52 protein-coding genes and 1 pseudogene (1 of these 53 cut by a window edge) are annotated in these 57,671 nt (G+C 35.8%); 31 read left to right on the top strand and 22 right to left on the bottom strand.

Going from position 1 to position 57,671, the window contains the following annotated elements; genetic code table 11:
* The 3 genes from ACFQ13_RS02635 to ACFQ13_RS02625 form a co-directional block, all read left to right on the top strand.
* Positions 1 to 373, top strand: the end of a protein-coding gene (locus ACFQ13_RS02635; RefSeq protein ID WP_386113712.1) for a mechanosensitive ion channel family protein. It extends 530 nt beyond the left edge of the window; only the last 373 of its 903 coding nucleotides appear in the window; its start codon lies off the left edge, out of view; it ends in the stop codon at positions 371 to 373.
* 107 nt (positions 374 to 480) lie between these two features.
* Entirely contained in the window at positions 481 to 678 is a 198-nt protein-coding gene (locus ACFQ13_RS02630; RefSeq protein ID WP_114310307.1) for a hypothetical protein, read from the top strand.
* A gap of 86 nt (positions 679 to 764) precedes the next feature.
* Positions 765 to 1,442: a DUF2461 domain-containing protein gene (locus ACFQ13_RS02625; protein ID WP_386113709.1), complete on the top strand. Its 678-nt coding sequence runs from the start codon at positions 765 to 767 to the stop codon at positions 1,440 to 1,442.
* 102 nt (positions 1,443 to 1,544) lie between these two features.
* Here ACFQ13_RS02625 and ACFQ13_RS02620 read toward each other — a convergent pair whose 3' ends face one another.
* Positions 1,545 to 1,961: a glyoxalase gene (locus tag ACFQ13_RS02620; protein ID WP_386113707.1), complete on the bottom strand. Its 417-nt coding sequence runs from the start codon at positions 1,959 to 1,961 to the stop codon at positions 1,545 to 1,547.
* A gap of 203 nt (positions 1,962 to 2,164) precedes the next feature.
* Between ACFQ13_RS02620 and ACFQ13_RS02615 the strand changes: the two genes are divergently transcribed.
* Positions 2,165 to 2,557: an acyl-CoA thioesterase gene (locus ACFQ13_RS02615; protein WP_114310508.1), complete on the top strand. Its 393-nt coding sequence runs from the start codon at positions 2,165 to 2,167 to the stop codon at positions 2,555 to 2,557.
* Here ACFQ13_RS02615 and ACFQ13_RS02610 read toward each other — a convergent pair.
* Positions 2,554 to 3,792, bottom strand: a complete 1,239-nt coding sequence (locus ACFQ13_RS02610) for a mechanosensitive ion channel family protein (RefSeq protein WP_386113705.1) — start codon at positions 3,790 to 3,792, stop codon at positions 2,554 to 2,556. The genes ACFQ13_RS02615 and ACFQ13_RS02610 overlap by 4 nt on opposite strands.
* On the bottom strand, positions 3,785 to 4,081 hold the full coding sequence (locus ACFQ13_RS02605) for a DUF3817 domain-containing protein (protein ID WP_386113703.1): 297 nt from the start codon (positions 4,079 to 4,081) through the stop codon (positions 3,785 to 3,787). The genes ACFQ13_RS02610 and ACFQ13_RS02605 overlap by 8 nt, the downstream gene beginning before the upstream one ends.
* Before the next feature lie 134 nt (positions 4,082 to 4,215).
* Here ACFQ13_RS02605 and ACFQ13_RS02600 point away from each other — a divergent pair, with 134 nt between their 5' ends.
* The 5 genes from ACFQ13_RS02600 to ACFQ13_RS02580 all read left to right on the top strand — a co-directional run bounded on the left by ACFQ13_RS02600 (position 4,216) and on the right by ACFQ13_RS02580 (position 9,098).
* On the top strand, positions 4,216 to 6,687 hold the full coding sequence (locus ACFQ13_RS02600; protein WP_386113701.1) for a zinc-dependent metalloprotease: 2,472 nt from the start codon (positions 4,216 to 4,218) through the stop codon (positions 6,685 to 6,687).
* Position 6,688: 1 nt separating this feature from the next.
* Positions 6,689 to 7,144: a hypothetical protein gene (locus ACFQ13_RS02595; RefSeq protein ID WP_386113699.1), complete on the top strand. Its 456-nt coding sequence runs from the start codon at positions 6,689 to 6,691 to the stop codon at positions 7,142 to 7,144.
* Positions 7,145 to 7,306: 162 nt separating this feature from the next.
* The gene (locus tag ACFQ13_RS02590; RefSeq protein WP_114310300.1) at positions 7,307 to 7,765 is read left to right on the top strand and encodes a cold-shock protein; all 459 of its coding nucleotides are present in this window, start codon (positions 7,307 to 7,309) and stop codon (positions 7,763 to 7,765) included.
* 166 nt (positions 7,766 to 7,931) lie between these two features.
* The gene (locus ACFQ13_RS02585) at positions 7,932 to 8,507 is read left to right on the top strand and encodes a fasciclin domain-containing protein (RefSeq protein ID WP_386113697.1); all 576 of its coding nucleotides are present in this window, start codon (positions 7,932 to 7,934) and stop codon (positions 8,505 to 8,507) included.
* A gap of 108 nt (positions 8,508 to 8,615) precedes the next feature.
* On the top strand, positions 8,616 to 9,098 hold the full coding sequence (locus ACFQ13_RS02580) for a GyrI-like domain-containing protein (protein WP_386113695.1): 483 nt from the start codon (positions 8,616 to 8,618) through the stop codon (positions 9,096 to 9,098).
* Positions 9,099 to 9,113: 15 nt separating this feature from the next.
* Here ACFQ13_RS02580 and ACFQ13_RS02575 read toward each other — a convergent pair whose 3' ends face one another.
* Both ACFQ13_RS02575 and ACFQ13_RS02570 read right to left on the bottom strand, forming a co-directional pair.
* Positions 9,114 to 11,351 carry a type IA DNA topoisomerase gene (locus tag ACFQ13_RS02575; RefSeq protein ID WP_386113692.1) on the bottom strand — a complete coding sequence of 746 codons (2,238 nt, stop codon included), beginning with the start codon at positions 11,349 to 11,351 and terminating at the stop codon, positions 9,114 to 9,116.
* Positions 11,352 to 11,415: 64 nt separating this feature from the next.
* Positions 11,416 to 12,339, bottom strand: a complete 924-nt coding sequence (locus tag ACFQ13_RS02570; RefSeq protein ID WP_386113689.1) for a peptidoglycan DD-metalloendopeptidase family protein — start codon at positions 12,337 to 12,339, stop codon at positions 11,416 to 11,418.
* Positions 12,340 to 12,681: 342 nt separating this feature from the next.
* Between ACFQ13_RS02570 and ACFQ13_RS02565 the strand changes: the two genes are divergently transcribed.
* The 6 genes from ACFQ13_RS02565 to lpxD all read left to right on the top strand — a co-directional run bounded on the left by ACFQ13_RS02565 (position 12,682) and on the right by lpxD (position 19,333).
* Positions 12,682 to 14,235, top strand: a complete 1,554-nt coding sequence (locus tag ACFQ13_RS02565) for a DEAD/DEAH box helicase (protein WP_386113686.1) — start codon at positions 12,682 to 12,684, stop codon at positions 14,233 to 14,235.
* Between the two features lie 93 nt (positions 14,236 to 14,328).
* Positions 14,329 to 14,778, top strand: coding sequence for a KTSC domain-containing protein (locus ACFQ13_RS02560; RefSeq protein ID WP_386113683.1), 450 nt, complete (start codon positions 14,329 to 14,331; stop codon positions 14,776 to 14,778).
* A gap of 31 nt (positions 14,779 to 14,809) precedes the next feature.
* A complete protein-coding gene (locus ACFQ13_RS02555) occupies positions 14,810 to 16,360 on the top strand; it encodes an SDR family NAD(P)-dependent oxidoreductase (RefSeq protein ID WP_386113680.1) in 1,551 nt (516 codons plus the stop codon).
* Positions 16,361 to 16,529: 169 nt separating this feature from the next.
* Entirely contained in the window at positions 16,530 to 16,913 is a 384-nt protein-coding gene (locus ACFQ13_RS02550; protein ID WP_386113677.1) for a hypothetical protein, read from the top strand.
* A gap of 129 nt (positions 16,914 to 17,042) precedes the next feature.
* Positions 17,043 to 18,161: a DEAD/DEAH box helicase gene (locus tag ACFQ13_RS02545; protein ID WP_386113674.1), complete on the top strand. Its 1,119-nt coding sequence runs from the start codon at positions 17,043 to 17,045 to the stop codon at positions 18,159 to 18,161.
* A gap of 182 nt (positions 18,162 to 18,343) precedes the next feature.
* Positions 18,344 to 19,333 carry a UDP-3-O-(3-hydroxymyristoyl)glucosamine N-acyltransferase gene (gene lpxD, locus ACFQ13_RS02540; RefSeq protein WP_386113671.1) on the top strand — a complete coding sequence of 330 codons (990 nt, stop codon included), beginning with the start codon at positions 18,344 to 18,346 and terminating at the stop codon, positions 19,331 to 19,333.
* A 140-nt stretch (positions 19,334 to 19,473) separates the two neighbouring features.
* On the opposite strand, the gene ACFQ13_RS02535 is transcribed toward lpxD, so the two are convergent.
* Complete coding sequence (locus ACFQ13_RS02535) at positions 19,474 to 20,865, bottom strand: NAD-dependent succinate-semialdehyde dehydrogenase (RefSeq protein WP_386113668.1); 1,392 nt, start codon at positions 20,863 to 20,865, stop codon at positions 19,474 to 19,476.
* Positions 20,866 to 21,064: 199 nt separating this feature from the next.
* Here ACFQ13_RS02535 and ACFQ13_RS02530 point away from each other — a divergent pair, with 199 nt between their 5' ends.
* From ACFQ13_RS02530 to ACFQ13_RS02520, 3 genes are all read left to right on the top strand, one after another.
* Entirely contained in the window at positions 21,065 to 21,595 is a 531-nt protein-coding gene (locus tag ACFQ13_RS02530) for a redoxin domain-containing protein (protein WP_386113665.1), read from the top strand.
* 69 nt (positions 21,596 to 21,664) lie between these two features.
* Entirely contained in the window at positions 21,665 to 22,546 is an 882-nt protein-coding gene (locus ACFQ13_RS02525) for a YihY/virulence factor BrkB family protein (RefSeq protein ID WP_386113662.1), read from the top strand.
* A 169-nt stretch (positions 22,547 to 22,715) separates the two neighbouring features.
* Entirely contained in the window at positions 22,716 to 23,906 is a 1,191-nt protein-coding gene (locus ACFQ13_RS02520; protein ID WP_386113660.1) for a CynX/NimT family MFS transporter, read from the top strand.
* 323 nt (positions 23,907 to 24,229) lie between these two features.
* On the opposite strand, the gene ACFQ13_RS02515 is transcribed toward ACFQ13_RS02520, so the two are convergent.
* The 3 genes from ACFQ13_RS02515 to ACFQ13_RS02505 all read right to left on the bottom strand — a co-directional run bounded on the left by ACFQ13_RS02515 (position 24,230) and on the right by ACFQ13_RS02505 (position 25,104).
* The gene (locus tag ACFQ13_RS02515) at positions 24,230 to 24,571 is read right to left on the bottom strand and encodes a hypothetical protein (protein ID WP_386113657.1); all 342 of its coding nucleotides are present in this window, start codon (positions 24,569 to 24,571) and stop codon (positions 24,230 to 24,232) included.
* Positions 24,572 to 24,712: 141 nt separating this feature from the next.
* Positions 24,713 to 24,889, bottom strand: coding sequence for a hypothetical protein (locus tag ACFQ13_RS02510; protein WP_386113656.1), 177 nt, complete (start codon positions 24,887 to 24,889; stop codon positions 24,713 to 24,715).
* Positions 24,890 to 24,909: 20 nt separating this feature from the next.
* A complete protein-coding gene (locus ACFQ13_RS02505; protein ID WP_386113654.1) occupies positions 24,910 to 25,104 on the bottom strand; it encodes a hypothetical protein in 195 nt (64 codons plus the stop codon).
* Between the two features lie 80 nt (positions 25,105 to 25,184).
* On the opposite strand from ACFQ13_RS02505, the gene ACFQ13_RS02500 reads away from it, so the two are divergent.
* Positions 25,185 to 26,066 (top strand): helix-turn-helix transcriptional regulator, encoded by an 882-nt coding sequence (locus ACFQ13_RS02500; RefSeq protein WP_386113652.1) that lies wholly within the window; start codon positions 25,185 to 25,187, stop codon positions 26,064 to 26,066.
* Positions 26,067 to 26,306: 240 nt separating this feature from the next.
* Here the strand turns inward: ACFQ13_RS02500 and ACFQ13_RS02495 are convergent, their stop codons facing one another.
* Entirely contained in the window at positions 26,307 to 27,551 is a 1,245-nt protein-coding gene (locus ACFQ13_RS02495; RefSeq protein ID WP_386113650.1) for a S8 family serine peptidase, read from the bottom strand.
* A gap of 332 nt (positions 27,552 to 27,883) precedes the next feature.
* Between ACFQ13_RS02495 and ACFQ13_RS02490 the strand changes: the two genes are divergently transcribed.
* The 3 genes from ACFQ13_RS02490 to ACFQ13_RS02480 all read left to right on the top strand — a co-directional run bounded on the left by ACFQ13_RS02490 (position 27,884) and on the right by ACFQ13_RS02480 (position 30,894).
* Entirely contained in the window at positions 27,884 to 28,270 is a 387-nt protein-coding gene (locus tag ACFQ13_RS02490; protein WP_386113647.1) for a DUF302 domain-containing protein, read from the top strand.
* Between the two features lie 201 nt (positions 28,271 to 28,471).
* The gene (locus tag ACFQ13_RS02485) at positions 28,472 to 30,301 is read left to right on the top strand and encodes a collagen-binding domain-containing protein (RefSeq protein ID WP_386113646.1); all 1,830 of its coding nucleotides are present in this window, start codon (positions 28,472 to 28,474) and stop codon (positions 30,299 to 30,301) included.
* Between the two features lie 155 nt (positions 30,302 to 30,456).
* Positions 30,457 to 30,894, top strand: a complete 438-nt coding sequence (locus ACFQ13_RS02480) for a TlpA family protein disulfide reductase (protein ID WP_386113644.1) — start codon at positions 30,457 to 30,459, stop codon at positions 30,892 to 30,894.
* Positions 30,895 to 31,163: 269 nt separating this feature from the next.
* Here ACFQ13_RS02480 and ACFQ13_RS02475 read toward each other — a convergent pair whose 3' ends face one another.
* Both ACFQ13_RS02475 and ACFQ13_RS02470 read right to left on the bottom strand, forming a co-directional pair.
* Complete coding sequence (locus tag ACFQ13_RS02475; RefSeq protein WP_386113642.1) at positions 31,164 to 33,677, bottom strand: T9SS type A sorting domain-containing protein; 2,514 nt, start codon at positions 33,675 to 33,677, stop codon at positions 31,164 to 31,166.
* Positions 33,678 to 33,913: 236 nt separating this feature from the next.
* Positions 33,914 to 34,052 (bottom strand): annotated as a pseudogene (locus ACFQ13_RS02470) (IS3-like element ISPto4 family transposase); the annotation flags it as partial.
* Between the two features lie 449 nt (positions 34,053 to 34,501).
* Here ACFQ13_RS02470 and ACFQ13_RS02465 point away from each other — a divergent pair.
* On the top strand, positions 34,502 to 34,915 hold the full coding sequence (locus ACFQ13_RS02465; protein WP_386113639.1) for a hypothetical protein: 414 nt from the start codon (positions 34,502 to 34,504) through the stop codon (positions 34,913 to 34,915).
* A 113-nt stretch (positions 34,916 to 35,028) separates the two neighbouring features.
* Here ACFQ13_RS02465 and ACFQ13_RS02460 read toward each other — a convergent pair whose 3' ends face one another.
* Positions 35,029 to 35,625 carry a DUF6642 family protein gene (locus ACFQ13_RS02460; protein WP_386113638.1) on the bottom strand — a complete coding sequence of 199 codons (597 nt, stop codon included), beginning with the start codon at positions 35,623 to 35,625 and terminating at the stop codon, positions 35,029 to 35,031.
* Between the two features lie 279 nt (positions 35,626 to 35,904).
* On the opposite strand from ACFQ13_RS02460, the gene ACFQ13_RS02455 reads away from it, so the two are divergent.
* The 6 genes from ACFQ13_RS02455 (at position 35,905) to ACFQ13_RS02430 (ending at position 43,789) form a co-directional block, all read left to right on the top strand.
* On the top strand, positions 35,905 to 36,564 hold the full coding sequence (locus ACFQ13_RS02455; RefSeq protein ID WP_386113636.1) for a DUF6796 family protein: 660 nt from the start codon (positions 35,905 to 35,907) through the stop codon (positions 36,562 to 36,564).
* Entirely contained in the window at positions 36,551 to 38,254 is a 1,704-nt protein-coding gene (locus tag ACFQ13_RS02450) for a CRTAC1 family protein (protein WP_386113633.1), read from the top strand. The genes ACFQ13_RS02455 and ACFQ13_RS02450 overlap by 14 nt, the downstream gene beginning before the upstream one ends.
* 196 nt (positions 38,255 to 38,450) lie before the next feature.
* Positions 38,451 to 38,831: a hypothetical protein gene (locus ACFQ13_RS02445; RefSeq protein ID WP_386113630.1), complete on the top strand. Its 381-nt coding sequence runs from the start codon at positions 38,451 to 38,453 to the stop codon at positions 38,829 to 38,831.
* 1 nt (position 38,832) lies between these two features.
* The gene (locus ACFQ13_RS02440; protein WP_386113627.1) at positions 38,833 to 42,351 is read left to right on the top strand and encodes a metallophosphatase; all 3,519 of its coding nucleotides are present in this window, start codon (positions 38,833 to 38,835) and stop codon (positions 42,349 to 42,351) included.
* A 23-nt stretch (positions 42,352 to 42,374) separates the two neighbouring features.
* Positions 42,375 to 43,121, top strand: coding sequence for a hypothetical protein (locus ACFQ13_RS02435; RefSeq protein WP_386113624.1), 747 nt, complete (start codon positions 42,375 to 42,377; stop codon positions 43,119 to 43,121).
* A 29-nt stretch (positions 43,122 to 43,150) separates the two neighbouring features.
* Positions 43,151 to 43,789 carry a Pycsar system effector family protein gene (locus ACFQ13_RS02430; protein WP_386113622.1) on the top strand — a complete coding sequence of 213 codons (639 nt, stop codon included), beginning with the start codon at positions 43,151 to 43,153 and terminating at the stop codon, positions 43,787 to 43,789.
* Positions 43,790 to 43,880: 91 nt separating this feature from the next.
* Here ACFQ13_RS02430 and ACFQ13_RS02425 read toward each other — a convergent pair whose 3' ends face one another.
* From ACFQ13_RS02425 to ACFQ13_RS02410, 4 genes are all read right to left on the bottom strand, one after another.
* Positions 43,881 to 44,765, bottom strand: a complete 885-nt coding sequence (locus ACFQ13_RS02425; RefSeq protein WP_386113619.1) for a carbohydrate kinase family protein — start codon at positions 44,763 to 44,765, stop codon at positions 43,881 to 43,883.
* On the bottom strand, positions 44,766 to 46,265 hold the full coding sequence (locus ACFQ13_RS02420) for a mannitol dehydrogenase family protein (RefSeq protein WP_386113616.1): 1,500 nt from the start codon (positions 46,263 to 46,265) through the stop codon (positions 44,766 to 44,768). It lies immediately after the preceding gene.
* A 2-nt stretch (positions 46,266 to 46,267) separates the two neighbouring features.
* Complete coding sequence (locus ACFQ13_RS02415; protein ID WP_386113614.1) at positions 46,268 to 47,986, bottom strand: purine-cytosine permease family protein; 1,719 nt, start codon at positions 47,984 to 47,986, stop codon at positions 46,268 to 46,270.
* An 875-nt stretch (positions 47,987 to 48,861) separates the two neighbouring features.
* Entirely contained in the window at positions 48,862 to 50,658 is a 1,797-nt protein-coding gene (locus ACFQ13_RS02410) for an AMP-dependent synthetase/ligase (protein WP_386113612.1), read from the bottom strand.
* Positions 50,659 to 51,193: 535 nt separating this feature from the next.
* On the opposite strand from ACFQ13_RS02410, the gene ACFQ13_RS02405 reads away from it, so the two are divergent.
* Complete coding sequence (locus ACFQ13_RS02405) at positions 51,194 to 52,063, top strand: outer membrane beta-barrel protein (RefSeq protein ID WP_386113609.1); 870 nt, start codon at positions 51,194 to 51,196, stop codon at positions 52,061 to 52,063.
* Between the two features lie 75 nt (positions 52,064 to 52,138).
* On the opposite strand, the gene ACFQ13_RS02400 is transcribed toward ACFQ13_RS02405, so the two are convergent.
* The 4 genes from ACFQ13_RS02400 to ACFQ13_RS02385 all read right to left on the bottom strand — a co-directional run bounded on the left by ACFQ13_RS02400 (position 52,139) and on the right by ACFQ13_RS02385 (position 56,009).
* Positions 52,139 to 53,143, bottom strand: coding sequence for an LLM class flavin-dependent oxidoreductase (locus tag ACFQ13_RS02400; RefSeq protein ID WP_386113606.1), 1,005 nt, complete (start codon positions 53,141 to 53,143; stop codon positions 52,139 to 52,141).
* A 293-nt stretch (positions 53,144 to 53,436) separates the two neighbouring features.
* Positions 53,437 to 54,933, bottom strand: coding sequence for a mannitol dehydrogenase family protein (locus ACFQ13_RS02395; RefSeq protein ID WP_386113604.1), 1,497 nt, complete (start codon positions 54,931 to 54,933; stop codon positions 53,437 to 53,439).
* A 46-nt stretch (positions 54,934 to 54,979) separates the two neighbouring features.
* Entirely contained in the window at positions 54,980 to 55,105 is a 126-nt protein-coding gene (locus ACFQ13_RS02390; RefSeq protein WP_386113603.1) for a hypothetical protein, read from the bottom strand.
* A gap of 28 nt (positions 55,106 to 55,133) precedes the next feature.
* Positions 55,134 to 56,009 carry a hypothetical protein gene (locus ACFQ13_RS02385; protein ID WP_386113600.1) on the bottom strand — a complete coding sequence of 292 codons (876 nt, stop codon included), beginning with the start codon at positions 56,007 to 56,009 and terminating at the stop codon, positions 55,134 to 55,136.
* A 242-nt stretch (positions 56,010 to 56,251) separates the two neighbouring features.
* Here ACFQ13_RS02385 and ACFQ13_RS02380 point away from each other — a divergent pair, with 242 nt between their 5' ends.
* Positions 56,252 to 56,983, top strand: coding sequence for an NUDIX hydrolase (locus ACFQ13_RS02380; protein WP_386113597.1), 732 nt, complete (start codon positions 56,252 to 56,254; stop codon positions 56,981 to 56,983).
* A gap of 90 nt (positions 56,984 to 57,073) precedes the next feature.
* Here the strand turns inward: ACFQ13_RS02380 and ACFQ13_RS02375 are convergent, their stop codons facing one another.
* Complete coding sequence (locus tag ACFQ13_RS02375) at positions 57,074 to 57,658, bottom strand: DUF6515 family protein (RefSeq protein ID WP_386113595.1); 585 nt, start codon at positions 57,656 to 57,658, stop codon at positions 57,074 to 57,076.
* Positions 57,659 to 57,671: the final 13 nt, after the last annotated feature.

The raw sequence follows: 57,671 nt of genomic DNA, 5'->3' as shown, positions 1-57,671 counted from the left end.
GAATTACTCTTTAACCACAAAAATGCGGATATTCTTAGAATGTGGGGTGGGCTATGAGTCCGATTTAGAGGAAGTGCAACGGATTACTCAAGAGACAATTGCAAAAACTTTTGATCAGGTTAAATCGCCTGAAGATGTCGAGTTCTACTATACTGAATTTGGCGATAGCTCTATTAATTACCTCTGTCGTTTCTGGATTGACGCCGAAAGTATGTTAGAAAAGCTAAGAGCTAAAACAAAAGCGATTATTGAAATTAAAAAGGCTTATGATGCGGCTGGTATTAATATTCCATTCCCAATCCGAACCTTAGAATTCAACAATAAATTAGATATTAAAGATTCAAAATCTGTAGATTCAGGTGATAATCAATAAACGATTATGGTTTATTGAATAGAGTTAAAACTCTTGTTATAAGAGCAAATTCTATCGCACTGTCTTAACGATATTTGTATTAACATTAACCAATAAAAACAATCAAGATGAAAAAATTTAGTTATTTATTTATAGCCCTTTTTAGTTTAAGTCTTTTAACCACTAGTTGTAGAGAAGAAAAATCTACTGGAGATCAAATAGAAGAAGCTGTTGATGATACAGGAGATGCTATTGAAGATGCTGCAGAGGATACTGGAGAAGCTATGGAGGATGCAGCTGATGACGCTGAAGACGCTGTAGAGTAATATTTATAGGTCTTAATATAAAACATAGTAAAGATAAAAGCCATCGTTAAGATGGCTTTTTATATTTTTATCAAAATTTAGAATTTATGAGCCTTAGCATACCCCAAGAGGTCTTTTCGTTTTTAGAAAAGCTTGAAAAAAATAACAATCGCGATTGGTTTAATGAGCATAAGCCAGAATTTAAAGCCATTGAGACACAAATGAAAGCGGTGTTTCAGCATTTGGGTGAATTAATGAGTACCCATGATCTGATTGAAAAAATTAAAGTCTTCCGGATTTATAGAGATGTTCGTTTTTCAAAAAATAAATTGCCTTATAAAACACATTTTGGAGGCTCTTTTGCACGTCATAAACCCGAATTACGCGGTGGGTATTATGTCCAGATTCAACCAGGAAATCAATCGTTTATTGCGGTAGGCTTTTGGGATCCTAATAAAGAGGACTTACTGCGTATCCGTAAGGAGTTTGAAATGGATGATAGTGAGATTAGAGCCCTTATAGAAGCAAAACCATTTAAAGAAATTTGGGGTGATTTAACGGGAGATAGCTTAAAAACAGCTCCTAAAGGTTTTGATAAAACCCATCCGGCTATTGATCTCATTAGACGTAAGCAATTTGTCTTCGTTAAACCTTTTACCGATAGAGAAGTCTTGTCAGATCAATTTATTAATGAAGTCAATGAGGCTTTTATAGCTGTACGTCCGTTTTTTGATTTTATGAGTAATGTGTTAACGACCAATTTAAATGGAGAATCGCTATTATAATCTATAGGAAATAGATAATGTAAAGAGCTCGACCTGAATTATAAAAATTAAAAAAACCTTACAGTACCAATTGGTGTTGTAAGGTTTTTTGCGTTTATAAGCTTATACGGCTTTTAGAATATCCGGTTCTGCTAAAACCTGAACGCTATTGATAAGGCGTTCTTTAACAATGGTCATCATGCGTTTGTTTAAGGCTGAAGAATTCTGAATGTAAATCTCATATTCTTCTACCGTAAATTGACCTATAAGCATTCCTTTTACCGAATTTCTGAATTTGGTGTCTTTATGAATCGCATTATCAATATAGCCTAATTGCTTTTCTAAGCTTAGATCGTAAAAGACATTTTTATGTTTGCGGATGTAGTTTTTAAACACGGCGATTAAAAGGGGGTGTTGTAATTTAATGACGGGTCGCATGGTGGTATTCTGAAAGCGCTCATCCGAACCCATATTGTCATAGATTTTAGCGGAACGAATCTGAGGTCTTAAAGCAAGCAAGTGGTCTGTTCTAGAAATCATAATTAAGAGTTTATGGGTTAATTCGAATTAAAATTAAGGATTAAGCTATCGTAATGAAGCGCTTTAACATTATCTTGTTAACGTGGTTATTAACAAAGGCAATTCTAGTATTTAATAATCAAATCCAATTCTAGTGGGCTAAACCTCCATTAAGTTTTATCTTTGAATTGAAAATAATAATAGTAATGACAAACAATAGACATATGAGATTTCATACAAGAAAATGGGTAAAACCAGAAGATTTAAATCCAAATGGAAGTTTATTTGGAGGGCAACTTTTAGCTTGGATAGATGAAGAAGTTGCACTTTATACCGTTATTCAATTAGAGAATTCTAAAGTAGTAACAAAATACATGTCCGAAATCAATTTTATGGCCTCTGCCCGTCAGGGAGATATCGTAGAAATTGGGATTTTAGTAACCAAGTTTGGTAAATCGTCATTAACCTTAAAATGTGAAGCGAGAAATAAAATGACACGCGAAACAATTTTAACGATTGACAATATTGTCATGGTAAATTTAGGACCAGACGGAAAACCGACCCCACATGGTAAAACGGAGGTGGAGTTTGTAAAGGACCGTTTAAAAGAGGATTAAGCCTTTTGATTTAAAGACAATTCATAGATCTCTAAATCAAAATAAGTTACGGAAGCCAAAACGTGATCAAAAATATCACCTATAATGTATTCGTAATTTACCCAACGCTGATCTTTACTAAAGGCATAAATTTCCATAGGAATCCCTTGTGCCGTTGGTTCTAATTGACGCACCATTAAAGTCATATCTTTATTAATGGCAGAATGATTATCAATATAAGTTTGAAGATATTTTCTGAACAACCCAAAATTAGTAAGATTTCTGCCGTTAATTAAGACGGACTTATCAATCTGATGATTTTCATTAAAAGATGAAATTTCATGAGATCTGTTGTCTAAATAATCAGACACCAATTGTATTTTCTTTAAACGCTGTATATCTTCATCCGTTAAAAATTTAATGGTTGAAGTTTTAATAATCACCGAGCGTTTAATACGTCTACCACCAGAAGATAACATACCTCGCCAGTTTTTAAAGGAATCCGATATTAGCGCATAGGTAGGAATGGTGGTAATTGTTTTATCCCAATTCTGGACTTTTACCGTAGCTAAGTTAATTTCGGTAACTTCACCATCAGCGCCATACTTTTCAAACGTTATCCAATCTCCAATACGTACCATGTCATTAATAGAAACCTGAATACTAGCCACAAAGCCTAGAATGGTGTCTTTAAAAATTAAAATGATCACGGCAGATGCGGCTCCTAAAGTGGTAGCAAACTCTATAAAGGAAACCCCAGTAATAATCGCTATAATAGAAAAGAAACCGAGTAACCATGCAAAAATCATAAAGACTTGCACGTAGCTATCAATCGGTTTGTCTTTAAATCGCGGTAAGGTTTTAAGGTAATCTTTAATAGAGCTTAAAAGACTTCTTATAATTTGAAGGGTTAAAACAATAGTAATCACCTTTAGGGTAATTTCTATGATATTCTGTGTAATTTCAAAATCCGTAAAAACCTGAGGTACAAACTCTATTAATATCAGTAAAGGAATAATATGGGCAACATTTCTAGGGAGTTTGTTGGCTACTAAAATATTATCAAAATCCGTCTTTGTACGTTTTGCAATTCCAGCTGAGAACCGCCATAAAAAACGTTTCGTAATATAATCGACGATAAAGGCAATAAGGAGCAATGCCAAGAGTAATCCTAGCATGTTTAAGTATATAGCAACATTTTCAGGTAATCCTTCTGCTACTAAAAAATCGTATAAAAAGTGTTTGATATTAAGCACGGCTCGCCTTGGTTAAGTATTTCTTATCAATATAAAAAGTTCCAAAAGGGATGACCGAAGCTATTATTACAATCCATAGGGTGCGGGTAGGCCATTTCATGTCGTTACTTATTAAAACAGCAAAAACAACATAAGCCATAAATAAAATACCATGAGGCATACCTAATAATTTTACGTATTGCGGATCTTCGTAAAAGTATTTTATAGGTGTGGCAATAAATAAAAGTAATAGATACGACACCCCTTCTAATAAGGCCACAAGTCTAAAAACAGGTAATAATTTTAACATGCTACTAAATTTTTAGCAAAAATACTCTAGAATTAAAGAAATAAAGAAGATTTTAACAGGTTTTAAGAAATTATGATCTAGGTCATTTCTATTATTTATATTTAGGCCAATTATCATTTTTACCCAGATATTTTATGAGAAAAATTTACACCCTAGCTTTAGCATCATCCGTGCTGTTGTCTTGTGCTACTGTAGCGTCTTCGAGCTCCAAAAACACGACTTCTAAATCCACACAAGTTTCCACGAAGAGTCCCCGGAAAAGTTCTAGTAAAATTAAGCCTTACGATCAGGTGATTACTAATGAGGCTATTACAGATGAGGGTTTATTTACAGTGCATTTAGTTGGGGAGAAGTATTATTTTGAAATTCCCTTAACGCACTTAAATACCGATATGTTATTGGTAAGTCGTTTTTCTAAACTGCCCGCTAATCTTGGAGGTGGGTATGTCAATGCGGGTACAAAAACCAATACCCGAATGATTAACTGGGAGCGTTTTAAAAATAAAATCCTCATTAAAGAAAAGTCATCAAGTGCTGTGGCTTCAGACAGTCTTCCTATTCATATTTCTGTTAAATCTAATAATTACGAGCCTACCTTGTATGCTTTTGATATTGCTGCGTTTTCAAAAGACTCATCTGCTGTAGTGGTAGATGTGACTAATTTTTATGGCAGCGATGTGAAGGCCATTAGCGGATTAGGATCGCGATTACGTTCCTCTTATAAGGTAAAGAATTTAGACAAGTCTAGGAGCTTTATAAATGCAATAAAGAGTTTCCCTGAAAATATAGAGGTAATCCAAGATTTTACCTATAACGCGGGTAAACCTCCAGTAAACACTGGCGATGAAACCATAAGTGTACAAATGAATCAGTCGATGATTCTTCTGCCTAAAACGCCTATGCAACCTCGTCTTTTTGATGAGCGTGTGGGTTGGTTTACCTTAAGTCAATACGATTATAATAGCGAAGCTTTAAAGTCGGACAAGAAAACCTATTTAAGACGATGGAAATTAGTGCCTAAAGATATTGAAGCCTATAAAAGAGGGGAGTTAGTCGAGCCTGTAAAACCTATTGTATATTATTTAGATCCGGCTACACCGATGAAATTCCGATCGTATATGAAGGAAGGCATTGAATTATGGCAAAAAGCATTTGAAGCTGCAGGATTTAAAAATGCAATTATCGCTAAAGACCCACCATCTAAAGCTGAAGATCCTGATTTTAGTCCGGAAGATGTCCGTTATTCTGTGGTGAGATATGTGGCGAGCACCACGAGAAATGCTACAGGGCCAAGTGTTTCAGATCCACGAAGTGGGGAGATTATTGAGAGTGATATTATATGGTATCATAACCATTTGCGTTCCTATAGAAATCGCTATTTGTTAGAAACGGGTGCTGCAAATCCTTCGGCACGAACCTTAGAGACTTCAGACGAAGAAATAGGGGAGATGATGAAAATGGTGATTGCACATGAAGTTGGGCACACCTTAGGGTTACCTCATAATATGAGTGCGAGTTATGCCTATGATGTAGAAAGTTATAGAGATGGCGATTTTACACAGAAAAATGGTATTGCCGCGACAATTATGGATTATGCGCGTTACAATTATATTGCACAGCCTGGTGACGAAAACATTCGTTTTATTAGACAATTAGGGCCTTATGATAACTATGCGATTAATTATGGTTACCGTTATATTCCTGAAGCGAATTCTGCTGAAGCTGAAAAAGAAACCTTATCACAGTGGGTTGAAGCAAAGGCTGGAGATCCTGTTTATAAATTCGGAAAACAAAGCAGCCGTTTTGATCCTACAGCGCAAACTGAAGATATTGGTAACAATAGCATGAAAGCGAGTACTTACGGGCTGAAGAATCTAAAAATAGTAGCTAAAAATCTTCCAAGTTGGACGAGCGATCAAACGGATAATTATGAAGATTTAGAAGAACTTTATGGCGAATTGCTGAGTGTTTGGGGACGTTACGTAGGTCACGTCGTTACTCATATTGGAGGTGTAGTTGAAACTACCAAAAATCCATCGCAAGAAGGTGTTATTTATAGTCCGGTGCCTAAACCGGAACAGAAAGCAGCAGTAGCTTGGTTACATAAAAATGCTTTTGAAACACCAGCTTGGTTAGTAGACGAATCTATTTTACAGAATATTAATTATGCTGGTTATACCGATCGAATGCGAAGTCTACAAGGGCGTCATTTAAATACTATTTTAAGTTTTGAGCGTTTAGGGCGCTTAATAGACCACCAAGCTTTAGATGCCAAAAACTATTCGGCCTTAGAACTTTTAACGGATGTAAGAACCGGAATTTGGTCGGAAACAAAATTAGGTTTAAATGTTTCAGTTTTTAGACGTAATTTGCAGCGTGTTTATTTAGACGCGATGTTTAAGTTAATGACGGAAGACCTTGATCCTAATAGAACACGACAGTACTTTAATGTGAGTCAATCCGATATTAGAGCTTTAGTAAGAGGAGAGCTTAAGGTTTTAAAACGTCTTTTACAAAACGGCTTAAAGCAAGGTTTAAACACCGAAACAAAGTATCACTACCAAGATGGTATAGAACGAATTAATAATATTTTAGACCCAAAATAACATGAAGAAATTAGTTTTATTAGTTGCAATTTTTAGTCTTTCAGCATCCTTTTATGGCCATGCACAGTCTCAAACCACACACCAAGAGGCTTTTGAAGCTACTTATCAAAATATGAAATCGATAGTAGATTCAGGACATTTCCGCTACCTTGGACATACAGTTTTTGAAAGTCGAAAGCGTAAATTGATTGAGGCATCGGAAAATCAACTTGATATTACACCTTCAAATGTTACGGCCCACCTTGAGGCGTTAGACATGAAGGTTTATGAGGTTAAGTCGGGTGAAACTTCAAACTATAAAGTGAATCATGATGACGCCACACAAACGGTTGAAATTAACTTTAATATAGGAGCGGATGAATTTCAAATTGAAGTGAAAAAAAATGGTAAAGCATTCCTTACTTTAAGGTCTTCTGATAATAATATTCAGCAATCAGGTGTGATTGAAAGGATTTAAGTTGTATATTTGTAATCAGTTTATTGAAGATATACTACACAAATAGCTTTATTCTGAGTTATTTTTCTAGATTTTAATACGATTCAGTGTTAAGTTAATTAACTTGTCTGCATTATACATATTTTCAAAAGCACACACACATATTAATTTTTAAAACTACGAATGGCTAAATCACAACAGACTTTTAGTAAAAGTGAAAAAGAAAAAAAACGATTAAAGAAGAGAGAAGATAAGCGCAAGAAAATGGAAGCGCGTAAACTCAATAAAGATGAAAATGGTTCAGGAGGTATTCCTATCGCTTATGTAGATCATAACGGTAACCTAACAGATACACCACCAGATCCAACAATGAAGGTGAAAGTAAAAGCGGAGAACATTGTTCTTGGTGTTCCACAGAAAGAAGATTCAGACGAAGATCCTTTCGACCCTATTAGAACAGGAAAAGTATCGTTCTACGATAGCTCTAAAGGTTTTGGTTTTATTATAGATACTGAAACAAACGAAAAACATTTTACTCACGTAAGTGGTATTATAGACGATATAGCAGAAAACGATAAAGTTACTTTTGAATTAGAAAAAGGACAACGTGGTATGAACGCCGTAAGAGTCAAACAAGCTTAACATTCTTAATTTTAAAAAAAGAAAGCCATTATAGTTATTACTATAGTGGCTTTCTTTTTATATTTAAGTCTGGCTTTCTAAGCATAAATCATAAAAAAAGGCCTTTATTAAAACCGTGGCTTTTGTTTCTTCGTAAATAGAGAAACAAAACCTTAAAATTTTATTTATGAAAACGAAATCAATTATTACAACCGCAGTCTTAGCCTTAAGTTTAATTTTTGGATCTACCGTAATGGCACAGTCCAAGATGGAAAAGGATAGTAAAATGGTGGGTGGTGCCGCGATGTATCCATCAAAAGATATTATTTCTAATGCTGTGAATTCTAAAGATCATACCACACTAGTAGCGGCGGTAAAAGCAGCCGAGCTTGTAGCCACCTTACAAGGAGAAGGACCATTTACGGTTTTTGCACCGACTAATGCGGCTTTCGATAAATTATCTGAAGGAACTGTGGACATGTTATTAAAGCCAGAAAATAAAGCAAAACTTCAAGCGGTGTTAACTTACCATGTTCTTGCGGGGAATTATAGCGGAAGAGCGATAATGAAAGCGATTAAAAAAGGAAATGGAAAAGCCAGTTTTACTACCGTAAATGGTCAGCAATTAACGGCGATGATGGATGGAGATGCTATTGTGCTTTCAGATACGGCGGGGACCATCTCTAAAATTACCATTAGTGATGTTAAACAATCTAACGGTGTAATCCACGTTATTGATGCCGTGGTTTTACCAGGGATGTAATTTAGATAACAAAGCAATTTGCAGTTGTAAATTGTTTAAGATAAAAAAAAGCACAAGGAATTCACTTGTGCTTTTTTTTATACCTTTCCCTGAAATAAACAAAAGTGTATGCATCCAGAAATAATTGAAACGTCAGAGCGAAAGGTGATAGGGATTTCAACAACAATGCGGCATGGGGAATATCATAAGATTCAACAATTATGGCAGCAGTTTATGCCAAGACTTAAAGCCGTTAAAGCGAGAAGTTCTGCGGAGTTGATAGCGCTTCAAGAATTTCCTGAAGATACAAATGCAGCCACACTTTCAGACTATACCATTTGGGCTTGTGCAGAAGTTTTAAATTTCAACGAAATTCCTGAAGGGATGATGTCCTTAGTTATTCCTGCTGGTACTTACGCCATCGTTCCACATAAAGGAATGGATGCGTCTAAAACCTACAGCCAGTTTATGAGCAAATGGTTAACAAATTCTGGCTACGGTATAGATGCGCGACCACATTTTCAAGTGATGGGCGCCAAGTATAAAAATGGGAGCCCAGACTCTGAAGAAGAGTTTTACATTCCTATAAAATGGATAACGGAAGCAAATTAAAATTTAGCTGCGGTATTAAAACGCGATTCTATAATCGCAACCCGATTTATATTGGCTACAGCCAAAAGCAGTTTTACCTTTTAAAAGTGTTCCTTTTTTACACTTCGGACAAGGGTCTCCCGCTTTAGGAGCTATAGGTTTTGCAGCTGTTTTTTTAGGTTCAAACTTCAATTTAAAAGCTTCGTCAAAACGAAGTAAACCTTCTTGAGTTTGGCCTTCAATTTTAAAGCCTTTTAAATTCACCGTAGAGCCTTTAGTAATCAAGCGAATAAATTGTTTTTCAGAAATCTTCTTATTGCTAAAACTGAAGGGTAAGGTAAAATCACACGTTTTTCCATAATGACTACAGCCATAAGCCGATTTCCCTTTAATAAGTTGTCCTGCGTTACATTTTGGGCATGCGCTTCCTACTAAAGTTGCCGTTTTCGATTTAGCTTTCGATTTCGACTTTGTTTTTGAAGCGCCTGAAGGTTTATTATTAACGGCCGATATTCGGGTTTGCACTTGTTCAGATCGCACTTCGTAAACCAAAGCGTCAACCATGCGCTTCATGCCTTTAATAAAAGCACTTGCACTAATCTCACCTTTTTCAATATCTTTTAATTGCTTTTCCCAGGTTCCGGTTAACTCGGCCGATTTTAAAAGTTCATTTTTAATCGTATCAATAAGTTGAATACCTGTTACCGTTGGTAGAATTTGCTTTTTGTTTCGCTTAATGTATTTACGTCTAAATAAAGTTTCAATAATATTGGCTCGTGTAGATGGACGGCCAATTCCGTTTTCTTTCATTAAATCGCGCAACTCATCGTCATCCACTTGTTTTCCGGCGGTTTCCATAGCACGTAATAAGGAAGCTTCCGTAAACTGGTTTGGCGGTTTGGTTTGCTTCTCTAAAAATGAAGGTTCATGCGGCCCTTTTTCACCTTGGGTAAAGGTAGGGAGTAAAGCATCTTCTTTTTTATTAGATTTTTCAGATTCAAAAATAACACGCCATCCTTTAGATAAAATTTCCTTTCCGGTCGTTTTAAAATTTACTTCGGCGGCCTTACCAATTACGGTGGTGTTAGATACTTTACAATCGTCATAAAAAACGGCAATAAAGCGTTTTACAATAATATCATAAACTTGTTGCTCATTATATTGCAAGTGCGTTTGCATTCCCGTTGGAATAATAGCGTGGTGATCCGTTACCTTTTTGTCATTAAAGACTTTAGACGATTTTTTAATCTTCTTATCTAAAAGTGGTGCTGTAAGTTTGGCGTAATCCGTAAGCTTAGATAAAATACCATGAACTTTAGGGTAAACATCATTCGGTAAAAAGGTGGTATCTACTCTAGGGTAGGTCACGACCTTTTTTTCGTATAATTTTTGTGCAATTTTCAAGGTGTCATCAGCAGAGAATCCAAATTTGGTATTACAATAAACTTGAAGTCCTGTGAGGTCAAATAATTTAGGGGCGTACTCCGTCCCTTTCTTTTTTGTGATGGATACAATTTCAAACTCATCTTCCTTTACTTTATTTGCAAGAATTTCTCCGTCTTCCATCTTAAGAAAACGTCCTTCTTCATAACTAAAAAGTGTCTCTCTATATAAGGTTTGTAGCTCCCAATAAGGCTGTGGCTTAAAATTTTCTATTTCCTTAAAGCGATTCACCAGCATGGCAAGGGTAGGAGTTTGTACACGTCCTACGGACAAAACCTGTTTGTAACCTCCATGTTTTACGGTATATAAACGGGTGGCATTAATTCCTAGGAGCCAATCGCCAATGGAACGCGAAAATCCGGCGTAATACAAATTATCGTAATTTTCAGCAGGTTTTAGATTTTTAAACCCTTCTTTTATGGCTTCCGTAGTAAGCGATGAAATCCATAAACGTTCTACTTTACCCTTGTATTTTGCTTCGTTGATAACCCAACGCTGAATCAGTTCTCCTTCTTGCCCGGCATCCCCACAGTTTATCACCACATCAGCCTTATCAAACAGACTTTTTACGATTTTAAATTGCTTCTTTATACCGTCATTGTTCGCCACTTTAACTTTAAACTTTTCGGGCAACATAGGAAGGTTATTAAGATCCCAGCTTTTCCAATAGGGTTTATAGTCTACAGGCTCGTAAAGGGTACAGAGGTGACCAAAAGTATAGGTCACGGCATAACCATTGCCTTCAAAGTAGCCATCGCGCTTGGTGGTGGCTCCTAATACTGAGGCAATTTCTCTTGCTACACTTGGTTTTTCGGCAATACAGACTTTCAAATTGGCTTGGTTTTATGCAAACGCAAAAGTACAGAATTTTATAAATTATAAATTGGTTTTAAGATTATAAAAGCAAGCGCTGCCCAATTTTTAAAGTAGAATTTTTTTTAATGGCATTACTGCGGCATAAGGCAGCAATAGAGAGGTTGTTTTTTCTAGAAATATCATACAGTGTATCGCCCTTTTTGACTACGTAGTATTTTGGAATTTTAGCGAGACGCATTAATTCCTTAGCTTCCTCTGCAGATTCTATAACCTTCACTTCAGTAACGCGTCTAGGATTGTGAAATCTGGCATGGGTCCATTTTTGAGTAACCCAAACATGCTGAGAACGTATGGCATTTTTAGAAGAGAAATCGAATAAGTATTCCGGATAAATTGAGGCACCGTTATAACTCAATTCTAAGTGTAAATGACTTCCTCTAGAATTTCCTGTATTACCGCCTTTACCTAAATACTGACCTTTTTGTAAGGTGTCGTTTGGTTGCACAGCTATACGAGACAAGTGGGCATAAGTAGATTCTAATCCGTTATAATGGCGCACCACTACGGTATTACCATAACCATTAACGTATTTGGCTAATCGCACAATGCCATCAAGGACAGCAACAACAGTATCTCCAGTGACTAAATCGATGTCAATCCCATTGTGGGCACGACCGCGACGCCAACCATAACGCGAGGTTACGACTTTTTTATGTTTAACAGGAGATTCGTAAACTGTATCGTTAAACTTTATTTCTAATGGAAATTGTTGTAATGTGTTTCGGTAAGGATTGTAAACGTTGTGATCCCAGTAGGCATCCGTAATGGATGGCGATTTAGGGGTTAGGCTTACTAAGGGAATTTCTACAGTTTCAGGAATGTTACTTTTGGTGAAATTTACCGTTGGCAATTCAATAATTAAAGAATTAGCAATAGAATCTTGTTGAGCGTAGTTAAATGAAGTGATGCAAACTAAAGCAAAACAGAACAAAAAGTGTTTCATAAAAAATAGTAATAATCTTCTAGCGTTTGAAACGTAAATATAAAATAAATATTATCTCTCTTTTTATGAGGTATGCCGTGGTCTAAAACAATCTTTTTTAAGCGATGCAAGACGCCTAATGTTGTTTAAAATTCTAAACGCTTGTAATAGAGTTGATTTCTCTATTTAGTACTAAGTTCGAGGTCCGATTTTTCTGAATTTATAGGTCAGAATCCCTAAAAATAAGCCTTAAATTTTAACAAATAAATAGCATTTTATCGAGTATCTATTGGGCTGAAGCTTTTTTAGTGCGTCAAAGTGTTGTAAATTTGCACCTTCATTTAAAACCTCGAAACTAAATTTATGTCTGAAGCAAGAGAAGCTGTTAAAGAAAAGAAAACTGATAAGGAATTATATGACTATCAACAAGGGGCGATAAGTCAGATTTTTGAAAAGTTTGATACCGAACGTGAGGATTATCACCTGCTTTACCAACTTCCAACAGGGGGTGGTAAAACCGTTATCTTTTCTGAAATGGTACGTCAGTATTTAAAACACCATAATAAAAAGGTGTTAATTATGACGCACAGGGTGGAACTTTGTAATCAAACATCAAAAATGTTGAATGGCTTTGGTGTAACCAACAAAGTTGTGAATAGTAAGGCCAATTTAGATGATCAAGCAGAGTATTCTTGTTTTGTGGCTATGGTAGAGACGCTAAACAACCGTCTAAATGATGGGATTTTAGATATCTCAGGTGTTGGTTTGGTGATTATTGATGAAGCGCACTACAACTCTTTTACAAAACTATTTAAGTTTTTTGAAAAGTCGTTTATCCTTGGGGTAACGGCAACGCCTTTAAGTTCCAATAAGGAGTTACCAATGAAGGATAATTATGATGAATTAATTACTGGGGAAACGATTGAAAACCTTATTGAAAATGAGTTTTTAGCACGTGCAGAAACTTATGCTTATGATATGGGGTTGACCTCTTTAGAAGTAGGGTCTAATGGAGATTATACGGTAAAATCTTCTGAAGATCTGTACTCTAGTCCTTCTATGTTGCAGAAATTAATTGATGCCTATAAAAAACACTCTTTAGGGAAAAAGACGCTGATTTTTAATAACGGTATTAATACATCTATTAATGTTTATTACGCTTTTAAGGATGCAGGTTATCCGGTAATGCACTTAGATAATACGGCAACCAAAAAACAACGAAAGCAAATTTTACAATGGTTTCATGAGACTCCTGATGCTATTTTAACGTCAGTAAGTATCTTAACAACAGGTTTTGATGAGCCTACTATTGATACTATTATTTTAAATAGAGCCACCAAATCATTGACCTTGTATTACCAAATGATTGGTCGTGGATCGCGTATTTTAAATAATAAATCGAAGTTTACAACTATTGATTTAGGGAATAACTTATACCGCTTTGGACCTTGGGGTGCGGATTTAGATTGGCAGACCATCTTTAAGTCGCCTAATTTTTACGCAGACCGTATTAAAGATGATGAAGCTATTGAATCTAACTTTAAGCACGACTTATCGGATGAAGTAAAAGAAGAGTTTTCTAAATCTGAAGAAACGTACTTTGATATTAAGCAGACTTATAAAGATGCAGTAGATGCAGGAGAGTCTTCAAAAGTGGTTTTAGAACGTTCTATAGAACAGCATGCTAAGATCTGTATTGAAAACAGTGAAGATGTTTATGATGCCTTGGCCTTAGCAAAATTATTGAAAGACGATATTAACCAACGTATTGAAACGTACGCGAAATGTATCAGTAGAAGTACTTATAATTTCCTAAAATGGTTAAAAGATGATTATCAGAAGAAATTAAGTTCTTACTTAAGAAGTAATTTTGATGAGAAATTTGAAGAAATACATGGTTATCCGCCAGAGGATTAAGGTTTTTCTGTGCTCTTAAAATTTAAAAAATAATAAAGTAGTTCTTGTCTAAGAAAATAGCGTAATTTCGCGCCTCAAATTAAAGCACGAAACATGAAACGCATTTCCCAGTACAAAAAACTCTTTGCTATAGAAGATTCTCTAGATTTAAAGACTTTAAAGAAAACCTATAGAAACCTTGTAAAAGAGTGGCACCCAGATAAATTTCAAGATGGTGATGCAGGACAGGCAGAGGCAGAATTGAAGAGTGTTGAGATTATTGATGCCTACCACTTTTTAGTGAGTATAGCACCAGAAACTAAGGCAGCGAACTTAGACGCTTATAATAAAACCATTATGGAATCTAGTATTTTAGATTTTCAGCATAAAGGTTTGGTTTTAGAAATTACCTTTTTAGATGGGACCACCTATGAATATTTTGGAGTTCCTAAAAATGTATTTATCAAGTTTTTAAATTCTGATAAACAAATGCGATTCGCAAGGCGTAGTATCTTCAATTCGTATACCTACAGAAAATCTAAAAAAGAAACCCAAGCGGCCTAAATATATAAGTATAACGCGTTTTTTTAAAGTTATGAGCGAGGAAACCTCCAATCCATCAGAAGAAATTTCAGTAAAAGAAATTGAAACTTGTATTTCTATTTTAGAACGATTGGTTGCGGACACCGATCAGATTTTCGAAATTCCAAAAGCACAGCGTACCGCTTTAATAAAAGCCTCAGGACAATTATCGCGTCCGAGTAGGGAAGAATTTTCGCGTCGTAAAAAAGATGCTAAAAAAGCGGCTAAAAGAAAACAGGCTGCTCGTGATAAAAATGCTCGTAAAGAAACGGGAATTAGAAGTGCGAGAGAAGCTCATGTTTTTGTAGCCCCAAAATTACTGGCGGAAGCCGATTTAAAAGCTAAAGAGCAGCAAGAATTAGAATCGCCTAGAAATTGCTACGTCTGTAAAACGCTCTATACTAAACTACACCATTTTTACGACACCATGTGTGAAGAATGTGGTGATTTTAATTATGCAAAGCGTTTTCAGACCGCAGATGTTAAAGGGCAAGTGGCAGTAATTACGGGATCCCGACTAAAAATCGGTTACCATATCACATTAATGTTACTTCGTGGTGGGGCTACAGTAATTGCAACCACGCGTTTTCCAGTAGATTCAGCCTTGCGTTTTTCTCAAGAAGAGGATTTTACAGAATGGGGACATCGCCTTAAAATACACGGTTTAGACCTAAGACATATTCCTAGTGTTGAGATCTTCTGTAACTTTATAGAGCAACGTTATGAAAGACTTGATATTTTAATAAATAATGCGGCACAAACAGTAAGACGTCCGGCAGGTTTTTACAGCCATTTAATGCCTAATGAAGAACGTCCTATTGAAGAATTGCCGAAATATGCTCGCGATTTACTTAACGATCATACCGAGTGTTTGCAAGAACTTCAGCAATTAACCTCTACGGCTTCTCCTAATAAAAATATGCCAGTGACTTGGCACGGACCAGAACCGGGAATTGGTTTAAGAGCTTCTGCTAAACTTTCACAAATTCCTTATAGTTTTGATAATACTTTAGTGGCGCAAGAGGTCTTTCCTGAAGGGCAGCTTGATGCCGATTTACAGCAGGTCGATCTAAGAAAAACCAATAGCTGGCGCCTAAAATTAGGGGAAATTGAAACTACAGAGATGATTGAAGTGCAATTGGTGAATTCAGTAGCGCCGTTTGTATTGTGTAACCGTCTTTCTGAGGTGATGAAGAAAGAAAAAACAGGTCAGAAACACATTATCAATGTGTCTGCAATGGAAGGGAAGTTTCACACCTTCTTTAAAGAAGATCGTCATCCGCACACTAATATGGCCAAAGCAGCCTTAAATATGTTAACACATACGGCAGCGGGTAGTTTAGCGAAGGAAGGGATTTATATGAATGCGGTAGATACCGGATGGGTTACGGATGAAGATCCAGCGGAATTAGCAAAACGCAAACAAGAGCTTCATGATTTCCAGCCGCCTTTAGATATTGTAGATGGTGCTGCTCGTGTAATGGACCCACTTTTTGATGGAATCAATACCGGAAAACATTGGTCTGGGAAATTCTTAAAAGATTACCGACCTATTAGCTGGTAGGTTTATTGTGTTGTTGTTTTTAAGTATTTGGTTTTTAGTATTTAATAGGGTGTTTTTTAAACTATTAATTCAATGTTAAATCGTTGTTTTAAAGGTTAAGAATTCTTAATTTTTTTGACTTAAAGTGGTTAAAATGGTATTTTAAAGAAAACCAAAAAACAACTTTAAAATGAAAACTATTCTATTTATCATAAGCTTACTATTCACAATTAACCTTTCTGCACAAGATCCAATTTTACAGAAGGACAATGAAGCTTTAGAGGCTGTGGCTACTAAATTAACTAAGACTTACGATGAGCACTTAGCTTTAGATGGAAAGCAATTTATTTTGTTCGAGAAAAAAATTGAAGAGTATTTAATTAAAGAAGAAAATATTCATAAGAAGTTCAGCGGGGAAGAAAAGCTTAACCTGTTATATAAATTAAGGAAAGCGGAAACGATGGAGATGCGTAATGTGTTAAGGCAACCACAGTTTGATTTGTATAAGCGTATAAAGTCGCAAATTCAACCGCTTGCCGTTATTACAACTTCAGATAAAACCGATAATAAATAACAATTCAACTTAAAAGTATAATACAAACATTCTAAATGACGTTTAGGATGTTTTTTTATTTTAGAAATACACTTTTTTAGTCTTAAAAATTGAGACGTTCAAGTTACCTTTGCACTTTAATTATTTTGTATGAAAACATTTTCAGAATTAGGGATTAGTAAATCCTATATCAAAGCTTTAAAAGAGCTTAACATTGTAAATCCAACCGAAATTCAAGAAGCGGTTATTCCTACTTTACTTAAATCTAAAACCGATTTAATAGGTTTAGCACAAACGGGTACGGGTAAAACAGCGGCCTTTGGTTTACCGGTCTTACACGCTATTAACCCTAATAATACAGATGTTCAAGCTTTAATTATTGCGCCAACGCGCGAATTAGTGAAACAAATACAAAAGCAGATTTTTAGGTTTACAAAGTATGTTGATGCTAAAATATTTGCTGAAGGTGTTTATGGTGGTGAAAAAATGGATAAACAAATTAAAGCCTTAACAAGAACCACTCATATTGTTGTGGCTACACCAGGTCGTTTGTTAGATTTGGTAGAGCGTGGTGCTGTAGATATCTCTAAAGTGAAAACATTGATTTTAGATGAAGCGGATGAGATGTTGAGTATGGGCTTTAAGGAAGATTTAAATAAAATTTTAAAGTTTAATACGTCTAGAAGAAACACTTGGTTGTTTTCAGCGACCATGCCAGAAGAAATTAAACGTATGGTGAATACATATATGTCGCCAAACGCCGTAAAGGTTGAAGTGAATAAGAATGCTTTAGTAAACGAAAACATCTCACATCATTATATACATACGAGTATTAAGGAAAAGCTAAACATGATTATCCGTATTTTGGATAAAAGACAAGAGGAGCGTGGTATTATTTTTTGCAGAACCAAAGCTGGAACGAAAGCCTTAGCTCAAGAATTACAAAATGAAGGTTTTGCTGTAGGCGCTTTAGAAGGCGATATGCAACAAAAAGAACGTGATAAGGTGATGCGTGCTTTTAAAAATGAAAGTCTTCAAATTTTAGTATCTACTGATGTTTCAGCACGAGGGATTGATGTTAATAACCTAGGTTTTGTATTGCATCATCAATTGCCAGAACAACTCGATTATTACACGCATCGTAGTGGAAGAACGGCTAGGGCAGGGAAGACAGGGCAATCTATTGCTTTAATTATCCCTGGTGAAATGCAGAAAGTTATCGATATTCAATCGGCTTTAGGAATTACGTTTAGAGAACTAGCGATTTAGTTATAAGTAACTGATATTGAAATTATTGAAAGAGGTTTATTAAAGTGTTTAATGAACCTCTTTTTGCGTCTTATAATTTGGTGTTTCTAATAAAAGATATGGCGTCAAATATTGACTTTGATTCGGTTTTTAAGATATTAATCTTACCTTGTGTCATAATAAACTAATATGCTACATAATTAATGAAATCATTTTCTATTCAAGATATCAATGCCATTATTAATGGTGAAATCGTAGGGGAGAGCACTAACGCTATTACGGGCTTAGAGCAAATTGAAAAAGCCAATCCCCATCAAGCCACTTTTATTGGAAGTCGAAAATTTGGAAACCTTTGGAAGGATTCTAAGGCGAGTTTGGCGATTATTAACGACAATATAGATTTAGAACCTGGCGAAAATAAAGCCTTTATCAAAGTTAAAAATGCCGATTTGGCAATGGCGAAATTATTAGAAGCTTTTGCGCCGGAAACCCCGTATTTTGAAGTTGCGATTCATCCTTCTGCAACGGTTGATGCTTCTGCAACCATAGGAGAAGGTACTAAAATTGGAGCAGGAGCCTTTATTGGCAAGAATGTGGTCCTCGGCGCTCATGTTACCGTGTATCCTAATGTGACCATTTTAGATGATACCACAATTGGCGATCATACGGTTATTTGGTCGGGAACTGTAATTAGAGAGCGCTCAGAAATTGGACACTATTGTATTTTCCATAATAACGTAAGTATTGGTGCGGATGGATTTGGGTACCGCCCAAGTGATGATGGTCGTGGCTTAGTAAAAATACCTCATATAGGAAATGTGGTTATTGGTAATGCTGTAGAAATCGGTGCTAATTCTTGTGTAGACCGCGGTAAATTTAGTTCTACGATTATCGGTGATGGATGTAAAATTGACAATTTGGTTCAAATTGCGCACAACTGCGTCCTTGGTCGCTCTTGTATAATGGCGGGAAGTTCTGGTTTAGCAGGATCAGTAACGCTTGGTGATGGCGTTATTATTGGAGGTTCAGCGTCTATTAAAGATCATACCACCATTCATTCAGGTGCTATAGTAGGTGCGGGATCTGGCGTAATGAACGATGTACCAGCAGGAAAAACAGTATTAGGATACCCTGCTGTAGATTCTAGAGAGATGTTAAAACAATGGGTAGCGCTTAGGAAACTAGCACGTTAATCATAATAAAACATAAAAACGTCAGTACAGCTGTATTTTAGACTTTAAGTCTTATCGCTTTCATATTAAAGTGTTTAGACTATGAGTAAAGCGAAAAATAGAGATCTACTGACGTTTTATTTAGAAGGTGTTATTGGGGTTTAGCCCACCATGATCGATTTGATATTTACAAACTCTTTCATTCCATAACCACCGTGTTCTCTACCAAAACCAGAGTCTTTTACACCACCAAAAGGCATATTGGGATACGCGGTTCCGAAGGCATTGATAAACACCATGCCGGTATCAAAATGCTTCTCGGCAAGTTCTATAGCATGCTTTTCATTTTTAGAAAAGATACCACCTCCAAGTCCAAAACGACTGTCATTAGCAATGCGCATGGCATCGTCTTCATCTTTAGCTTTTATTAAGGAAGCTACAGGGCCAAATAACTCATCGTCATAAGCTGGCTGCCCTGGTGTCACCTGTTCTAAAACAGTTGCTGGGTAAAAATAACCATCACCATCTGGGATTTCACCTCCACATAAGAGTTTAGCGCCTTTTTCAACACTTTGTTGCACTTGTTCATGTAGCGTATCTCTCAGGTCTTCTCTTGCAATAGGGCCTAATTTAGTATCACTAGCCATTGGGTCGCCCATCTTTAAGGCTTTCATGGCTTTTACAAATTCATCTTTAAAAGTCTCATAAACCGCTTCAACAACTACAAATCGCTTAGCGGCAATACAGGTTTCTCCGTTATTATAAATTCTACCCATCACGGAGGTTTTTACAGCCAGTTCAATATCAGCATCGTCTAAAACAATATAAGCGTCATTACTTCCTAATTCTAAAACTGATTTCTTTAAGGCTTTACCTGCTTTTTCGCCTATAATTTCTCCAGCTTTTGGGCTTCCTGTTAAAGTAATACCGCGAACTAATTTATGATTTACAACGAGGTCAGATTGGTCATGGTCTATGAGTAAAACGCTAAATAAATGCTTTGGAAGTCCTGCGGCTTCAAAGATAGATTCTAATAATTTTGCGGTTCCTGTAACATTAGCCGCATGTTTTAATAGAATACTGTTTCCAGCCATAAGATTGGTTATGGTGTAGCGGATCACTTGGTAAGATGGGTAGTTCCAAGGTTGAATTCCGTAGATCACCCCAATTGGAGCATAAGTGATAATTCCTTTTTTACCATCTTGAAGTTCGCGGGTTTCATTTTTTAAAAATTCCGAAGCCTGATCTGCTGAATAATTACAAATAGTGGTACATAAATCAACTTCTTGCTCACTTTGCTTTAGAAGTTTCCCCATTTCATTGGTCATCAATTCTGCTAATTCAGATTTACGCTCCTGTAATTCCTTACCTATGGCTTTAATGATTTTTCCTCGCGATTCAAAAGATTGTCCTTTCCAGTCTAAAAAGGCGTCATGCGATTTTTCAATAGTTGTCTTGACAACATCATCAGTCATATGTTGGTAGGCGCTGAGCTCTTTTCCTGTAGTTGGATTTATGGTTATAATGTCTTTTGTTTTTGTGTTACTTTTCATAATGCATTTTTTTTATAACTCAAAGGTGCAACTCTTAACCAAGGGCTGTTAACGGTATTCTATTAATTATTGACTTAAACACGAGGTGCAATTGGGTATGCGAAATTTTAGCGTTCGCATTAATAGAAATTGCAAACGAGCCAAGAGGAATGCAGGACTTCTTCTAATTTAGAGTTTTCCAAATGATGGGAAAATCTAAATGAATTATAAAAAAGAAAAAGACATGTTAAAACCAAGACAGAAAACACCAGATTTAAATATAAATTTAACCAACGGGATGGAGTGGACCTTAAGCAAACAAGATCCGGAAGCCTTTACAATGGTTGTTGTATATCGCGGGCTTCACTGTCCGGTATGTAAGAAATATTTAGAAGAATTACAGACAAAATTATCCAAATTTGAAGACTTAGGCGTCAATGTCGTAGCCGTGAGTAGCGACACCAAAGAAATTGCTTTAAAAACAGCGGAAGAATGGGATATAGGAGATGTGCCATTAGGTTATGAATTTTCTATTGAAGAAGCTCGAGACTGGGGATTATTTATATCTAAAGGTATTGAAGATGAGCCAGAAACGTTTATAGAGCCGGGACTGTTTGTTATAAAGCCTAATCAAGAATTATACTGTGCGTCCTTACAAACGATGCCTTTTGCAAGACCGGGCTTAGATGATATTATCAATGCTATTAAGTTTGTGTTGAATAAAGATTATCCGGCTAGAGGAGAGGCCTAATAATTTAAAACCATGGAATATATACGTAAAGTCTTTTAGGCTTTGCGTATTTTTTTATTATCGTAATCTATGTCTGAAAACAAAACATTTAAAATTACAAAACTACCGCAATTGCTTGTGGCTTCAGGGAAATCTTGGTTCGATGGTGAGCCCTTTCAGCGAAGCGCCATTGTCGCTTATTATGCCGTATTATCATTACCGGCTTTAATTATTATTATCCTGAAGGTAGTCGGAAGTTTTTGGGGTGAAGATCTAGTGCAAGGTGAATTATTAGGTGAAATTAGTAACGCGATTGGTCCCGATGCGGCAGATGCGATCCGAACAATGATTGACAATCAGAGCGGTGAAAACACGAATCTATTTGCAACGATTATAGGGATAGGAACCCTGCTTTACGGATCTACGGGAGTGTTTTTCCAGTTGCAATCGGCCTTAGACGATATTTGGGATCAGGAGCCAGCGTATAAAAATAATGTTGTCGCCACCTTAATGAGTCGTGTAAAAAGTTTTGGATTTATTTTGATCTTAGGGTTCTTACTGTTAACCAGTTTTATTTTAACGTCCTTACTGAGTGCCTTTAGTCAACAGTTAAATCGGTTTTTGCCCGACAATTTATTCGATTACCTCTTTGTTATCGACTTCTTAGTTTCGGTTGGCTTTATTTACCTATTATTCGCTACCATGTTTAAATATCTACCCTCGGCCAAGATTAAATGGAAAACCGTGAGAACAGGTGCGGCATTAACCACCTTTATGTTTTTAATAGGGAAATACCTTTTGGCGTTATATTTTAATACCATGGAACCCGGATCCACCTATGGCGCAGCAGGATCTATCATCTTAATTATGCTTTGGGTGTCTTATTCGAGTTTAATCTTACTGTTTGGAGCGCATTTCACTAAACAATATGCAGACCAATATGTTGAGGACGATTATATTACTGGGGAATAGTGACTTATAAGTCGGTACGAACGCGTTTTGTTTATAATAGAGGTTAAGAGTGGTCTTTTTAAAGCAAAGACTTATTTTTGCCTCTTTTTTTGATAATTATAGGGCGCTGTTATAAGCCTAAAAACCCGATAAATAGAGTAGGACCTTTTAAAATTCCTGAATAGAGCATATGGCAGAATTAGATGAGAATGGATTAAGCAAGGGGGCTCGAACACGTCTTCTTGTAGGGGTTTTATTTGTTTCGGTAAATTTAAGACCTGCCTTGTCCAGCATTGGACCGCTGATTGATAAGATTCGTTTAGAGCTTTTATTATCTGATACCTTATTAGGATTATTAACCACGTTACCCTTATTAGCTTTTGGGGTGGTATCTACCATGACACCATTATTTACCAAACGTTTTGGTATTGGAAATACGCTTTTAGGCGCTTTAATTTTATTGGTCGCCGGACTCGTTATTCGTTCGGCAGGAGGGGTGTTCACCTTGTATTTAGGGACCATTATTTTAGGTGTAGCTATAGCCTTTGGAAATGTGTTAATTCCAGCATTAATAAAACGAAATTTTCCGCATAAAGCAGGATTTGTAACGAGTTTATACTCCGGAATAATGTCGTTAGGGGCGGCGTTTGCTGCCGGTTTAAGTGTGCCTTTAGCTATAGAGATGAATTTGGGTTGGCGCGGATCTTTAGGGGCTTGGGCTATTTTAGCCGTTATTGCAGCATTTATTTGGTTGCCTAGTATAAAGCGAATCAAGCGATTACCGCCGAATCGAAGTTTTAAGGTCGCGATGAAAAAACTATCGGGCTCATTATTGGTATGGCGAATGGCTTTTTATATGGGACTTCAATCGGCAGCCTTTTATGTGATTTTAGCCTGGTTACCAGCCATTCTTATAGATCGTGGTTTTGATGCTGCCTATGCGGGCTGGATGTTATCCTTATCGCAGGGTACTGGGATCTTGGGTGCTATTGTTATTCCAATATGGGCGGGATCTAGAAAAGACCAGCGCCTTGTTATTGCAACTTTAGTAGCTATAGAGCTCATCGCGTTGTTAGGACTGTTATTTCCAGCAACAGGAATGGTAGCGCTTTGGGTAGGTTTGTTAGGTTTGGTACTTGGAGGTACATTTGGTTTGGCTTTGTTGCTTATTGTATTACGATCTAATGATGCGGAAACGGCCGCAGAATTATCAGGAATTGTGCAGTCTATTGGCTATATTATTGCGGCTGGCGGACCGTTTATTGTCGGTGTTATTTATGATCTTACACAGGTTTGGGATTATGCGTTACTGTTCCTCATGCTTGTAGCGCTTATAAAACTCATAACCGGAATAGATGTAGGGCGAGACCGCAAAGTATAAAGAATCTATAAGTCTTAATGAGGTTGAAAAAGGAGTACTCATTATAGTTTTTATAAAGTATTTTACATAATATAAATTATAGGACACTTTTGATATTTGATTATCCATTAGCAATTATTAAAATTTGGAGTTATTCGTACTACAATATGGATTAATGTTTTTTTTTTTTTTTTTGAATAGCATCCATTAATCGCTTGTTTAACTTTTCGGGATGAACTAGATTTTTATTAAAAACCGTTTATATGAAAATTCATATAAACGGTTTTTGAAATTAGGCGTCCATAACAATAAGGCAGTTTTGTAAATCAGATAATCTGGCCTTTTTAATCATTCATAGCACTGATAAATCTATTAATTGCTGAAATGGCAAACCAGAGTGCTATGGGTTGAAACAAAATGGCTAATAGGGCAATAAAAAAAGATGTGTTTCTTAAGGTGGTTATAAAGTTCCATATGGAAACAATTACAAGTAGAGCTAAACCAATGTTTAGATCAAAAATGCAGACTAATCCTGCAATCAATAATCTTATTATGACTCCTATTCCATATATATTATATCCATAATTATCCATGGCACTTCTCCATAAAAAGTAACCAAAAAGGATTGAAAGAATTGGTATTCCTACAAACAACATTAAAACTATTTCATTCATTTTATTTTTCATTAAATTTAAATCCTACTTCTGTTTAAAGTCTTTTTTCAGAATATTCCGACCGTATGCGTTCAATTGACTATTTCAGTCAGCAAGTCTCAATTATTTTATAAACCGTTTATAAAAAAAACGCTCTATAAACGGTTTAAATAATCAATCCTCTTTAGACGCTAAAGCAATCGCATACCCCAAACAAGCGAGTCCGCTTCCAATGGCAATAGGAATGGCTAATCCTACTCCAGCAGTCGTTGCGATGGTGAGTCCGACTGCGCCACCAGCTGAAATTATGCTTGTTATTTTACCTAATTCATTTTTTTCTTCGTTTTCCATTTTGTTCTATTTTAAGTTAATTAATCTTCTAGAGCCTTTACCAGACCAGTCACTAACAGTGATGCTCCAACTCCTATGAGCACTGCATTGGTTTTGTTTATATTTGTGTGCTTGGCAATTACTAAAGATGCCATTGCGCTAGTTGTTGAAATTTCATTGATGGCCTCTAAAATTTGTTGCTCATGCAGTTCTGTTCCTTTTGTTTTTAATGTCATATCCTATTCGTTTTTGTTGAATACAAAGATATTTTACTATATTCCCATATTTTGGGAAAATAAAATTTTATGTTTGTAGTATGAGTGCAACTAGACGACAACTTAAGTTATTGGGACTATTAGAAAATGAAGAATACATTTCAGTAAAGGCCATTGAAATGTCTTACGGAATGGAAGGATTAAAATACTCTAAAAGTCAATTTTATAGAGATATTAATTTTTTAAAAAAATTAGGCTTTTGTATAGAAAATGATAATAGTGGAAATTTCAGCTTAAACAAAGAGCTTTCTGATAATTACGACCTTTTATCACACTATTATAAGCACTTAGCAATGTCTTATTTATGTGAATCTGCGACACAACTTAATAAAGATTTTTTGAAGTTTATTGTATTTGAAAAAAACTCAACGTTTCATAATTTTCCTCTTTTTAATGTAGTGTTTAATGCAATTTGTAGCAAAAACAAGATTGAGTTTAAACATACAAGCTATTACTTTCCGGATAAGGTAGCAATGTATGAGCTAAGTCCGTATTTACTTAAAGAATATAAGAATAGATGGTATGTTGTTGGGGAAACTAATAAAGGGTTTAGAACCTTTGGCTTGGATAGGCTTTCTGATGTAACGGTTCTAGATAAAACCGTTTCGTCTAAATTTGAGAAAGCTATTGCAATGTTTGACTATACGGTTGGCTTAAATTTTAGTGATCATGAACCATGTCTGATAAAACTTTCTTTTCATAAAAGTCAAGAACCTTACTTAAAATCCTTACCCATTCATTATTCGCAAAAAATATTACCTATTATTGATGGGCGCTTTGAATTAACTCTGTTTTTAAGTTATAATTTTGAACTTAAACAAGAATTATTAAAATATGGACATTTTGTAAAAGTGATAAGTCCGAAATGGATAAAAGACGACTTTAAATTAGAGCTTGAAAAGGCACTAAAATTGTATGATTAAATCTGCATAAAGCCGGGGTTTATGGAGTTGTTGTTCTTATTTTGTTTTAACTATTATATAATGTGTAATTCTATTTAAACATCATGCTTCCCCTACACTCCTCTACTCTTTCAATTGTTACTTTGTTAAGCAGCAGGCTTATAGGTGTTTAGGTTAACTATAATAATAGTTTAAGGACTTGCAGAAAAAAAACAGCCCCAATTGAGGGGCGGTTTTAAGAGTTGTATTGTTTATTGATATCTAATGGGTTATAATCGTATCAGCGTTACCGTCGGGATCACCATTTACACTTCCACCATTACTAGCACTACCTAAAAGTAATACACCTGCAGCGTGCGGTGTTGCCATAGATGTACCACTAATGGTAGAATAACCAGCATTTTTCCAAGTCGATTTTATACTCGATCCAGGAGCACAATAATCTACTGGAGGGTTTCCATAATTTGAAAAACTAGACCAGTTATCGCCTTGTGCCATTGATGATATGGTATAAATATTGTTTCCATTTAATCTTGCAGGAGATACGTTGTTGGCATCTTGTGCTTCGTTTCCTGCTGCAAGCATAAAACGAATTCCGTTTTGAGCAGCTCCACTAATAGCATCTTCCAAAGCTATAGAAACAGGGCCTCCTAAACTCATATTGGCAACATCGCCAGAGGCACCGTTAGCAGCAACATAATCTACGCCGGCAATAACACCAGAATACGATCCTGATCCTCTTGAGTCCAATACTTTTACAGGAATTACAGTAGCACCTGCAGCAACACCAATAACACCTTGGTTATTGTCTATGGCGGCAATAGTTCCAGATACGTGAGTCCCATGACCATTACCGTCGTCTAAAGATCTTCCATCCTTGCCAGATGTAAAAGCGTTAAATCCTCGTGATGCATCTACATTTAAATCAGGATGGTCTAAATCAATGCCTGAATCTAAAATCCAAGCAACATTATTCCCTGTATAACTGATACCACCATTAACTCGAGAAATCCCCCAAGGTATTTCTTGATTAGAACTGCCGCCATCGTCACCGCCACCATCGCCATCACAAGGACCTCCGTTAGGTGTACCGCATGGTGGAGCAAATTGTACGATACGATCTTGCTCAATAAACTTTACACGCTTATCCTTTTGAAGAATGTTGATTTGTGCATCATTTAACGTAAGTGTTACTCCGTTAATAGATCTCGAATAAACATTTTTAATGTCCAATTCTAAATTCGATTTAGCGCTTGTAACCCCTAGAATGTCTTTTGTTAAATCTAAAACAGCAGTTTTTGAACTTTGAAGATCCATGGATTTAGCTATGTTAGTGTTGTATACAATAATGTATTGGTCGGGAATAACTTTTGTAGCTCCTAAGTCTTCAATAATAAAATCCGAACTATTAGTTGCTGCTTCGTCGATAGAATCATTTGAACATCCTACAAATAAGGATACAGCAGCCATGGTGCTCGCAAAAAATAATATGTTTTTTCTCATCATTCATGTGTGATTTGGTTAATAATGTCTAATATGCTAATTTTTTGTTAAAAAATAAAGAAATTCGTGTTTTATTTGATCGATTTATGAAAATAAAACAATTAAGTGGTTAGTGAATCCTTTAAATTTATAGATTTATTTAAGCTCATGCTTCCTCCACACTCCTCTGCCCTTTCTTCCATAAAATCAGGGATTAATGAATTCTAGGTCCTTAAAGCTTTATATGCAACGCTATTAAAATGAAACAATGAAATAAGCTATTGCATTAATACGACTTATAAAATCCAATTAATTTTAAAGACGAATACTATTTAATCTTTAAAAATCAATACATTATGAGTTATTACTTTAGTAAAACCTTAGAAGGGCAATTTAACGATGTGGTAGAAAAAGTTATTGCTGCACTTAAAACCGAACAGTTTGGCGTTTTAACGGAAATAGACATTAAGAGCACGCTAAAAGAAAAGTTAGAAGTCAATTTTAACAATTATAAAATATTAGGGGCTTGTAATCCGCCAAGTGCACATAAAGCCTTGTTGGCGGAAGATAAAATAGGGACCATGTTACCTTGTAATGTTATTGTGCAAGAATTAGATTCTGGAGCTATTGAGGTCGCTGCGGTTAATCCTATGGCGTCCATGCAAGCTGTAGATAACGACGATTTAAAAGCCATTGCGGAGGATATTTCTTCAAAACTTAAAACAGTTATTGAAAAGGTTTAATCATTATTGTTTTTTACATTTTTAAAGGCTTGTGCGTTCAGGAACGATCGCGTTTTGAATGGCTTTTACGCACGGCATAGTTCTTCTGAAATAAATTAAATCCTTAAGGTCAGGGTGTTATTCATCGAGTATTCGACGAACGACACGTATAATACGCTGAAATTAATAATTTTGTTGTACTTAACCTACAAATATGATATTATGGATTTAAAATTACGATGTTTTTCTTACGTTGTGGCCTCCTGGTTATGCCTTGTCCCCACAGGCGTAGAGGCACAAACGGAACCCATTCATCCCACGGAAGCGGCAGGTCACTTTAATGTGTTTACTGCTGGCGACGCTATTGCCGTAAAAACAGAATCTGAAGGGGCTTGGGCCGTTGGAGGCGATTTCACACTCGATGGGAACCTAAACATCTTTGGTGGCGTGGATCATTACAACGGAGATGCTCAAGCTACGGCTCTTGTGGTAGATGGAAAAGTGAATTATGTTTCAGGACGTTTACAAATTCTACAAAATAATTATGTGAAGATTGCTGATTTGTCTTCAAGTACCATTTTCGAATTGGATCCCAACCAAGCGATTACAAATACAAGAATCACGCCTGTTGACGGTCATTTTGATAGTACTCCAAGTATTTTACTGTCTACCTCACAAAGTGCCAGTTCTATTGCAGCAGACCCCCTACTCGATTTTGAAGCTGCTTTTGCCACATTTGAAACCGTATCAGCACAGATCGGAAGTTTAGAGCCAAATGTTTCTTGGGATTTAAACGTATATGCTCAAGGGAAATTATGGGTAGATTTAGTACCTCAAACGACTAACGTGATCAATTTTACGGCAGCCGAATTCAATGCACTCCAAGAAATTAAATTCAATACCCTAGTACCTTCAGCAACTACGCCCTTGGTTATTAATATTACGGATGTTAGTGTAAATCCTGAAGTTGTAACATTAAATAGCTGGCCAAATATTGTGGGTAGCCCTTTAAGTTACGCGCCTTATATTCTATATAATTTTCCGGAGGTACAGTCTACGCTAGAATACACAGGCGGTGCGCAAATGTATGGGACTATTTATGCGCCCAAAGCACGATTTAATAATCGCAGCCAGTTTAATATAGACGGTCAGATTATCGTTGCGGCGTTTGAACAGAATTCAGGCGAAGTTCACCCTTTATTGTTTGATACCGTTATTGAGTTGCCGCCGTTTATTGCTGAAGAAATCTGTGATGGTATCGATAATAATGGCGATGGTCTTATTGATGAAGGTTTTGCCGATACGGATGGCGATGGTATTGCAGATTGTGTAGATAATTGTCCTGAGACCCCAAATCCAGATCAATTAGATACAAATGCCAATGGAATTGGTGATGCTTGTGAAACTTCTGAAGTTGAAGAAATCTGTGATGGTATCGATAATAATGGCGATGGCCTTATTGATGAAGGTTTTGCCGATACGGATGGCGATGGTATTGCCGATTGTGTAGATAATTGTCCTGAGACCCCAAATCCAGATCAATTAGATACAAATGCTAATGGTATTGGTGATGCTTGTGAAACGCCTGAAGTTGAAGAAATTTGCGATGGCATAGATAATAATGGCGATGGTCTTATTGATGAAGGTTTTGATGATATCGATGCAGACGGTGTTGCCGACTGTGTAGATAATTGCATTTATACCTATAATCCTGATCAAGCCGATTTAGATGGCGATGGTCTTGGTGATGCTTGTGGTGCTGGTGCAACGGGACCGTATTACCGAAGTGCATTTAGCGTGGACGTCTATCCTATTCCCTATGAAGATGTGGTACACTTTAGTCATCATGCAACGGTAAATACAAACGCAACCATTGAAGTTTTTGATATGAACGGACGCGTATTAAAACGTGTGGTGAGTCCTTTAGAGATGAATGCTGAAAATGAAATAATTAGCATAAGTTTAAAGGAGTTTTCTAAGGAAAGTCCGGTGTTATTTGTTCGTTTTACAACGGATGAAGGCACTGTGGTAAAACGGATCATTTCGCATTAAGTCAAATTTATTTCGTTTTATAAACTAGAAAAGCCAGTTAGCAGCGTGTCTAACTGGCTTTTTTGTAGCGTATGAAGTCACGAGCTTGGAAGGCTTATCTTTTATAACGCTTAAAAGCTTAATTTTGTGGTCTAATAATCATAGAAGCGCTAAATATGAATGATGCTGTTGCGAGTATTAAAGTATTGGATTTAGAGGGAAATGCAGTCGATCTCATGCAAACCTATAAGGATAAAATTCTCGTACTGATCATTTATAACAATGCGTGTTTAGGTTGTACCGGACGTGCTATTCCTCTGGCATACGAGTTGCAACAAACCTTTCCGTCAATTCAAGTGGTTGGCATTCATTCTAACTTCCCAGGTAGAGAAGCGACTGAAGAAAGTATTAAAGCTATTTTTACCAGTGGCGAAATTCCTTTTCCTATTTATATAGATCCTAATCATCAGGTATATGACCAGTTTAAATCTGAAGGAACACCACAATGGATTCTAATCGCTGAAAACGCTCATCAATTTCGGTCTATTTTTGGGTCGCAAGCCAATGCTAAGAATCGTTTGTACTATGCTCTAGAAAGTTTAGTGGAAAACTAAAAACTAACCAACATATAAATCATAGTGAGATGGGGTACGGCTTTGGGAATGTATACTGCAGAAACTAGAGGCGAGTTTCTATTTGAAAAATAGAAATAATAGAATAAGCGATTTATGTTTTATTTTTAAAACCCCATTTCACACAGATTACGCTTCCCTTCTACAAATAGGTGTTGTAATTTTTTTAGGAAATTCTTGGATAGAGTTATTAGCAAGAGTATAAAATTACGCTATGATATAATTTCTATACTCTTGCTAACATTTATGGATTACTCTACTATAAATCTCTTTACAGTTTTTGTCCCCTCCATATCCATATTTAAAATATAAACACCTGGTTTTAAATTTTCTATGTCTAATTTTAATAAATTTAATCCTTTGTGTGTTTTAAAACTATTTTCTAATACCTTAGCTCCGGATAAACTGAATACAGATAGAGCAATATCTCCTTCTGGCGTTGCTAGTTGTACATATAAAGTAGTTGAAACAGGGTTAGGATAGACTACAACAGTATCACGTTCTAATTCTGGATTGTCAACTGAAAGCACCACGTCGCTATCATCATATAAAGGCGATTCCCAAACCCCTCTACCGTAGGTTGCTACACGTATTCTACTTTCACCTGTAGCCCCATAATATAAATCTAGTTTAGTAATGTCTACATTTGGTAAGTTTTCAGAAAAAAGAGTCCATGTAGTCACCGTGTTGCTTTTGTAATATACCGCTCCATCTATGGCTACATAAATTCCTTGGTCTGATGATCGGTCTAATACAGCTGCCTGAATAGCAACATCAGGTAAACCTTCAGAAATATCTGTCCAAGTCTCTGCGCCATCTGTTGTTAACTTAACGGCACCATTAGAAGCTACTAAAACCACTCTATTTGAGTCGTAAGGATCTACCGCAATATCATTTATATATAAAGATTGTGGATAACCTGTCCATGTCGGTGTAGCTGATAAAATATTTGTACTCTTATATAATGTTTTATATGAAACGACATAAACCGTGTTTTCATCTGATGGACATAAATCAACATGCTTTAATTTATAGCTAAATGCACCAGATGAAAGGTTTACCCATCCTGTACCATTGATAGCAGAATTGTTGTGACGGTATAAATCTTTATAGCCTACATAAACTCTTTTATTATCTGTTTCATCTACAGCAATAGGTGTAACCCATTGACCTGCATTATTTTCTGGAGGCACTATTAAATTTTGAACTTTAGAAACCCCTTTAGTCGTTGTTTTTAAAAGCCCTCCATATTGCGTACAACTATAAACAGTATTTGCATCCATAGGGTCTACGGCACAAGAAACACCATCTCCACTAGACCAATGTCTCCACAAAGTTGTTTCCCCAAACTTAATAACTGGACCATTATCTTGCGCAGCACCAGCCACTACATTTTTATCGGTTAATGAGCTAGATACACTGTAAAGTTGTTGTATCCCTAACCCTACAGATAGATTTGTAAACGATGCTCCATTATCAGTACTTTTTGATAATCCTCCATCTGTCCCTACATACATATTTCCATCTACAAAAAAAGCATCTTCTTGGTCAGCATGAAGGTATGGGTAGGCTATAAATGACTTTAACCAAGATGTTTCTTGTGTAAAATTAACACCACCATCTACAGATTTATATAATGTAAACCCACCAGCATGTACCTCTTCTGCATTAGTGTCGCTTACCGCAATAACTAAATTTCTAGATGCTTGAACACCTACAATATCTCCAGAACTTGCTCTATCTGTTTGAATCGTAAAGCTATTTCCACTATCTGTTGATTTATAAAGATATCCAAATCCACTACCTTTTGCTTGTGCAATGTAAACGTAATTATTATTAGCAGGAGTGACATCTAATCTCATTCTACCAGAATATGAAATACCATTTGTAATTTGTGTAAAACTACTACCTCCATTGTCAGATTTATAAAAATCATTGCCACAAGCATAAATCGTAGTAGTAGAGCCAGGCTTGTACTTTATGTCTTCTATAGTGCCGCCAGTAATTACTTGTGTCCACGTTGTACCGCCATTTGTAGAATGAAAAAGCCCTTTATTTTTCATAGAAGCGAATATCTCATTTGAATCATTTGGGTTTATCAATATGCATAGAACAGCCCCCGTCTCATCCAAAATCTTTGTGAAGTTTGCACCACCATCTGTACTTTTAAATACTTGACCTAGTTGATCTCCATAATACACTACATCGGTATTACTAGGATCACATGTTACAGACCAGATAGACATGTTTTCAAACTGATCCCCTATTGGAGACCAAGAGCTACCACCATTTATAGATTTCCATAAGCCTCCTCCAGGCGAACCTGCATAAATAAGTTGTTGATTAACAGGTTCTATATAAATAGCTGTAAGTCTTCCATTTCCAGGGGTAGTTCCAGAATTCCCAGATGCAATTGTTAACGGACCAATCTCTGTCCAGTTGCTAGCAGAATACGTATTTGAGGATTTATTAGTTAAAGAAATTTTACTTTCTTTTATAGCTTTTGTGGTCGCCTCTCTACTTAAAATAGTACCATCTTCTTGCAGTTTTGAATAAGCATGATGTTCCCATCTTTTAAAAAGCTTATAACCAGTTCCTTTTCCTCTCCCTACAGAATCAAAATAGGTTTTGGCTTCCTGCTGTACTTCTTCTAAATTTACACCATCTTGATCCATTAAATCATAGATTCGTTGTCCATAAGTTGATGTTGTCAATAATGAAATGCAACCAAAAAGTAATGTTTTTAACATCAAATATTTTTTCATAATAATAAATTTCTATTTTAAATACTTGTTAACTGGTTATAATAAGTCATCTTCAGAATTGACTTCATTAATGATAACATTTTGCCCATAGAGAGTGTTTAAAAATAGCGATAAGCATAGTACTGATAATAGCTTCATTTTTTTCATTTTTTGTAAAAGTTAATTTTTATACTATTAGAACGTTTATCATAAAGAAATCCCTACCCGTGGTTTTGTTTTTTATTAAATATTATAATCGTAAACTTAAAACGGTATAGCCATTCGTATTTAATAGTTTTAAAAAAAGCTCTGAGATACAGCATTATACCAAAAGTTATCTTCTCTACTCATGGACTGTGTTATATGGCTAGTAAAAGAAAAAATATTGGTCATTCTGATGGGGCACAAAATGAATTCATGTCAGCATGACTACTAGTGCGGTAGAAATTGATGTTTGTATGGTGGATTCCTGCCTTTGCAAGAAAGACAACGCTTGTAGATTTGTATCGAGTAAAATCTCCGCTTTAAAACGTTCTATTGTTTTATTAAACTCAAATATGCAGTATTAATTGATGTTTCTTTTGTGGCTTACCGCCATCACAGTAATAACAAGGTTTATAGGCTTATTAAGATGTTAAATTATACACTAATGACTGCTTTACTTTAAAAAAACAATCTCTTTTTTAATTACATATAAAAGGTTTTGTAAAATTAAACGACCAAGGTTTTGTCTCAATAATTGCGTAAAGCGAAACAATGTTGAGGATGCTATTTTTCAGGTAGCTGCAGCTGCAAGAAAAAGTGTTTTATTCCTTATTAATGGATGACACTACTTTTAAATAAAAATGAATACTAAAATTTTAAAAAAAAACAAAAAAATGAATATTTTTAATAAAGTCAGTAATTTTATTGCCGCTGGGCTCATGGTATTTTTTGCAATACCAAAATTAGTAGGAATAGAAAAAAGCGTTCAAGGTTTTGAACAATTCAAATCTTTAGTACCGCTAGATCCTACTGTTTTTAGACTATTTACAGGTGTTGTAGAACTTGTAATAGGGGTTCTTCTCCTTGTATATGCTATTAAACACACTAATAGCTTAGGTAAATTAGCTTATTTTTTATTACTGTCTACGATGCTTGGTGGTTTAACAATGGAATTTTTTGCAAGACCAAAACCAGAAATGATGCTTGTGGTTATTGCTATATTACTTTCAGCCCTTTCTATATATAAACTGAAAACATTATTACAAAAGTTTTAATAGTTTCAAAATTTAAGTCAGCTGTACTTTGTATGCCAATATATAAAATAATATTAGGTATGGCTGACTTTGGTTTAAATACAGTGCTCAAAAATGCTATAAAAAAACAGCGTTTAATAATACAGTCGAAAATCTAGTCGTTTGCAGACGCTATAATGTCTTTGGTGTAACTCTTCTACGACCTCAAACATATCATCATCGTCTTTAAATAAATTAAAGAAAACCTTATCCAGGTTAGAACTCGCCATGCCGCTATACGCATTACCATAGCCCGAAACGGCTTTGGCTCCTGTGATGTCTAAAAAATACTGCGCTTCTTCTTCATCTAAATCTAGAGTTTTGGCATTAGAGAAATGTAAAATTTTTCCACTTAATCGACCTTCAAAAAGTTCTGCAATTTCCTGAAAGCTATAATAGTAGTCGTTTAAGCAAATGGTATTGGCTTCGCCCTTCATTACTAAATAGATGATTTCATAATCTTTAAAATAATGGTCATCTAACACTAATGCGTTTATGCTGTCCTCTAATCCTTCAATAGTGTCACAAGTTTTGTAAATACTTGCTATGCCATAGTTTAAGGCTAATTGCGTTAAGTTTTCTTGTGCGTCGGTAACTTGGTTGGTGTCTACATCATCAACCCCTTCTAAACAGTAAATAAAGTGGTCGGTTTCTGTAAGCTGTTCTTGGGGTAATTGTTGTTTTTCTAGCAAGCTTTTAAATTTAGGCGGCGTTTGTAAAGTGCAAAATTATAACAACGCTTTTAAAATGTTTAAGGCTTTAGTATAAAATTGTGTTTTAGCTGATACAACTCCTATTTAAAATGTAAGTAACGGTTAAAAGGCGTAACACCTTTTAAAATCTAGGTTTTATGTCATAATCACGATCATCTTCATAACTCTCAATATGACAATAAGATAGCGTTATTGATTTTTTTTGAAAGGAATATTAAAAACCTTCGACAGACTCAAAACCAACTTTTTAAAAAACAAATGAAACGCACTAAAATTTTAGGCTATCTCGGTCTTTTCGCTTCCATTCTTGTAGGATTAGGCGAATATTTTTTACACTACTCCCCTTCTATTTTAGAGCATTCTGAAGCTTATACCTTTTTTAAAGATGTTCCCTTAGATCACCTTAGTATTGGTCATTTTTTAGCGGTTATAGGTATTCCCTTTTATTTTGCGGGCTATATTCATATTTACCGCATGCTAAAACCAGGAAATAAAATCTTAGCACAACTTGTTTTAGCTATTGGTTTTGTGGCTTTTACAGTCGGCGGGGTTTGGATTGGTTCTAGAGCTTCAATTGGCAACATTGTACATCTACAAGATGCTATGAGCCCTGTGGTTTACCAAGACCTATTGGCGCATTACACCAAGCATATGGAAATACTGGTACAAGCCCTACGGGTTATTATCGCAACCCTTTCAGTGGCGTTTGCCATTGCTATTTTAAAAGGTGGCACCTTTTATAAAAAATGGATGGCCATTTTTAACCCTATTGTTATTCTTATTTTGTTAGTGGTTTTAGGGCAACTTATCCCCGCGATTGGGAAGCATATGCTCCCTATACTAATGAATGTTACTCACTTTGTATTATTTGCATTATCCCTATACCAACTAAAAAACACAACTTATGAAATTCGTTAAAAACCTTTTAAAATTCGTAGGCATTGCCCTAGTCTTGTTTGTTTTATTTATGATGAGCTTTTTCTGGCGCGATTCTGTTTCTGATAAATACGATATTAGTATTTCAGAGAAAGAGATTCCGAAATTTACCCCTATTACTTTAGATTTTGTACACCAATACCAAGGTGAAAAATCATTACCTATTGCCCCTTCGGCTTTAATAGATATTAATAATGACAACGTTGATGAAGTCTTCTTTGGAGGCGGTATGGAACAAGAGGACGCTATTTTTGCTTATCGTAATAATGCGTTTGTAGACATTTCTAAGGAAGTTAATTTACCTAAAAAAGGAACTACAACAACAACGGTTGGAGCGGTATCTGCTGATTTTGATAATAACGGTTTTACAGATCTTATACTAAGTCGTGAAGACGGACTTCATTTGTATTACAACACTAAGGGGTCTTTTACAGAAGTGCTTATAGATACGCCTGTAAATGCGAAATCTAATCCTGCTGGAATTACTGTAGCCGATATTGATAAAGATGGTGATTTGGATATCTTTTTAGCGACTTACATTAAAAAGGAATTGATGGAAGGGCAAAATATTTTTGAAGATTACGATTATGGTGCTACCAGCGAATTGTTGCTTAATAATGGCGATAATACCTTTAAGAGTATTACCAAAGCGGCTGGCTTAGATTATGTACACAATACATTTCAAGGTGTTTTTGTAGATATCGATAATGATACTTGGCAAGATTTAGTGGTGGTACACGATACGGGAGAAGTGCGTACTTATAAAAATAATGGCGACTTAACCTTTACCATGAAAGCCAACCCAATGACCAAGCGTTTTGCTTACCCAATGGGACTTGCTGTTGGAGATTATAATAATGACGGTTGGGCAGACTTTATGTTTTCTAACACCGGAAGCACATTGCCTAATAAAATTGCTCATGGCGATATAAAAGACACGTCTTTATTTACAGACAAATGGATGTTGTTTGAAAACCAAGGTGATTTTAAATTTACCGATGTGGCTGAAACAGCTAAAATAGCCGATTACGAATTTGCTTGGGGCTGTACATTTGCAGATCTCAATAATGACGGCTTACAAGATTTAATGGTGGGCGAAAATTATGTCGACTTCCCACCTAGCAAGTTGTTTAAGCTACCAAGTCGTGTATTGATCCAAAAAGAAGATGGCACTTTTGCGCCAACCGAAGCAGAAAGTGGACTTAGTAATCCTTATTATGCTATTACCTCGTTGGTGAGTGACTTTAATAACGATGGATATTTAGATATGATTTGGGTGAATATAGACAGTCCAGCTTTAGCTTACATCAATAAAGGCGGGACACACAATTACCTGCAAGTCGATTTAGGTGAGTCGGTGAATGTACAAGGTGCTAAAGTTACCGTAACCACCCCAACCCAAACTCTAACAGATTGGTTAGTGACCGGTGAAGGTTTAGCAAGTGACCAAACGGCATTGCTTCAATTTGGATTAGGAACTACTGAGCGCGTTTTAAATGTAAAAGTACAGTTAGCAAATGCGAAAGAGATTTCTATAGACCATCCTGAAATTAATAGCATTTTAGATTTAAAAGCTGAAGTTGAAAAGGCTTTAGGTACTGAAGCGGTTACAGAAGAACTTTTAGAAGATGATGTTGATATGGAGAATCAGCTTACTACTCAAGTCAATTAAATATTATTTATAGATAAAGCTTCCTACTTATTTATAAGCTATCGTTGTTTTTTTAAAACTACTGATAATGAGATCACAAATAACAATGTAATATGTGATGGAGGTATCATTTGGCCTAAACTGTAAAGGAAGGTTAGGTCTATATATGCTGTAAGAAGAACAGAATGTTCCACCTATATCAACAGAATTAAAACTAATGTTTAAAAAAATCCCCTATAACAGTATCCTTATCCTCCTTATTATAGGTGTATATGGCGCTGGAACACTAGTTGTTGAGGAATTTAAAACGGGTGAAGGTTGCCCCAAACTACTTCATATCCCTATATGTATAGTCGTTCTAATCTGTTTTATTGTTCCGCTTACAGCACATTTATTAAAAAAAGGAAACGTCCTCTATTTTCTGTTCACAGGTTTAGCAGGAAGTATAGCTCTTGTAGCTTCCGTTATGCAATTTATAGGACATGCAGAATGTCCCAAAACAGTGTCTGGCACACCTATGTGCTATTATTCTTTATTGCTTTTTAGCAGTTTAATGGCATTAAAATATTACCATTTAAAATACCATCAATATCACTAATATGAAAACAAATTTATCCATCAAAATTAGCATAGTTTTAATGCTGTTGTTTGTCAGTTATTTTTCTATAGCACAAGAATTAGAAACCTCTGTTTTTGTGACAGGAAATACAGGGGCTACCACCGATACTTCGGTGCTAAAACAAATCACTGAAGAAGCCAAAAGCTTAGACGATTCAAAATTACTGATCTTAGGTAATGTGGTGCCTAAAACAGGTTACAACAAAGCTTCTAAAGCGTCTATTACTACTCCATTAAAGGTTTTAGAAGCTTTTGAAGGAAAAGTAATTTTTACACCAGGACATCACGAATGGGCCAACAAAGGCCATAAAGATGTGAAGGCTATTGAAGATTTTATTCAAAAAAATAGTGAGGCAAAATTCTATCCCGATGAAGGTTGTCCTATTAAAAAAACAGAATTGACGGATGATGTGGTTTTAATCACTATGGATTCACAATGGTATTTGGAAGATTGGAATGCGCACACGTACTTAAACCAAGATTGTGATATTAAAAACAGAACCCAGTTTTTCTTAGAGTTTGAGAGTATGTTAAAAAAATCGCAAGGCAAAACGATACTAGTAGCTATGCATCACGCGCTTTTTTCCAATACTAAAGAAGGGCTATTGGCAAGAACCGGTGGTACAGCTTTGCATGATTTTCAGAATAAGCAAAACACAAAATTCAGAAACCGATTGATCACATTGGCTAGGCAAACAGAAAACATTGTCTTTGTTTCGGGTCATGATAAAAATCTACAATACATTAATACTTATGGCGTACCGCAAATTATTAGTGGTGCCGCAGGAACAATAGAAAAAGCCAATCCAAGAGATGAAAACGATTTTAGTGCTAACGAAAATGGCTATGCTCGTATTGATCTTTTTAAGGGAGGTACTGTTAGTGTGACGTTTCAAGGCGAAAGCACAGTGTTTACAACAACCGTTATTGCGCCTTTAGAACCTGAAGTTAATTATGTTTTTAAAGCTAGAGATAGTTTTAATAGCACATATAGTGCCTCAGTATATACACCAGAAGAGACCGAAAAAAGCAAGACTTACAAAGGGCTTTGGGGAAAACATTATAGAGAATTTTACAGTAAAGCTGTAAATGCACCAGTGGCTTTTATAGACACTTTAAAAGGCGGCTTAACGCCTATGAGGCGTGGTGGTGGGCATCAATCTAAATCCCTACGCTTAGAAGATAAAGATGGGAAACAGTACGTTATGCGTGCTTTACGTAAAAGTGCTATTAAGTTTTTACAATCTACCGCCTTTCAAGATAAATATGTAGAGGAAGACTTAGAAGATAGTTTTGCTGATCGTTTTCTGCTAGATTTTTATACCACAGCACATCCTTACACCCCTACAACTATAGGAACCCTAGCCGATGCGGTGTCTATTTTCCATACCAACCCTGAGTTGTACTATATTCCTAAGCAAGCCACTTTAGGGGCTTATAATGATGAGTATGGTGATGAACTTTATATTATTGAAGAACGTGTAGAGTCTGGACATCGGGATTTAGAGAGTTTTGGAACACCTAAAGCCATATTAAGTACTAATGATGTGCTGCAAGAAATTAATAAATCGGGAAAATCTATTGTAGATGAATCCTCATACATTAGAGCCCGTCTTTTTGATATGCTTATCGGAGATTGGGACCGCCATGAAGACCAATGGCGTTGGGCACTTTTTGAAAAAGAAGACGGTACGGAGATCTGTAAACCCATTCCTAGAGATCGTGACCAGGCCTTTTCTGTTTTTGATGGAAGTCTATTAAGTTTTCTACGTTGTGCAGTACCAAGCATCCGTATGATGCAATCGTTTGATGCGGAATTGCCAAGTCCTAAATGGTTTAGTTTTGAGCCTTATCCTTTAGATATGACCTTTATTAATCAGTCTAATTGGGCCGATTGGGAAGCCGAAGCTAAAACCCTACAAACGGGGATTACAGACCAAGTAATCGAAGACGCTTTTAAAAATTTGCCCGAAGAAGTAAAGGGCGCTACCATAGAAGAGATCAAACAAAAGTTAAAAGGCCGACGTGGTAACATTGTTAGCATAGCTCGCACCTATTATGATTACGTTAATAAACATCAGGTTGTTACCGGAACTCAGAAAGCCGATCGGTTTGAAATTACCAGACACCCTGATGGAAAAACCACTATAGAAGTACACCGAAAAGATCTTGGTATCTTTAAAAGAACATTTACTAAAGCCGAAACCAAAACCATATGGATTTATGGATTGGATGGAAAAGATACTTTTAATGTCACCGGTGAAGGTGATGATTTTATAACACTTAAAATTATTGGAGGGAAGAAAAATGATACCTATAATTTTGAAAATAATAAAAACGTAAAGCTTTATGATTATAAAGACAAGAACAATACAATAGTGAATAAACACTCTAAGAAATGGCTGGTAAATGATTATGGTATAAATAATTACGATTACAAAAAACGTAAATATAGCATGAATCAGTTTTTACCAATCTTAGGGGCTAATCCAGATGATGGGTTCCGTATTGGGTTTGTAGATAATTTTACAACTTACGGTTTACAACGCAATCCGTTTACCACAAAACACAGTTTAAGCGCGTCGTATTACACGGGGAATTCGGGTTATGATGTATCGTATAGAGGTGAGTTTTCTAATATTTTTCACCACTGGAATTTTGCGGTAGAAGCCAAACATACCAGTCCTAATTTTGCACAAAACTTTTTTGGCTTCGGAAATGAAACCACTTACGATAAAGATGAAGTTGATATTGACTTTAACCGTGTAAGCATTAAAGAATGGCGTGCTGCGTTTGCATTAATATGGCGTGGTAGAGATGGTGGTTCTTTTTACTTTAAACCCTTAATTGAATCTTTTGAAGTTAAAAATGTAGCCGATAGGTTTATTAATAGTTTGCCTTCAAGTGCGGCGCTTTTTGATCGCCAAACTTATGCAGGTGCTGAGGTTAATTATGGTTTTAAAAACAGAGATGATGCGTCGTTTCCTACTATGGGATTAGATGTGGGACTTACCGCAGGGTATAAAGCCAATGTAGATGGTGGTGCAACAGAAAATAAATTTGGTTATCTTAAACCACATTTAGCGATTAACCACCGCTTAAATAAAAGTGCCAGCTTAGTTTTAGCTACAAAATTAGGTGGTGAAGCTATTTTTGGTGATGATTTTGAATTGTACCACGCCGCACAATTAGGTGGTGGTGATAATTTACGTGGTTTTAGAAAAGAACGTTTTTCAGGGCAATATAGCGCGTATCATACCACCGATTTAAGATTGCTATTAGGAAAGGTAAAAACCAGTTTTATTCCATTAAAATACGGTATTACAGGAGGCTTTGATTATGGGCGTGTTTGGATAAAAGATGATGCTTCAGATAAGTGGCATAACAGTGTTGGAGGTTCTTTTTGGGTCAGTGGCTTAGAATCCTTTACCGCTAACGTAGGCTATTATGGCAGCAGTGATGGCGGTAGAATTGCTTTTGTGTTAGGTTTTGCCTTTTAAATAAAAATGAATACGATAAACTTATGATAAAACAAATGCATTTAGCAGCTCAGTATTTAGCTGCAGCGGGAATTAGTTTTTTAGATAAAAAAGCAGACGATAGTCATACCAATTTAGGCTTCGATATTAAAAACGGCTGTCTGAGTACTCATGTACTTTCAGACCAAGGCGATCAATTGTGTTTAAGTTACGAACGGTTTGCTTTAGAATGGAAATCAAACGACAACGACACTGTTGTTTTTGAATTGGATGGGGCTATGCACACCGAAGTCTTAAGTTGGTTGAGTCATACGGCTACAATCCGTTTAAATAAAACCTACAACTATAAGTTTCACTTTGAGTTACCTTATGCTATAGATGCTACTTTTACGTTTCAACTTTTAGATTTCGACCAATTAATGGCGTTAAAAGCCCTACGCGTTATGGCGCAATTGGTGCTTCAAAACATAGACGAACACTATAACCTTAAAGCGTCGATTAGAGTTTGGCCACATCACTTTGATTCTGGGATTTATAGTGCCCTACCCGATTCTGATATAACGCTTGGCTTCGGTTTAGCCATTCCAGATGCGATATGTAACACTCATTATTTATACATTTCAGGCTACAAAAACGGACAAAAAATAGCGACCTCTACGTTGCCTGCATTATCATCAGGGATGTGGAAATCGGGGGATTTTGTAGGTGCTGTGTTGAAAGCGGACACTATAACAGCATTAGAAGGCATAGCCTTTTTTGAAGACGCTATTAGTCATTTTAAAAATAGCTAAAGAATAATCTAAATTTAACCTTGTAAAGGATGGCAGATAAATCAAAAGACAAATTAAAAGAAAAAGCAGAAGATAAGTATTTAATGGCAGAGTTAAATATTGATAAAGAGGCCTTAAAGCAACTAAAAAAGAAATTGGCTAAAGTAGCACCAAGGTCTGAACGCGGTGTGGAAACCTTATTTAAACTGCTGTCTAAAAATCAGTACACCTTAAATACTATGATAGATACAAAATCTAATATTTTGATATCTATAAATGCTCTAATATTATCGTTGATATTAGGAACCGTTATGGGGCAGTTGCATAATGACCCGCATCTTATTTATCCGATAATCATGATTTTAGTGACCAATTTAGCTTCGATTACTTTTGCTGTTTTTGCTACACGTCCAGAACTTGTACACGGCAAAAGTGATGCTAAAAACTTAATGTTTTACGGTAATTTTCAAGACATGGAAGAAGACGCCTATGTAGACAGTATTACCAACTTAATGAATGAAGGGGACGAACTTTATAGAACCATAGCAAAAGACACCTATCATTTAGGGAAAACGATAGATCGCAAATTTAAGTTGCTACGCAAATCGTTTCATATCTTTCTGATTGGTATTATTTTATCCGTTGTCGCCTTTGTGGGGTGTCATGTTTTTTTTGGAGGACTAATGTAAATAGCTTACTAACGCATCCTGTGTTTTGTTAGTAAGCTATCTGTACATTATAGTGTGATGATAAAAAGACATCACTAAGTTGACTTATCGTCTAGCTTTGCTTCATAAATTGATGTACCGTTTCGGTTTCAATTTTAGGGTTCGCCCCTTCACTACTCGCTACTAAAGCACCCATAGCACAAGCAAAATCTAAGGCCTCTTGTGGACTATTTTTTTTGAGTAATTTATTGGTTATCGCTGCTAAAAAAGAATCCCCGGCGCCTACAGTATCTGCGACTTTAACGTGGTACCCTTTATTGTGATAAAACGTTTCATTATAATATAAAATAGCACCATGACTACCTTTGGTAACGCATATGTTTGCCGTGCCCGTTTGTTTAGCGATAAAACGTATGGTCTCTTCTAGGTCTTCTGATTTGAAATGCATTAATTCGGCAATTTCAAAAATCTCATCGTCATTAAATTTTATAAAATCGGCCACAGCCATCAATTCTTTTAAGACAGCATTGGTATAATGTGGCGCTCTTAAATTAATATCTAAGATTTTATAATTTGCGACTTCTAATAATTTAAATAAGGTGGTGCGCGACGTAAGATCTCTAGCGACTAAACTCCCAAATATAAAAGCATCGGCTTGTTTAGTGGCTTGTAAAGCGGTGTCTGTGACTTGCAGATTATCCCAAGCACGGTTGTGGTTAATCGTATACGTTGCAGATCCTGTTTGGTCTAAAATGACATCAACCGCTCCTGTTTCTAAAGTATCATCAATTTGAATGTTTTCAGTATTCACACCGTTATCCTTAATGAAATTAGCAATTTCAGTACCTTTAGTGTCCGCTCCTATTCTGGTAATGATAGATACGTTGTTGTTTAAAGATTGCAAGCGTAACGCCACATTTAAAGGCGCTCCTCCTATCTTTTTATGTGTAGGGAAAACATCCCATAACACTTCGCCAAAGCAAACTATATTTTTCATTTAGATGTCGTTTAAAACGTTACTATTAATGTCCTTAACGGATTTCTCAATACCATTTTGAACAATATTTAGATAAGCTTCATTGTATGCTTTTACAAAGGTCTCATCGTTTTTAAGGGTTCCGAAAATGCTTTCTAATTCTAAAAATGCGGTTGGGTTATTTTGAGAAGCAATAGCTTTTTCGTTTAGCTCGGCTTCCATAGCATCTTTAATAATGAGTTGTGTACCAAATTCGTTTTGTCCTAAGCTATAAATCGCAAACGCAGCAATGATAAAAGCCGCATGATTGATGCTTCCTTTTTGCTCTAATTGTTTATACACCGTTGGTAAAATAAAGATCGGTATTTTAGCTGAACTCTGAGAGCAGATTCTTTCAATTTGATCTTTAATATAAGTATTTCCGAAACGTTGTATAAGAGAAAATTTATAATTTTTCAAATTCACTCCTTCTAGGTCTCCTAAAGTTGGGGTCACTTCATTCCCCATATAAATTCGTAAAAACGAACTGATATCGGCATTACTAGCAGCTTCATCTATAGTAGAATAACCGTATAAAGCACCGAGAATACCTAATACAGAGTGTCCTGCGTTAAGTAAGCTTAATTTCATTTTTTCGTAAGGCACTACATCTTTTACAAACTGTGCACCCACGGTTTCCCAAGCAGGTCTTCCGGCGATAAAATCATCTTCAATAACCCATTGCTTAAACGGTTCGCAAACCACAGGCCAAGCATCATCAATACCCGAAGTTTGTTTTAGTGTTTCAATATCTAAAGCTGATGTTGCAGGCGTAATACGGTCTACCATAGCATTTGGGAATGACACGTTAGTCTCAATCCAATCTGTTAATTCAGGTTCTGCAGTTTGTACATAGCTCATTAACATTCTCTTGGCCATGTGTCCGTTACCTTGGATATTATCACAAGATTGAATAGTGCAACCTTTTAAGCCACGCTCTTTTCTTAGTTTTAAAGCTTGTGTTAAGTACCCAAAAATAGTTTTAGGCGCTTGAGGGTTTTTTAAGTCGTGTTGAATTAAAGGATTACTAAAATCGAATTCTTGAGTCGCTTCATTATAATTATAGCCGCCTTCTGTGATGGTTAATGATATGATTTTAACATCAGGACTTGCCATTTTCTCTATAACCTTTCCTGGGTTTTCAGGAGCAAATAAATAGTCTGTAATCGCTCCAATAACACGTTTAGTATGCGTACCATCGAGTTCTTTAATGATTAAAGTATATAAACCATCTTGTTCCTTTAAGGTGTTGTAGATTTTGGTGTCGAAATCTAATAAAGCGACCCCGCAAATCCCCCAATCCGTAATGGATTCATCTTGTAATAATTGATCGGTATAAAATGCTTCATGAGCTCTATGAAAACCTCCAATACCAACATGAACAATACCTGTTTTTAATTGACTTCTATTGTAAGTTGGAGTGGGAATCTCTTTAGAAATTTCAGCTAAATTCTTTTGATTAAGTTTTATTATATTTTTCATGATTATGAGATGTTTTTCGATTTTCCGCGTTTAAGCGCCCAATACGCAGTTATAAAATAAGTCATTGTACAAATGAAGGCGTAGGTATAGAATTGTTCTCTATTTTGGATGTAGATCTCTTCGTTTGCACTTCCAAATAAGACTCTGCTCCCTAAAACAACAGTAATAATTAAAGCTAATAAAGAAACGATGCGTAATACTTTAGTAAATATTGAATGATCTATTACAGGAACTGTTTCTTGTTCTGCTTTTTGCTCTTGAAACTTAGCGATGTTTATGTTACGTAATCTTTCTTTTTCTTCAGCATCAGGATATTTGTCTTTAGCCCCATATTTTCCAGCTAAAATGGTATAAATAATGATGGTGAATACCCAAGTTGGTAAAAACAGATAAAAGAACGACATCACATTTAAAGCGTTGAGTCCAAAACCAAATACCAATCCTAATCCCCAAGAGGCAACCGCAGGCGTGCTAAAAGTTAATTGGCGGTAATGTGACCAGTATCTCGTGTAGCCAATGCGTGGGAATATTTGATGCTCTGCAAATACAATAGCCCCTACTGGCACTACTAATAGTCCAGCGTAAGTAAGCAACGGTAAGATTTGAGAAAACACAAAAGGGAAACAAGCCACCGCCATAGTAACTAAGCCAACAACAATGGTTGTTTTTTTACGAGAATGGTTTTTAAATATGGCCTGTGCCGCTAAACCAGCACGATAAAGGTTAGCCACTGCTGTGGTCCATCCTGCTACAATAACAATCACAAAACCAGACCATCCTAAAGCGTAATAGGCAACATCACCTGGATCGAGTTCTACGATAGATTTTCCAATGATTACAGCGGCTCCAGCACCCATGATTCCGGCAGAAATCCAAGCCACGTAGTGTCCAAACATCATCCCTGTACTCGTTGCTAATCCGTAAGATTTCTTTTTAGAAAAACGAAATAGCGCCATGTCTATAAGTCCAAAGTGTGTAATGGTGTTCGCTGCCCAAGCAAATCCGATAACTTCTGTTAAACCGATTCCTGCTTCTCCTTCACTATTAATACCGGTCCATATCGATTGGTTCCCTAAGGCAATAAAATCGCTCCATCCGCTAGGAATGGTTTTGTCTAAAACTTCTAAAGACAAGGCAGGTAAAAGCACGAAGGCGCCACAAGTAAACATAACAAATAACCAAGGGGCACAAATACCAGCAAACTCGGATACCGCTTTAAAGCCGTAAATTGCAATAGAAACCACAACAGAGCCAACAATTAATACAATAAGTACAAACCAAGGATTGGTTGGGTACCAATTTAATTGTGGTGGAATATTAAAGGCAAACCGAACCGCTGTTGCAGATACGGTAATCATTGCTGCGGAAATCACGGTAAAAATGATCACATTAGCCCAATTATAAAGTTTGGTCATAGAATCGCCCGCTATTTTATTGAGATAGGTATAGAGGCTTAATCGTGTGTCTACTGCAATTGGAGATGTAATAAAGGTCCAACTTAAAACCGCTAATATATTACCAATTAGTAAGCCTAATAAGATATCTTTTGTTGAAGCGCCTAAGGCTACAAAGGTAGCGCCAATGACAAATTCTGTTGCGGCGACATGTTCTGCTGCATAGATACCTGCAAAATGTGTCCAATTGTGCAATCTGTTTTTTGCAATTGGTAATTGTTCTTCTTTTAAGTTTTTGAACTGCTGAAAGTCATTGGTTCCATTCATAATATCGCTTTTTATGATCTTAAGGTATTGTAATTCACATTTTCAACAGTTTAAGCGTTATAACTAACCCTTAAAATTTACATAAATGGAATTTGTTATCTTATGAAAATTACAATTCGGTCGACGCTTATATTATAAACGTCATAATTACGTTTGTTTTTTCAAATGTATTGCAAAAAAATAAGAAATTGTCGTTTTTGAGGAGAAAATGTATGTTAAATTACTTATTAACTATACTATATTGATAAATACATATTTTTAAGGAAGCTAAAGTGTTAATGATTATTAATGTAAATATGACGTTTAATGATATTTATCATAGTTTGGATGCGTTCAAGAATAAGGTTTTATTGTTGTAATTGAAAGGTGTTGTGGAAATAGAGAAATAGATCAAATTTATCAGTAGATTGTGTAGTGTTTGGGTATGACACTAGTTCGAAATCTTGAAATGATTTGTTGATACCGCGTTATTTAAATCCTAAAGACAGCAAGGAAGTTGTTGCTAATGGTGATGTGCTTACAGGGGATTACGTTCGTAAGTTAGAAACTTGAGATAAGTTTACGATGAACGAGGTGCAAGACTTGTACTAGTTGATATGAATAGATTTTGATAATCGAAATTTTAGACGAATGCTAATTCATAAAAAAAAAACACATTATTCCTCTAGATGAAAAGCCAATTGGGGGTTCTGAAAAAAAATAGCGGAACTCTATAGGTTTGTTAGAGCCGTCTATAACAAAGTGATTTAAAAAACGATTTAATTAGTCGCTACGTGTTAGTGGAAAACAATGATGGTCCCTCGCTCCTATTTATGGAATCATGGTGAAAATAATGACACTTAAATTTGAATCTTTAAGTGGGGTTGGAATTACATTTATTCAGAATACATCTTATCAATAAGTTCTTGATATTTATGCTGAATCACCTTTCGTTTTAATTTTAAGGTAGCGGTAATTTCTCCCGTTTCAATAGTAAACTCTTTTGGTAATAAGGTGAACTTTTTAATCTTTTCAAACTTAGAAAATTCCTTCTGAAGGTCTTCAAAACGTTTTTCAAAAAGCGTTATAATTTGGTTGTGACTGATTAAGTCCTCAACATCTTGAAAACTTATTTTATGCTCTAAGGCATATTTTTTTAAGTTTTCAAAGCTAGGCACTGCTAAGGCGGTAACATATTTCTGTTGATCGCCAATAACTGCAATTTGCTCAATAAAAGAATCGGTGATTAAGGCATTTTCAAGCTTTTGAGGGGCGATGTACTTCCCTCCTGACGTTTTCATGAGATCCTTAATACGGTCCGTAATAATAAGGTTGCCTTTGTGGTCTAGTTTTCCGGCATCACCAGTTTTAAACCAACCGTCTTCAAATACTTTAGTGGTTTCTAAGGGTTTTTTGTAATACCCTTTCATAACTCCAGGACCTTTCACTAAGACCTCGTTATTAGCACCAATTTTAATTTGAGTGCCTTTAAGAGGTTGGCCTGCGGAATTGAATTCAAAATGCGTATCTCCAAAAAGTGTTGCTGTTGCTGTGGTTTCAGTTAAGCCATAACCACATTTTATATTAAGTCCGAAGGAATGGAAAAACGAGACCAAATCGGCCACTAAAGGCGCACCTCCACATGGCATAAATTTAATGTTACCACCAAAGACCTCGCGTAATTTACTTAAGACCAGTTTGTCGGCAATTTTAAATTTTAATTGTAAGCCTAACGGAATAGATTTTCCTAAGCGTTTGTGTTTATTGTAATAGTTGTTTCCTACACCTAAAGCCCAGCTGGCTAATTTCATTTTTGTAGGAGAAGCTTCTTTTCTTTTGTCTTGTATAGCGGCAAATATTTTTTCAAATATTCTAGGCACTGTACACATTACTGTAGGTTTCACTTCTTTTATGACATCTACAATTTTTTTAGGATCTTGGTTAAAGTACACCTCAATACCTTTCTTTAAACAAAAGAAAGCCCAACTACGTTCGTAGATATGACTTAAAGGTAAAAAACTAAGCGACGTATCTTTTTCGGTAAGGTCTAACTCGTAATCATGTGCGGCTAAGGCACCTCCAAAATTATGATAATCTAACATCACTCCTTTTGGCTCTCCAGTTGTTCCGGAGGTATATATAATACTGGCTAAATCTTCAAAATCACGTTCGTAATAACGTTTTTGAAGTTCTATATCTACCTGTTCTGTGGGGGTAATGGCCATAAACTCTTCTAAATGCATAACAGTGCTAGAAGGTTTTAGTTGAATGGATTTCGTTAAGGCTACAATACCCTTTAAATGCTCAGAGGTTTGTAAAAGGTCAAAGGCTTTATCAAATTCATTTTGGTTTCCAACAAAAAGAAGCGATACTTCAGCATCATTAATAACATATTCAACCTCCTTTTTCGAATTTGTGGCGTAAATAGGAATACTCACAGCTCTAACGCGCATAATCGCGGCATCTGCAATAATCCAGTTCGGCATATTTTCAGAAAAAATAGCCACATTCTGTTGCACGTTAATACCGTAATGAATTAAGGCTTTAGAAAGACGCTCAACTTGGGTTTCAAAATTTAACCAAGACATACCTTCCCAGGTGTTGTTCTGATCGTTTTTAGCGTAAACCGCGTTTTTATTTTGAAAACGTTGACTGTTCTCCTTGAGTTCTTCAACTAAATGCTTGTAATTCATTCTCTTAATATTACTGAGTTTCATTGAGGAATTTCGCCTCAATTAAAGGCTGCTAAGATACGATTATTTGTACGGTATTGCTCATAAATACTAAGGCTGTTTTAGTATTTAATATGTGGAATTGGGGAACTTTTAGGTCTAATCCTTAATCTACACCTTAAAACAAGGTTGAATTTTTTTAGACCTCAATTTTTTTGGTATAACAGGCTTGTGTTCACCATATTTTGGTGTGTTAATGAACTTCTGATGCATTTTTCTTAAAACAAATAGACTCGTAAGGAGTTGAAAATGTAGTATTTATCGTATGTTTTTTTTGTATTTAAGTTGATTTAGTGTTGTGTATTTGCCTTTTTTTATTAGTGGTTCATGGCATTTAGAATTCATAAGAATGTTTATTTTTTGGCTTAAAAATTCGATTATCGTTAATATTAATGTGAGATTTTAACAATTCAACATTATTAAACAATTATATTTGCCATCGATTTAAAACTAGGACGGTTTTAAAATCGAAATAACTTATAAAAAAACAACATCAATGAAACAAACAATTACAGTATTAGCTGCACTTTTAATAGGCAGCGTGTCTTATGCTCAATTTCAAATTTCTGCTAGTGGCGGGTATGCTATTGGAAGTGCAGGGATGAAAATTGGAGAAAAAGTATCTGTATCTCAAACCGAAAATACTTACGGAAGTTACGGTGAGGGTTTTAATGGACAAATTAGAGGAACCTATTTTTTTAATGACCATATTGGTGCTGACCTAAGTGTGGGATATTTACACGGTTCTGATCAAACTGTTTCTGAAGTAAATGTACCAGGTTTAGAAGTTGATGCCGTGGCTAGAGCACGTGCTTTTGGAGCTGCTTTATCTGTTGTATATAAATTTAATGATAATGTGTACGCACGTTTAGGAGCTTTAGTAAAGTTAGGAGGAAAAACAGAAGCTGTAGCGTATCAAAAACAAACCTTATCTGAAGATGAGGCTAATGCTTTTGGAGTACCTCAAGGTTCTTACACGGAAACAAATTTTGTTGAAGATTATCATGGACAATTTCCTTTAGGTTTTGTAGCAGCAATTGGTTATGAATATCCTTTAAATGATAATTTTAGTGTTTTTGCTGAAGCGGAATATTATGGGATCAGTTTAAAACGTAAAGATTCTGAAATTACAGAATGGAACACGAATTTAGTTTTACCTGATGGTACCGTTGCGGCTCAAGGGGTTTATACACTTGATAATTTACCAGCAGGAACAAACAGAACTACCACTTATGTTGATGAATTGTCTAATACAAATACAGATGATTCAAAAGAATTAGCGGTAAAAGTACCTTACTCTTCTTTCGGAATTAACTTTGGGATTACCTATAAGTTTAAGCGTGCTGCGTCAAACAAGACGATGTAATTTAGAAAAGCATTTTACAATAGCTTATAAAAAAACTCCTATGTTTATTCATAGGAGTTTTTTTAGGCTTTATTTTTACTGTAATTCATTCATAATTTCTGCGAATAACTCTGCCGATCGTATGCGGCTGTCAATATCGTAAATATGTGTAACGGCAATAAGTTCGTCCGCTTTGGTTTGGTCTAAAAATTCTTTAACCTGCGCTTTTACCGTGGCTTTACTTCCTATAAAAGAATATTTCAGCATTTGGTGTACCTGCGGATTACGCATAATATCTTTAAGGTCTTCGGTCATTTCCGTTGGCGGTTGCACTTTGGCACGTCGGCCGGTAAAAATACCAACAATCATACGGATTAATGAGGTGGCTAAACGTTGGGCGTCTTCATCAGTTTCAGCAATAATAATATTAACACCTGCGATAACGTATGGTGTTTCTAACGCTTGTGAAGGTTGAAACTCTTTACGGTAGGTTTCAATGGCTTCAAATAAATGTGTCGTTGCAAAATGACTAGCAAAAGCATAAGGAAGTCCTTTTTGGGCGGCCAAATGCGCACTATCTGTACTAGAGCCTAAAATATACAAAGGCACCTCTACCCCTTCAGCAATGGTGGCTCTTACTTTAGCATCTTCGTTTTGCGTTGAAAAATAGGTTTGTATTTTGCTGACTTCATTTGGGAATGAATGTGCGGCTTTCATAAAATCAGACCGTATGGCTTCAGCAGTTTCGCGGTCCGTCCCTGGTGCTCTTCCTAAGCCTAAATCTATACGTTGTGGATAAAGACTTCCTAAGGTACCAAATTGTTCGGCTATAATTAAAGGCGAATGATTAGGAAGCATAATTCCACCAGAACCCACACGAATACTTTGTGTGCCTTGCGCAATATAACCGATTAAAATTGAGGTGGCATTACTCGCAATGTTCTCCGCATTATGATGCTCTGCTAACCAATATCTGGTGTAGCCATAAGTTTCAGCATATTGCGCTAATTTTAAAGCATTACTAAAGGTTTGTTTTAGGGAATGACCTTCAGAAACTAATGCCAGATCTAAGATAGAATAAGCTATGGGTTGGGTATTCATTAACGGGGGTATATAAATTTTTCTGATAATAATTGTGATTGCTGAAGGCCTTTTTTAAGGCTGAATCCTAATGTAAAGTGGCCTTTCAAAATGTAAATTTACAAAGCCAAAAATCAACATATAGCTTTATTAAGTTAAACTTTTGTTTACAAATGAAAATAAATACAGGAATGGGATTTAAAGGCTATAATGATAGCTTTTCCGCACTGGATGGCTTTACGATTAAAACAAAAAAAAGGTTTATGACTTTCGCCATAAACCTTCGAAGAATTGCTATTATAAATATAGGGGAATTAGCAATTGATACGGTTATTGGTATAGGTTTTAATACAGGCCTTAATTCTTGAAGTTCTTAAGGTGTTATATGCTCTGGTGTAGGCGCTTACAAACGATGGTGACGATTTCAATAATCCAAAAACAGGTTCAATCTCTAAGAAGACTTCCGGTTGTCCGTTTGCTGCTTGGGCAGCTTTCTTCCTTAAGGTTGTCTCCATAGTATCTTTTATGTTGAGGGATTTTCCGTTTTCGTCTTTACCTAAACTATAGATGGCAAACGCAGCAATTAAAAGTGCGGCACATTCAATTTGCCCTTCAGATTCTAAATTAGCGCTAATGGTCGGTAAAACATAAATTGGAATTTTAGAAGTGCTTTCAGAACAAACACGGTCTATTTGATCTTTAATACTAACATTTCCGAAGCGCTGCAATAAAGAGGCTTTATAGTGCTCTAGGTCTACACCTTTTAAATCGGATAAGGTTGGGCTGACTTCATGATCCATATATTGTTCTAGAAAAGTACAGAGATCTTCATCGTGTACGGCTTCATCAATGGTCTTGTAACCTAATAAGGCTCCTAAAATGCCGAGTACGGTATGACCTGCATTTAATAGGCTTAATTTCATTTTTTCGTAGGGCACAATATCCTCTACAAATCGAGCCGCAACAGCATCCCAAAGTGGGCGACCATTAACAAAATCATCTTCAATAACCCATTGCTTAAAAGGTTCACAAACCACTGGACATGCATCTTTAATGCCTGTGGTGGCTTTTAAAATTGCAACATCTGAAGCTGTTGTTGTTGGTGTTATACGGTCTACCATACTATTAGGAAACGAAACATGAGTTTCAATCCATGACACTAAGGAGGGTTCTGCAAGTCTTACATAGCTTAAAAGCATATTTTTAGCCATATGGCCATTCCTTTGAATATTATCGCAAGATTGGATGGTTACCCCTTTAGCGCCTTTTTCTTTTCTAAGTTTTAAAGCCTGCGTAAGATAACCAAACACCGTTTTAGGCATTAGTGGATTGGCAATATCGTGACGTATGTCGGGGTTTTGATCGTCAAAAGCTTTGGTGACTTCATTGTAGTTGTAGCCTCGCTCTGTAATGGTTAGGGTGATGATTTTAACGGCGCTACTGGCCATTTTTTTTATGACTTTACTTGGGTTTTCTGGAGCGAATAAAACTTCCGTAATAGAACCAATGACCCGTTTAGTGAGTGCGCCGTCAAATTCTTTTACTATTAAAGTATATAGGCCATCTTGCTTTTTAAGCGCCTTATATATTTTAATATCCGATGGCAATAAGGCCACTCCACAGATGCCCCAGTCTGTAATTGAGGTATCGTGTAATAATTGATCCGTGTAATAGGCTTGATGTCCACGATGGAAATCGCCAATGCCAATATGGACAATGCCCGTTTTTAATTGACGTCTTTGATATTTAGGAATCGATATATGTTCCGATATCGTGTCTAAGTGGTCTTGTTTTAAGGTGTAAGCTGTCATCAATTTTTCTTTTCCATTAACGTTGGTGGCGGTTCTTTTTCCATGGTTAAGTCAGCATCGTGGTTCTTAATTCTGCTGAAGGATTTATAGAACGATCCGTAATAAAAATAGGAACTCCTGAAGCCTTAGCGATTTTTGTAACACCAACGAAGGTGTCGGCTATTGTTTTCATAGGATTAGGAGTCTATGTTATTTTAGAGTTAAAATAATTTAAGGTCTAATTGTAAAACTGTTTTTTCTTGTTCAGGGTTCCACATCGCAGTTACTTCTACTGGTAATTGGTAGCTACCAATATTTAAATTTTTACCATAAGTAGCGCCGACGTTTATAAGGTTTCCAGAACCTTCGGTGTAAAAGGTCTTATCTGTAATAAAGGACCATGCACCACCAGCAAAAACGGATAAATTAGCATTGTCGTTGTTCCAAACTTTGCTTTTTACTTCAAAATAATGCGTCCAAGAATCTTCTAGGCTCCCATCGGACTGTACCTCGTAGTCGCCAGCCCCACCTGCTATAATCGTAGCAAAATAAAGTAAGGTGTTTGGACTAACATTATATCCTATTCCGATATCTACAAAATTGTAGCCTTGAGTTTTGTCGTAACTCCAATAATGCAATTCATCACCACGTTCTTCTACTCCAGTATAATTGTTGTGCGATACGGCCTCTACAAACAAGCGATCTGAAAACTTATACTTTGTATAGATAGAAAACTCTTTATAGCTTGCGCTTACGTTTTCTCCTGTATTATAATTTTCAACATCAACGCCAGAAAAACTAGCCCCTCCCCATACGCCAAAAGTAAATTTTTGATCGCGAGTATTGTACTCAAGGCTTGTTGCAAATACCGCACTTGGGTGCACTACAAATCCATGCCAAGTGTGCATGTTTTTTATATGTCCGCTTATGCTAAACGGTTTGTAGGTTTCTGTTACGCTTTCTGTTTGTGCGTTAAGGGTGGTATTGACAACCCCTAGAAATAAACTAAGAATGAATACCTTATAACTTAAAGATAGGCCTTTGGGATTAAATACCTTTTTGATATTGTTGGTCTGCGATGTTGTTAAGGTGCTCATTTCTAAATGGTCTAAGATTATGTTTTAATAAACGTCATATTTACGTTTATTAGTCAAATGTATAAAATATATTTTGAATATTACAAAATATAAAGCCAAAAAATATATTATATTAGCTTAATACTATGCTATATTGATATAAGAATACTGATGTAGCTTGGCTTTTATTCAATAAATATTTAATGTTAAATTGACGTTTAATAAAATTATTGTGCTACATTTAACACCGTTAAAAACAAATTATGCCTAATAAAATTTCTAATATATCAGTAGATTGTGTGGTTTTTGGTTATGACACAATTACTAAATCTTTAAATGTTTTACTGATAAAACGTTACTTAGAATCTGAAGAGAAAGCGGTTTTAGTTGACGACTATGTCCTTACAGGATACCATGTTTATGAAGATGAAACTTTAGATGATTCGGCAACCCGTGTATTAAAGGAATTAACGGGATTAACCAATCAGTATAAAAAGCAATTTAAAGCCTTTGGAGATCCTGATCGTTTATTAAGTGAGAAGGATTTAATTTGGATTGATAAAGAAGCCTTTAGTTTACGTACCATCACGATTGCCTACTATTTTTTATTAAAAACAGAAGATGTTGATGTTACACGTAATAAGTACCAAGCCAAATGGTTTCCGTTAAGATCTCTGCCCGAATTAGGCTTTGATCATAAGAAGATTATTGAAGAGGCACATGAAGATTTAAAAACCAAGTGTTTAGCGGAACCTATTATTTTTGAATTGTTACCAGATAAATTCACCATTAATGATGTTCAGGATTTGTATGAATCTATTTTAGGGATAGAAATTGACAATCGTAATTTTAGACGAAAACTCATCAATAAAAAATACATTATTCCTTTAGATGAAAAGCAAGTTGGTGTTTCTAAAAAACCAGCGCAACTCTATATGTTTAGTAAAGACATCTATAAAAAGATGTACCATAAGAATTATCTTATCAGTATTTAAAAAAGAACATAAAAAAAGGAGGGCGCCACTCTAATAACTTCCCTCCTTCTCACTCTAACAATCAATTAAATATGATTTTCTTAAATAGCTTTATTCCATATCTATAATACCAACCACTTCATAAGCTCTTGTGCCGTCTACCTGTACTTTTTCGTATAGAATATTAGCATACTCATAATAAGTTTGGTTGTCTATAGTTACTTTTTCGTAATCTTCTGGTAATTCATATACAATAGTTCCTATCTCTGGTTCTACCACTTCATATTCGTTATTAACGTAGATATAAAACGTTCCATTAACAGCATAATAATCACGGTTGTTATAACGTATACGCTTATAGTTAGATGGTAAGGTCTGAATTCTGAATCCTACCTTAGGAGCAATAACAATATAACGTCCTCTAGATTGTGTATAGAATCTGTTGTTAGCGTAATAATAATTCTGTCCCTTATATTGTACAACCTTTTTATTAGGAACGCTTCTTACAGAAACCACTTTTTTAGTCTGTTTTTTATACGTCACTTTTGAGCTCGGTATTTTTTTGCTTACGGGTTTCTTAGTGCTTATTACGGTTGTTTTTTTACTGCTACTACGTTTGCTTTGCGCAGGCGCCTGAAAAGCGAATGCAACCAAAAATGTCAAAGGAAGTAAGTAGGTTTTAATACGTGTTTTCATAATCATTTATTTT

Origin of the sequence: Winogradskyella rapida (assembly GCF_042675845.1) — a bacterium.
GTDB classification, from domain to species: domain Bacteria; phylum Bacteroidota; class Bacteroidia; order Flavobacteriales; family Flavobacteriaceae; genus Winogradskyella; species Winogradskyella rapida.
Note: the sequence above shows the minus strand (reverse complement) of the source record. Positions and strands in the feature narration are given on the sequence as shown.

Excerpts from the sequence above, each read along its gene's own strand:
- ACFQ13_RS02630 (WP_114310307.1), top strand. The coding sequence starts at position 481 with ATGAAAAAATTTAGTTATTTATTTATAGCCCTTTTTAGTTTAAGTCTT.
- ACFQ13_RS02625 (WP_386113709.1), top strand. The coding sequence starts at position 765 with ATGAGCCTTAGCATACCCCAAGAGGTCTTTTCGTTTTTAGAAAAGCTT.
- ACFQ13_RS02620 (WP_386113707.1), bottom strand. The coding sequence starts at position 1,961 with ATGATTTCTAGAACAGACCACTTGCTTGCTTTAAGACCTCAGATTCGT.
- ACFQ13_RS02615 (WP_114310508.1), top strand. The coding sequence starts at position 2,165 with ATGAGATTTCATACAAGAAAATGGGTAAAACCAGAAGATTTAAATCCA.
- ACFQ13_RS02605 (WP_386113703.1), bottom strand. The coding sequence starts at position 4,081 with ATGTTAAAATTATTACCTGTTTTTAGACTTGTGGCCTTATTAGAAGGG.
- ACFQ13_RS02600 (WP_386113701.1), top strand. The coding sequence starts at position 4,216 with ATGAGAAAAATTTACACCCTAGCTTTAGCATCATCCGTGCTGTTGTCT.
- ACFQ13_RS02595 (WP_386113699.1), top strand. The coding sequence starts at position 6,689 with ATGAAGAAATTAGTTTTATTAGTTGCAATTTTTAGTCTTTCAGCATCC.
- ACFQ13_RS02590 (WP_114310300.1), top strand. The coding sequence starts at position 7,307 with ATGGCTAAATCACAACAGACTTTTAGTAAAAGTGAAAAAGAAAAAAAA.
- ACFQ13_RS02585 (WP_386113697.1), top strand. The coding sequence starts at position 7,932 with ATGAAAACGAAATCAATTATTACAACCGCAGTCTTAGCCTTAAGTTTA.
- ACFQ13_RS02580 (WP_386113695.1), top strand. The coding sequence starts at position 8,616 with ATGCATCCAGAAATAATTGAAACGTCAGAGCGAAAGGTGATAGGGATT.
- ACFQ13_RS02570 (WP_386113689.1), bottom strand. The coding sequence starts at position 12,339 with ATGAAACACTTTTTGTTCTGTTTTGCTTTAGTTTGCATCACTTCATTT.
- ACFQ13_RS02565 (WP_386113686.1), top strand. The coding sequence starts at position 12,682 with ATGTCTGAAGCAAGAGAAGCTGTTAAAGAAAAGAAAACTGATAAGGAA.
- ACFQ13_RS02560 (WP_386113683.1), top strand. The coding sequence starts at position 14,329 with ATGAAACGCATTTCCCAGTACAAAAAACTCTTTGCTATAGAAGATTCT.
- ACFQ13_RS02555 (WP_386113680.1), top strand. The coding sequence starts at position 14,810 with ATGAGCGAGGAAACCTCCAATCCATCAGAAGAAATTTCAGTAAAAGAA.
- ACFQ13_RS02550 (WP_386113677.1), top strand. The coding sequence starts at position 16,530 with ATGAAAACTATTCTATTTATCATAAGCTTACTATTCACAATTAACCTT.
- ACFQ13_RS02545 (WP_386113674.1), top strand. The coding sequence starts at position 17,043 with ATGAAAACATTTTCAGAATTAGGGATTAGTAAATCCTATATCAAAGCT.
- lpxD (WP_386113671.1), top strand. The coding sequence starts at position 18,344 with ATGAAATCATTTTCTATTCAAGATATCAATGCCATTATTAATGGTGAA.
- ACFQ13_RS02535 (WP_386113668.1), bottom strand. The coding sequence starts at position 20,865 with ATGAAAAGTAACACAAAAACAAAAGACATTATAACCATAAATCCAACT.
- ACFQ13_RS02530 (WP_386113665.1), top strand. The coding sequence starts at position 21,065 with ATGAATTATAAAAAAGAAAAAGACATGTTAAAACCAAGACAGAAAACA.
- ACFQ13_RS02525 (WP_386113662.1), top strand. The coding sequence starts at position 21,665 with ATGTCTGAAAACAAAACATTTAAAATTACAAAACTACCGCAATTGCTT.
- ACFQ13_RS02520 (WP_386113660.1), top strand. The coding sequence starts at position 22,716 with ATGGCAGAATTAGATGAGAATGGATTAAGCAAGGGGGCTCGAACACGT.
- ACFQ13_RS02515 (WP_386113657.1), bottom strand. The coding sequence starts at position 24,571 with ATGAAAAATAAAATGAATGAAATAGTTTTAATGTTGTTTGTAGGAATA.
- ACFQ13_RS02510 (WP_386113656.1), bottom strand. The coding sequence starts at position 24,889 with ATGGAAAACGAAGAAAAAAATGAATTAGGTAAAATAACAAGCATAATT.
- ACFQ13_RS02505 (WP_386113654.1), bottom strand. The coding sequence starts at position 25,104 with ATGACATTAAAAACAAAAGGAACAGAACTGCATGAGCAACAAATTTTA.
- ACFQ13_RS02500 (WP_386113652.1), top strand. The coding sequence starts at position 25,185 with ATGAGTGCAACTAGACGACAACTTAAGTTATTGGGACTATTAGAAAAT.
- ACFQ13_RS02495 (WP_386113650.1), bottom strand. The coding sequence starts at position 27,551 with ATGATGAGAAAAAACATATTATTTTTTGCGAGCACCATGGCTGCTGTA.
- ACFQ13_RS02490 (WP_386113647.1), top strand. The coding sequence starts at position 27,884 with ATGAGTTATTACTTTAGTAAAACCTTAGAAGGGCAATTTAACGATGTG.
- ACFQ13_RS02485 (WP_386113646.1), top strand. The coding sequence starts at position 28,472 with ATGGATTTAAAATTACGATGTTTTTCTTACGTTGTGGCCTCCTGGTTA.
- ACFQ13_RS02480 (WP_386113644.1), top strand. The coding sequence starts at position 30,457 with ATGAATGATGCTGTTGCGAGTATTAAAGTATTGGATTTAGAGGGAAAT.
- ACFQ13_RS02475 (WP_386113642.1), bottom strand. The coding sequence starts at position 33,677 with ATGAAAAAATATTTGATGTTAAAAACATTACTTTTTGGTTGCATTTCA.
- ACFQ13_RS02465 (WP_386113639.1), top strand. The coding sequence starts at position 34,502 with ATGAATACTAAAATTTTAAAAAAAAACAAAAAAATGAATATTTTTAAT.
- ACFQ13_RS02455 (WP_386113636.1), top strand. The coding sequence starts at position 35,905 with ATGAAACGCACTAAAATTTTAGGCTATCTCGGTCTTTTCGCTTCCATT.
- ACFQ13_RS02450 (WP_386113633.1), top strand. The coding sequence starts at position 36,551 with ATGAAATTCGTTAAAAACCTTTTAAAATTCGTAGGCATTGCCCTAGTC.
- ACFQ13_RS02445 (WP_386113630.1), top strand. The coding sequence starts at position 38,451 with ATGTTTAAAAAAATCCCCTATAACAGTATCCTTATCCTCCTTATTATA.
- ACFQ13_RS02440 (WP_386113627.1), top strand. The coding sequence starts at position 38,833 with ATGAAAACAAATTTATCCATCAAAATTAGCATAGTTTTAATGCTGTTG.
- ACFQ13_RS02435 (WP_386113624.1), top strand. The coding sequence starts at position 42,375 with ATGATAAAACAAATGCATTTAGCAGCTCAGTATTTAGCTGCAGCGGGA.
- ACFQ13_RS02430 (WP_386113622.1), top strand. The coding sequence starts at position 43,151 with ATGGCAGATAAATCAAAAGACAAATTAAAAGAAAAAGCAGAAGATAAG.
- ACFQ13_RS02425 (WP_386113619.1), bottom strand. The coding sequence starts at position 44,765 with ATGAAAAATATAGTTTGCTTTGGCGAAGTGTTATGGGATGTTTTCCCT.
- ACFQ13_RS02420 (WP_386113616.1), bottom strand. The coding sequence starts at position 46,265 with ATGAAAAATATAATAAAACTTAATCAAAAGAATTTAGCTGAAATTTCT.
- ACFQ13_RS02415 (WP_386113614.1), bottom strand. The coding sequence starts at position 47,986 with ATGAATGGAACCAATGACTTTCAGCAGTTCAAAAACTTAAAAGAAGAA.
- ACFQ13_RS02410 (WP_386113612.1), bottom strand. The coding sequence starts at position 50,658 with ATGAATTACAAGCATTTAGTTGAAGAACTCAAGGAGAACAGTCAACGT.
- ACFQ13_RS02405 (WP_386113609.1), top strand. The coding sequence starts at position 51,194 with ATGAAACAAACAATTACAGTATTAGCTGCACTTTTAATAGGCAGCGTG.
- ACFQ13_RS02400 (WP_386113606.1), bottom strand. The coding sequence starts at position 53,143 with ATGAATACCCAACCCATAGCTTATTCTATCTTAGATCTGGCATTAGTT.
- ACFQ13_RS02395 (WP_386113604.1), bottom strand. The coding sequence starts at position 54,933 with ATGACAGCTTACACCTTAAAACAAGACCACTTAGACACGATATCGGAA.
- ACFQ13_RS02390 (WP_386113603.1), bottom strand. The coding sequence starts at position 55,105 with ATGAAAACAATAGCCGACACCTTCGTTGGTGTTACAAAAATCGCTAAG.
- ACFQ13_RS02385 (WP_386113600.1), bottom strand. The coding sequence starts at position 56,009 with ATGAGCACCTTAACAACATCGCAGACCAACAATATCAAAAAGGTATTT.
- ACFQ13_RS02380 (WP_386113597.1), top strand. The coding sequence starts at position 56,252 with ATGCCTAATAAAATTTCTAATATATCAGTAGATTGTGTGGTTTTTGGT.
- ACFQ13_RS02375 (WP_386113595.1), bottom strand. The coding sequence starts at position 57,658 with ATGAAAACACGTATTAAAACCTACTTACTTCCTTTGACATTTTTGGTT.